51 protein-coding genes and 2 pseudogenes (1 of these 53 only partly in view) are annotated in these 56988 nt (G+C 68.2%); 30 read left to right on the forward strand and 23 right to left on the reverse strand.

The genetic code is table 11. The annotated features are described in order from the left end of the window. Nucleotides 1–406: 406 nt before the first annotated feature. From ABN273_RS50460 to ABN273_RS50470, 3 genes and pseudogenes are all read right to left on the reverse strand, one after another. On the reverse strand, nt 407–1348 hold the full coding sequence (locus ABN273_RS50460) for a tyrosine-type recombinase/integrase (RefSeq protein ID WP_349456825.1): 942 nt from the start codon (nt 1346–1348) through the stop codon (nt 407–409). Nucleotides 1349–1569: 221 nt separating this feature from the next. Further along, nucleotides 1570–2742: an alpha/beta hydrolase gene (locus ABN273_RS50465; protein ID WP_349456826.1), complete on the reverse strand. Its 1173-nt coding sequence runs from the start codon at nt 2740–2742 to the stop codon at nt 1570–1572. 164 nt (nt 2743–2906) lie between these two features. Beyond that, nucleotides 2907–3284, reverse strand: a pseudogene (locus ABN273_RS50470) (DUF6069 family protein). A 131-nt stretch (nt 3285–3415) separates the two neighbouring features. Between ABN273_RS50470 and ABN273_RS50475 the strand changes: the two are divergent. Both ABN273_RS50475 and ABN273_RS50480 read left to right on the forward strand, forming a co-directional pair. Further along, nucleotides 3416–4546, forward strand: a complete 1131-nt coding sequence (locus ABN273_RS50475; protein ID WP_349456827.1) for a sensor histidine kinase — start codon at nt 3416–3418, stop codon at nt 4544–4546. After that, complete coding sequence (locus tag ABN273_RS50480; protein WP_349456828.1) at nt 4534–5187, forward strand: response regulator; 654 nt, start codon at nt 4534–4536, stop codon at nt 5185–5187. Before ABN273_RS50475 ends, ABN273_RS50480 begins: the two co-directional genes overlap by 13 nt. Before the next feature lie 209 nt (nt 5188–5396). On the opposite strand, the gene ABN273_RS50485 is transcribed toward ABN273_RS50480, so the two are convergent. Further along, complete coding sequence (locus ABN273_RS50485; RefSeq protein WP_349456830.1) at nt 5397–8441, reverse strand: Tn3 family transposase; 3045 nt, start codon at nt 8439–8441, stop codon at nt 5397–5399. A 102-nt stretch (nt 8442–8543) separates the two neighbouring features. Between ABN273_RS50485 and ABN273_RS50490 the strand changes: the two genes are divergently transcribed. Then, nucleotides 8544–9299 carry a DinB family protein gene (locus ABN273_RS50490; protein WP_349456831.1) on the forward strand — a complete coding sequence of 252 codons (756 nt, stop codon included), beginning with the start codon at nt 8544–8546 and terminating at the stop codon, nt 9297–9299. 386 nt (nt 9300–9685) lie between these two features. Next, a complete protein-coding gene (locus ABN273_RS50495; RefSeq protein WP_349456832.1) occupies nt 9686–10078 on the forward strand; it encodes a nuclear transport factor 2 family protein in 393 nt (130 codons plus the stop codon). A gap of 372 nt (nt 10079–10450) precedes the next feature. On the opposite strand, the gene ABN273_RS50500 is transcribed toward ABN273_RS50495, so the two are convergent. Next, on the reverse strand, nt 10451–10627 hold the full coding sequence (locus ABN273_RS50500; protein ID WP_349456833.1) for a hypothetical protein: 177 nt from the start codon (nt 10625–10627) through the stop codon (nt 10451–10453). A gap of 681 nt (nt 10628–11308) precedes the next feature. Here ABN273_RS50500 and ltrA point away from each other — a divergent pair. Next, nucleotides 11309–12571 carry a group II intron reverse transcriptase/maturase gene (gene ltrA, locus ABN273_RS50505; protein ID WP_349456834.1) on the forward strand — a complete coding sequence of 421 codons (1263 nt, stop codon included), beginning with the start codon at nt 11309–11311 and terminating at the stop codon, nt 12569–12571. Between the two features lie 884 nt (nt 12572–13455). On the opposite strand, the gene ABN273_RS50510 is transcribed toward ltrA, so the two are convergent. Then, the gene (locus tag ABN273_RS50510; protein ID WP_349456835.1) at nt 13456–14061 is read right to left on the reverse strand and encodes a TetR/AcrR family transcriptional regulator; all 606 of its coding nucleotides are present in this window, start codon (nt 14059–14061) and stop codon (nt 13456–13458) included. 102 nt (nt 14062–14163) lie between these two features. Here ABN273_RS50510 and ABN273_RS50515 point away from each other — a divergent pair, with 102 nt between their 5' ends. From ABN273_RS50515 to ABN273_RS50530, 4 genes are all read left to right on the forward strand, one after another. Beyond that, nucleotides 14164–14757 (forward strand): TIGR03086 family metal-binding protein, encoded by a 594-nt coding sequence (locus ABN273_RS50515; RefSeq protein WP_349456836.1) that lies wholly within the window; start codon nt 14164–14166, stop codon nt 14755–14757. Further along, a complete protein-coding gene (locus tag ABN273_RS50520; RefSeq protein WP_349456837.1) occupies nt 14751–15143 on the forward strand; it encodes a hypothetical protein in 393 nt (130 codons plus the stop codon). Before ABN273_RS50515 ends, ABN273_RS50520 begins: the two co-directional genes overlap by 7 nt. Then, entirely contained in the window at nt 15140–16213 is a 1074-nt protein-coding gene (locus tag ABN273_RS50525; protein ID WP_349456838.1) for a patatin-like phospholipase family protein, read from the forward strand. The genes ABN273_RS50520 and ABN273_RS50525 overlap by 4 nt, the downstream gene beginning before the upstream one ends. Nucleotides 16214–16761: 548 nt before the next feature. Continuing rightward, a protein-coding gene (locus tag ABN273_RS50530; RefSeq protein ID WP_349456839.1) for an IS3 family transposase occupies nt 16762–17915 on the forward strand; the annotation gives its coding sequence in 2 pieces (ribosomal slippage) (nt 16762–16975 and nt 16975–17915; 1155 coding nt in all). A gap of 1052 nt (nt 17916–18967) precedes the next feature. Here ABN273_RS50530 and ABN273_RS50535 read toward each other — a convergent pair. The 5 genes and pseudogenes from ABN273_RS50535 to ABN273_RS50560 form a co-directional block, all read right to left on the reverse strand. Beyond that, nucleotides 18968–19429: a hypothetical protein gene (locus ABN273_RS50535; RefSeq protein ID WP_349456840.1), complete on the reverse strand. Its 462-nt coding sequence runs from the start codon at nt 19427–19429 to the stop codon at nt 18968–18970. 17 nt (nt 19430–19446) lie between these two features. Then, nucleotides 19447–22095 carry a rifamycin-inactivating phosphotransferase gene (gene rph, locus ABN273_RS50540; protein WP_349456841.1) on the reverse strand — a complete coding sequence of 883 codons (2649 nt, stop codon included), beginning with the start codon at nt 22093–22095 and terminating at the stop codon, nt 19447–19449. Then, complete coding sequence (locus ABN273_RS50545; RefSeq protein WP_349456842.1) at nt 22092–22721, reverse strand: TetR/AcrR family transcriptional regulator; 630 nt, start codon at nt 22719–22721, stop codon at nt 22092–22094. The genes rph and ABN273_RS50545 overlap by 4 nt, the downstream gene beginning before the upstream one ends. Nucleotides 22722–23000: 279 nt before the next feature. Beyond that, a pseudogene (locus ABN273_RS50550) lies at nt 23001–23836 on the reverse strand (Tn3 family transposase). Between the two features lie 102 nt (nt 23837–23938). Continuing rightward, complete coding sequence (locus tag ABN273_RS50560; RefSeq protein WP_349456846.1) at nt 23939–24520, reverse strand: recombinase family protein; 582 nt, start codon at nt 24518–24520, stop codon at nt 23939–23941. A gap of 202 nt (nt 24521–24722) precedes the next feature. On the opposite strand from ABN273_RS50560, the gene ABN273_RS50565 reads away from it, so the two are divergent. After that, nucleotides 24723–25229 carry a MarR family winged helix-turn-helix transcriptional regulator gene (locus tag ABN273_RS50565; RefSeq protein WP_349456847.1) on the forward strand — a complete coding sequence of 169 codons (507 nt, stop codon included), beginning with the start codon at nt 24723–24725 and terminating at the stop codon, nt 25227–25229. A gap of 39 nt (nt 25230–25268) precedes the next feature. Here ABN273_RS50565 and ABN273_RS50570 read toward each other — a convergent pair whose 3' ends face one another. From ABN273_RS50570 to ABN273_RS50580, 3 genes are all read right to left on the reverse strand, one after another. After that, nucleotides 25269–25685, reverse strand: coding sequence for a PPOX class F420-dependent oxidoreductase (locus ABN273_RS50570; protein ID WP_349456848.1), 417 nt, complete (start codon nt 25683–25685; stop codon nt 25269–25271). Between the two features lie 78 nt (nt 25686–25763). Further along, entirely contained in the window at nt 25764–26960 is a 1197-nt protein-coding gene (locus ABN273_RS50575; RefSeq protein ID WP_349456849.1) for a nuclear transport factor 2 family protein, read from the reverse strand. Between the two features lie 147 nt (nt 26961–27107). Next, nucleotides 27108–27488 carry a VOC family protein gene (locus tag ABN273_RS50580; RefSeq protein WP_349456850.1) on the reverse strand — a complete coding sequence of 127 codons (381 nt, stop codon included), beginning with the start codon at nt 27486–27488 and terminating at the stop codon, nt 27108–27110. A 643-nt stretch (nt 27489–28131) separates the two neighbouring features. On the opposite strand from ABN273_RS50580, the gene ABN273_RS50585 reads away from it, so the two are divergent. After that, nucleotides 28132–28665 (forward strand): radical SAM family protein, encoded by a 534-nt coding sequence (locus ABN273_RS50585; protein ID WP_349456851.1) that lies wholly within the window; start codon nt 28132–28134, stop codon nt 28663–28665. Between the two features lie 30 nt (nt 28666–28695). On the opposite strand, the gene ABN273_RS50590 is transcribed toward ABN273_RS50585, so the two are convergent. Next, the gene (locus ABN273_RS50590; protein WP_349456852.1) at nt 28696–29031 is read right to left on the reverse strand and encodes a winged helix-turn-helix transcriptional regulator; all 336 of its coding nucleotides are present in this window, start codon (nt 29029–29031) and stop codon (nt 28696–28698) included. A gap of 64 nt (nt 29032–29095) precedes the next feature. Here ABN273_RS50590 and ABN273_RS50595 point away from each other — a divergent pair, with 64 nt between their 5' ends. Next, nucleotides 29096–29938 (forward strand): NmrA family NAD(P)-binding protein, encoded by an 843-nt coding sequence (locus tag ABN273_RS50595; protein WP_349456853.1) that lies wholly within the window; start codon nt 29096–29098, stop codon nt 29936–29938. Here the strand turns inward: ABN273_RS50595 and ABN273_RS50600 are convergent. Continuing rightward, a complete protein-coding gene (locus ABN273_RS50600) occupies nt 29892–30458 on the reverse strand; it encodes a DUF4158 domain-containing protein (protein WP_502911288.1) in 567 nt (188 codons plus the stop codon). The two genes, ABN273_RS50595 and ABN273_RS50600, sit on opposite strands and share 47 nt — an antisense overlap. Before the next feature lie 439 nt (nt 30459–30897). On the opposite strand from ABN273_RS50600, the gene ABN273_RS50605 reads away from it, so the two are divergent. The 6 genes from ABN273_RS50605 (at nt 30898) to ABN273_RS50630 (ending at nt 34914) form a co-directional block, all read left to right on the forward strand. Further along, nucleotides 30898–32118: a cytochrome P450 gene (locus ABN273_RS50605; protein WP_349456854.1), complete on the forward strand. Its 1221-nt coding sequence runs from the start codon at nt 30898–30900 to the stop codon at nt 32116–32118. Beyond that, entirely contained in the window at nt 32000–33229 is a 1230-nt protein-coding gene (locus tag ABN273_RS50610) for an alpha/beta fold hydrolase (protein WP_349456855.1), read from the forward strand. The genes ABN273_RS50605 and ABN273_RS50610 overlap by 119 nt, the downstream gene beginning before the upstream one ends. Before the next feature lie 93 nt (nt 33230–33322). Further along, nucleotides 33323–33466, forward strand: a complete 144-nt coding sequence (locus ABN273_RS50615; RefSeq protein WP_349456856.1) for a hypothetical protein — start codon at nt 33323–33325, stop codon at nt 33464–33466. Between the two features lie 474 nt (nt 33467–33940). Next, entirely contained in the window at nt 33941–34198 is a 258-nt protein-coding gene (locus ABN273_RS50620; RefSeq protein ID WP_349456857.1) for a hypothetical protein, read from the forward strand. A 122-nt stretch (nt 34199–34320) separates the two neighbouring features. Further along, nucleotides 34321–34587: a hypothetical protein gene (locus tag ABN273_RS50625; RefSeq protein WP_349456858.1), complete on the forward strand. Its 267-nt coding sequence runs from the start codon at nt 34321–34323 to the stop codon at nt 34585–34587. 87 nt (nt 34588–34674) lie between these two features. Further along, the gene (locus ABN273_RS50630; protein WP_349456859.1) at nt 34675–34914 is read left to right on the forward strand and encodes a hypothetical protein; all 240 of its coding nucleotides are present in this window, start codon (nt 34675–34677) and stop codon (nt 34912–34914) included. Between the two features lie 88 nt (nt 34915–35002). Here ABN273_RS50630 and ABN273_RS50635 read toward each other — a convergent pair whose 3' ends face one another. Then, a complete protein-coding gene (locus ABN273_RS50635; protein WP_349456860.1) occupies nt 35003–37288 on the reverse strand; it encodes a glycoside hydrolase family 3 N-terminal domain-containing protein in 2286 nt (761 codons plus the stop codon). A gap of 210 nt (nt 37289–37498) precedes the next feature. Here ABN273_RS50635 and ABN273_RS50640 point away from each other — a divergent pair, with 210 nt between their 5' ends. From ABN273_RS50640 to ABN273_RS50660, 5 genes are all read left to right on the forward strand, one after another. After that, entirely contained in the window at nt 37499–38509 is a 1011-nt protein-coding gene (locus tag ABN273_RS50640) for a LacI family DNA-binding transcriptional regulator (RefSeq protein WP_349456861.1), read from the forward strand. A 148-nt stretch (nt 38510–38657) separates the two neighbouring features. Continuing rightward, the gene (locus ABN273_RS50645) at nt 38658–39869 is read left to right on the forward strand and encodes an ABC transporter substrate-binding protein (protein WP_349456862.1); all 1212 of its coding nucleotides are present in this window, start codon (nt 38658–38660) and stop codon (nt 39867–39869) included. 20 nt (nt 39870–39889) lie between these two features. Then, nucleotides 39890–40801, forward strand: coding sequence for a carbohydrate ABC transporter permease (locus tag ABN273_RS50650; RefSeq protein ID WP_349456863.1), 912 nt, complete (start codon nt 39890–39892; stop codon nt 40799–40801). A 6-nt stretch (nt 40802–40807) separates the two neighbouring features. Continuing rightward, nucleotides 40808–41740: a carbohydrate ABC transporter permease gene (locus ABN273_RS50655; RefSeq protein ID WP_349456864.1), complete on the forward strand. Its 933-nt coding sequence runs from the start codon at nt 40808–40810 to the stop codon at nt 41738–41740. A 211-nt stretch (nt 41741–41951) separates the two neighbouring features. After that, nucleotides 41952–43823 carry a glycoside hydrolase family 30 beta sandwich domain-containing protein gene (locus tag ABN273_RS50660; protein ID WP_349456866.1) on the forward strand — a complete coding sequence of 624 codons (1872 nt, stop codon included), beginning with the start codon at nt 41952–41954 and terminating at the stop codon, nt 43821–43823. A 532-nt stretch (nt 43824–44355) separates the two neighbouring features. Here the strand turns inward: ABN273_RS50660 and ABN273_RS50665 are convergent. Continuing rightward, a complete protein-coding gene (locus ABN273_RS50665) occupies nt 44356–44880 on the reverse strand; it encodes a MarR family winged helix-turn-helix transcriptional regulator (protein ID WP_349456867.1) in 525 nt (174 codons plus the stop codon). 90 nt (nt 44881–44970) lie between these two features. Between ABN273_RS50665 and ABN273_RS50670 the strand changes: the two genes are divergently transcribed. The 3 genes from ABN273_RS50670 (at nt 44971) to ABN273_RS50680 (ending at nt 48472) form a co-directional block, all read left to right on the forward strand. Next, a complete protein-coding gene (locus ABN273_RS50670) occupies nt 44971–45867 on the forward strand; it encodes an EamA family transporter (RefSeq protein WP_349456868.1) in 897 nt (298 codons plus the stop codon). 2 nt (nt 45868–45869) lie between these two features. Then, the gene (locus ABN273_RS50675; protein ID WP_349456869.1) at nt 45870–46754 is read left to right on the forward strand and encodes an NmrA family NAD(P)-binding protein; all 885 of its coding nucleotides are present in this window, start codon (nt 45870–45872) and stop codon (nt 46752–46754) included. A gap of 80 nt (nt 46755–46834) precedes the next feature. After that, nucleotides 46835–48472, forward strand: a complete 1638-nt coding sequence (locus ABN273_RS50680) for an ankyrin repeat domain-containing protein (RefSeq protein WP_349456870.1) — start codon at nt 46835–46837, stop codon at nt 48470–48472. A gap of 328 nt (nt 48473–48800) precedes the next feature. Here the strand turns inward: ABN273_RS50680 and ABN273_RS50685 are convergent, their stop codons facing one another. Further along, nucleotides 48801–49976 carry a pyridoxal phosphate-dependent aminotransferase gene (locus ABN273_RS50685; protein WP_349456871.1) on the reverse strand — a complete coding sequence of 392 codons (1176 nt, stop codon included), beginning with the start codon at nt 49974–49976 and terminating at the stop codon, nt 48801–48803. A gap of 255 nt (nt 49977–50231) precedes the next feature. Next, nucleotides 50232–50684 carry an Lrp/AsnC family transcriptional regulator gene (locus ABN273_RS50690; protein ID WP_349456872.1) on the reverse strand — a complete coding sequence of 151 codons (453 nt, stop codon included), beginning with the start codon at nt 50682–50684 and terminating at the stop codon, nt 50232–50234. 117 nt (nt 50685–50801) lie between these two features. Here ABN273_RS50690 and ABN273_RS50695 point away from each other — a divergent pair, with 117 nt between their 5' ends. Next, the gene (locus ABN273_RS50695; RefSeq protein WP_349456873.1) at nt 50802–51419 is read left to right on the forward strand and encodes a LysE family translocator; all 618 of its coding nucleotides are present in this window, start codon (nt 50802–50804) and stop codon (nt 51417–51419) included. Then, nucleotides 51385–51837: a PaaI family thioesterase gene (locus ABN273_RS50700; RefSeq protein WP_349456874.1), complete on the forward strand. Its 453-nt coding sequence runs from the start codon at nt 51385–51387 to the stop codon at nt 51835–51837. The genes ABN273_RS50695 and ABN273_RS50700 overlap by 35 nt, the downstream gene beginning before the upstream one ends. A 73-nt stretch (nt 51838–51910) precedes the next feature. On the opposite strand, the gene ABN273_RS50705 is transcribed toward ABN273_RS50700, so the two are convergent. Together ABN273_RS50705 and ABN273_RS50710 are read right to left on the reverse strand one after the other, a co-directional pair. Further along, a complete protein-coding gene (locus ABN273_RS50705) occupies nt 51911–52525 on the reverse strand; it encodes a GNAT family N-acetyltransferase (RefSeq protein WP_349456875.1) in 615 nt (204 codons plus the stop codon). Next, complete coding sequence (locus ABN273_RS50710; protein ID WP_349456885.1) at nt 52526–53257, reverse strand: TetR/AcrR family transcriptional regulator; 732 nt, start codon at nt 53255–53257, stop codon at nt 52526–52528. A 133-nt stretch (nt 53258–53390) separates the two neighbouring features. Between ABN273_RS50710 and ABN273_RS50715 the strand changes: the two genes are divergently transcribed. Beyond that, entirely contained in the window at nt 53391–56045 is a 2655-nt protein-coding gene (locus ABN273_RS50715) for an AAA family ATPase (RefSeq protein ID WP_349456876.1), read from the forward strand. Between the two features lie 111 nt (nt 56046–56156). Further along, nucleotides 56157–56366 (forward strand): hypothetical protein, encoded by a 210-nt coding sequence (locus ABN273_RS50720; RefSeq protein ID WP_349456877.1) that lies wholly within the window; start codon nt 56157–56159, stop codon nt 56364–56366. A 97-nt stretch (nt 56367–56463) separates the two neighbouring features. Here ABN273_RS50720 and ABN273_RS50725 read toward each other — a convergent pair whose 3' ends face one another. Continuing rightward, nucleotides 56464–56988: the 3' portion of a helix-turn-helix transcriptional regulator gene (locus ABN273_RS50725; protein ID WP_349456878.1), read on the reverse strand. 399 nt of this gene lie beyond the right edge of the window; only the last 525 of its 924 coding nucleotides appear in the window; the start codon falls outside the window, past its right edge; it ends in the stop codon at nt 56464–56466.

Raw genomic sequence — 56988 nt, forward strand, 5'->3', positions numbered from 1 at the left:
TCCACTCGTTCTGCGGTAATATTCCACCGAAGGAGTATGAAGGCGCCTTCTATAAGGCGCAGGAATCTGCTACGTCATTCGCAAGTTCGCAGGAATCGTAGCCTCCAAGATTCCCGGGACGGTCCAGTTGCCAAACGTGGCACGGGCGGGACGGGTGCGGAATACTGCCTCAATGGCTGCTGAGTACGCCCAGAGCGACCAGTTCCGTGGCCTCCCTGTAGTCTCGGGGAAATTTCCAACGGATTTGCCTGACCTGCACTGATGTCGCCATCTCCGAGATCGGCAATCCACGTTCTCGCTGGGGCTGCTTGATCTGCTCGCGCAGGCGACGATGGCACCACTGGTCGCTTGCCGTTCAGTGACGGCCCGGAACTCCTATAGCTCCGGCGAGCCGCCACTCAGTTGATCAATGGGTACGGCGGCGGGGCGCCAGGACCTCGGTGACCTTGGCGATGGCTTCGGCACCGGGTTTGACGTAGCGCATGGCGGTGCGGGGGTTCTTGTGCCGGGTCTTGCCCATGATGAGCTGCAGCGGCACCTCGGCCTCGCCGAGGTGGGTGGCGGCGCTGTGGCGCAGCTGGTGCAGGTCGAGCCCGGCGTACTTGTCCAGCAGGACGCGGGCGCGGTCGTAGCCGAGGCGGGCGCGCCCGGTGTGCGGGCAGATGTCGCCGGCCGCCGGACGGCGAGCGGGAACCGGGCGCCGCTCGGACAGGAACAGTGGACCGTGCGTGCGCGTGCTGCCGTCCGGTAGACGCAGTAGCCGGGGCAGCAGGTGGGCGGTGCCACTGTCCCAATACACCCACTCGGTGGCGCCGCCCTTGGACCGGACGGGGGCGCGGCGGTGCTCCAGGTCCAAGTCCTCGACGTTCAGAGCGAGGATTTCGGCGGCTCTGGCCGCGGTCTCGTACAGCATCCGCCACAGCGTCTTCTCCCGCAGCGGGATGTCGCGGCGGGACAGCAGCCGGTGGATGGTGGTCTTGGCGACCGTGCGGGTCTCGTCGGCGCTCTCCTTGCGGCGTTCGGCGTCGGCCGGGACCGACGGCGCGGCCCAGTGCCTTTTGGTCTGGCACCAGGCGAGCCAGGAGGTGATGGCGGCGCGGTTGCGGTTCCAGGTCGCCGGCGCGCTCGCCCCCCAAAGCTCGGCCAGCGCGGCGCCGATCTCGTCGCCGGTGATCTCGGCGAGCGGACGATCGCGGCCGAGCAGCGCGGTGACGCGGTCGATGGCCGAGGCGTAGGCGCGGTGGGTGTTCGGGTTGGCGGTGCGCGGCGTGGCCAGGAAGGCGTCGGCGGCCGCGGCGAGGCTGACGCCTTCACCGCGAAGGGCGGTGACCTTCGGCACGGCGCTCATGCCGGCCGCTGGGCGGCGGTCGCTGCGCCGGCCTGGGCGATGTACCGGATAACGTGCCGGAGTCGCGCACCGCCCCGGCAGAGGGTTGCCCTGGTCGCCGTGCCGCCGTGATCGCTCATGTACGTGATAATAGATAGTTATCCCGTACATGAGCGGATGAGTCGCCGGGATCACGGCGGACGACGAGCATCCGATGGAAGTGCCATGAGCGGATGTGCCGGTTAGCCGGCTAGGGCTCTTCCTTCCCGTGATCTCACCCAGGCGGTGAAGCCCTCGACCGCATCGATGACGGCCTCGAAGCGGACCGAGTGGTACAGGTCGAAGGCGTGGTTCCCGCCGCGCAGCTCGGCGTAGACGACGGGGTTGGCCGAGGTGTGGCGTAGCCGGTCGGCGAAGTGCCGGGCATCGGCTGCAGGCACCAGCGGGTCCAGATCGCCGTGGGCCACGAAAAACGGCGGTGCGTCTGGTCTGTTGTGGGCCAGCGGCGAGGACTCGGGGCCCAGGCCGAAGTAGGTGCCGTACCAGCCGTTCAGGTAGATGGCGCCGGTCACGGAGGTGTCGGCGTCCTCGAAGCCCGGTTGGAAGGCGGGGTCGTTCTGGGTGAGCGCGGCCAGTGCCGCCATGTGCCCGCCCGCCGAACTGCCCGCGACGAACAGTGTCGAAGGGTCGGCGCCGTACTCGTAGGCGTGCGTGCGTACCCAGGCGATGATCTTCTTGAGGTCGATCAGGTGGTCCGGATGCTGGGCCTGCGGCCGTAGCCGGTAGTTGGCGCTGATGCACACCCATCCCTGGCCGGCGAGGTGGTAGAGGAGAGGAAGTGACTGGCTGTTCTTGTGGCCGCCGGAGTAGCCGCCGCCGTGCAGGTGGACCATCACGGGCCCGCCGGCGGGGCGCGAGCGGTGGTGGTAGAGGTCGAGCAGGTTGCGGCGGCCCGTGTCGCTGTAGGGGAGGTTGGCCACGCGCCGGACGTCCAGGCGGCGCCGGAAGATGGGCAGGAGCAGGATGCGGGCCCACGGGGGACGGCGCCGCAGCCCAACTCTGAGGTCGGCGTCGATGGCGGCGCGCCACCCCGCGCCCAGCCCGAGGTCCATCGCGCGCTCGATCCTGGCCCGCTCGCCCAGCGCGCGGTAGGCGATGACCGCGAGCCCGATCGCGGTCACGGCGGCCAAGGCGACGACCGCCCAGCCGCCCGCCGAGTCGATGTCACCGTCGGCGAACGCCAGCGCTGTCGGAAGCAGCAGCATCCAGAAGAAGGCCGCGAACGGCAGTTCGTTGGCGGCCAGGCCGAAGTAGTAGCTCGGGCGGCCGAGCGGGCGTGAGAACGGCAGCGGTCGTAGCGCGAACAGCGTGCCGATCGCGACGAGCGCCACAGTGAACAGATACCCGAAGGGCACAGAACCTCCGAAGATCGAATTTGACACCGGGGCGTGACCGCCCAGGTGTGGCCAGAAGGAGCCGGGGACCTCGGCCCGGCCGCGGAAGGCCCACCAGCGCAAGGCCTGTTAGCCAAGCTTGATCGCGATGAGGGCCAAAGTGATCAGGGATCTGTAGGGCAGGTTCATCGTCGCGCCAGCCCCAGGACGATGACGGCACCGACGACCAGGTGTAGCAGGATCAGCACAAGCGTCGCGGCGGCGCCGACCGCGCTGCCGAGTGGGCCGAGGAGCGACAGCGCGCACACGGCCAGGGCGATGATCGTCTAGATCCGGCCGGGCCGGGACGCGAACCGCTCCAGGACGGCCAGCAGCGCCCAGCCCGCCAGCCCGACCACCAGGCTCACCACTAGGACCAATCCCGGTTCGATCTGCTGCGTCCCGGCGCCCATGCGCACGGTCAGAGTGGTTCCGGCGACCGGCACGGCCAGGGCCCAGACGGCCAGGGCGGCCGCGGGGGCGCCGACGACGGTGAGGAGGATTCGCTTGGCTGAGGTGTTCATGCCGGTCAGCTTCGCCCGGTCGCCCGATCCGCCACATCGGGCGCGTGGTCGCTCTGTGTTCTCCCCTGGTGGGGTACGGGTCCTACTTTGGTAGGTGATGGCGCCTGCGAACCGGCGTTTACCCTGACCCGGTGAGCAAGATCCGACCCTCGCACCCGATCGCGGTGGCCAGCGTGGTCCTCGGGATAGGCGGCCTGAGCGCCCTTACGCTGTGGAGCCTGGCCGACGGGCCCATGTGGGGGCTGGACGTCGTCGTCGCGGCGGTGAGCCTGGTCGCGGCGCTCGCCCAGCTGTGGTGGCCGGCCTCGGGGGCACTGGCCGCCACCCTCCTGGCCACCCTTTCTCCCGTGGCCACTGCGGCGGCGACGATGGGGGCGCTGCAGGTGGCCCAGCGCAGGCGCTTCCCCGTCGCGGCGGCGGTGGCGGCCGGGGGCGTCGCGGCCCACGTGGTCCAGGGGCTGTGGCGGCCGAACTCCGGCATCTCCCAGCAATGGTGGTTACTGCTGATCTGCGCCTCCTACGGCGCGCTGCTCGGCTGGGGCGCGCTGGCCCGCTCCCGCCGCGCCCTGCTCTTCTCCCTGCACGAGCGTGCCGACCGCGCCGAGGCCGAGCAGGGCAGGCGGGTTGCCGAGGCCCGCATGGCCGAACGCCGCCGGCTCGCCGGGGAGATGCACGACGTGCTGGCCCACCGCCTGTCCCTGGTGGCCACCCACGCCGGGGCACTGGAATACCGCCCGGACTCCTCCCCCGAGCAGCTCGCCCGGGCCGCCGGGGTGATCCGCACCGGGGTCCACCAGGCGCTGGAGGAGCTCCGCCAGGTGATCAGCCTGCTGCGTGAACAGGACGACCAGCTGGACGAGCTGGAACCCCAGCTGGTGCTGGCCGACCTGCCCGGCCTGATCGCCGACGCACGGGAGGCCGGCCAGGAGGTGCGGCTCCGCGAAGAGGTCACTGACGACGGCACCGTGCCGCAGGCCGCGTCCCGGACCGCCTACCGCGTCGTCCAGGAGGGGCTCACCAACGCCCGCAAACACGCCCCCGGCCGGCCGGTGGACGTGCTGCTGCGCGGCGCTCCCGGCACGCCGCTGCTGATCGACATCCGCAACCCGCTGGCCCCGGCGGGCACCGCCCCACTCGCGCCCGGCAGCGGCCTCGGCCTGGTCGGGCTCACCGAGCGGGTGCGGCTGGCTGGCGGGCAACTGGATCACCACAACGCTGATGGAGAGTTCCGGCTCCAGGCCCGGCTACCATGGCCCGCGTGATCCGCGTGTTACTGGTCGACGACGATGCCCTGGTCCGCGCAGGGCTGTTCATGATGCTGGACGGCGCTGCCGGCATCACGGTCGTCGGCGAGGCGGCCGACGGCCAGGAGGCGATCACCGCCACCGACTCCCACGCCCCCGACGTCGTCCTGATGGACCTGCGGATGCCGCGTGTGGACGGCATCACCGCCACCCGCCGGCTGCGCGCCCGTGCCCGCCCGCCTGAGGTGATCGTGCTGACCACGTTCGACACCGACGAGAACGTCCTGCACGCCCTGCGCGCGGGCGCTGCCGGGTTCCTCCTGAAGGACACCCCGCCGCCGCGGATCGTGGAGGCGGTCACCCGGGTCGCCGCGGGCGATCCGATCCTGTCCCCGCGCATCACCCGGCGGTTGATGGAGCGCACCGTCGCGCAGGTCGGCGCCTATGAGCGGGCACGTGCCGCGCTGGCCGCCCTCACCCCTCGCGAGCACGAGGTAGCCCTGGCGATCGCGCGCGGCCAGACCAACGCCGACATCGCCGCGGACCTGGCCATGGGCATCACGACCGTGAAGGCGCACGTCTCCAGCATCCTCACCAAGCTCGGCATGGACAACCGCACCCAGATCGCGATCCTTGCCCACGACGCGGGTCTGACCTGACCAGCCTGGAGCGAAGCAAGCGCCGGTATCGCTCATCTCCGCGTACGCGCTGTACTACCTGGAGAGCCTGGGGATGCCCTCCGACGAGGCGGCCCGCGCTCACCCAGACCGGGCGGTAAGCACCAAGGGGTGGCCCGCGCCCGGCGCGGGCCACCTCTGCGATCAACCGCCTACGCCATCTCCCTGCAGGGAACGCGGCGCAGAACCGGTCAGGGCGTCAGCCCCAGCTCACGTAGTTGCGCGGGCCGCAGCGGCCGCCAGCCGCTGGTGTCCAGCTTGGCCAGCTCCGCCTCCACATCCACGGTGATCACGCCGAAGAAGTTGACGTTCTCGCTGTGCGCCGGGGAGATGTGCGCCAGCAGCTCGTCAGGCACCTCCCGGCCGGCAGCGCGTAGCTGCCGCACCGCCAGCGAGTAGTACTCCGTGGTCCACGTGATGACAGCATTGGTCAAAACGGTCAAACACCACGCCTGATCCGTCTGATCGGCCAGGGCGGGCTTGGTGACGGCACCCTGGTGCGCGTAGTGCAGGTCGCGACGCAGCGCGTGCAGGCTCTCCCCCTTGTTCAACTGGCGGGCGATCTTCCTGCGATAGGCCGGGTCCGACAGATACTTCGCCGCATGCAGCGTACGGCGCAGCAGGCCCCACTCCTTCAACGCCGCCGCCAGGGTGTTCTGCCGGGAGGCGGCCGACCACTTGCCCACCACCAGCGAGGCGGTCGCCTGGCCGTACTTCAGCGACCCGGCCATGCGCAGCAGGTCAGGCCAGCACTCGGCGATGAGGTCTTCATTCCAGCGCGCCCCCAGCAGCGGCCCGGCGTGCGGGTAGCGCTTGACAACCTCGGTGGGGGTGTCATCCCGGATCATGGTGATCTTGCCGAGGTCACGGATGCGCGGGGACAGCAGCTTGCCCACCAGGTCGAACAGGGCAAAGTTGATCAACGTGACGCCATGAGTATCGGTCGCGTGCTCGAACAGGGGCAGATCGGTGGCGTTGCCCAGGAAGTCGTCCAGCACGAAGTGCGCTTCGCGCGCGTTCGGGACGATGATCTTGGTTCCGAAGGTGGAGTGCTGGTCGGACACGTGCGTGTAGGACGACAGCACCTGACCGCCGTAAATGGTCATGTCCCGGGCGGTCGTGCTCTTGCCCCGAACCGGGAACCTCTGCCCGTCCGAGCTCGACATGGTGCCGCCGCCGAACACCTTCGACAGCTCCAGCCCGTGATGGTGGTTGACCAGGCACGTGTTGGCCTCACGCAGCGTCTCCTCCCGCACGTACCACTCCTGCGTCCAGCGCAGCACGTCATACGGAATGCCGCAGGCCTCGCTCATCCTGGACAACCCCAGATTTGTGGCGTTGGCGATCAAAACGCTGAGGATGTTGCGCTTGAGATCGACCGAGCGGGCCTGCTTGCGGCCCCCGGCGTGGGTGAAGCAGTCCAGAAAGTTCGTGCGCACGTCCAACTCGATCAGCAGAGAGGCGATCGGCGCGAACGGCAGCATCCCGGCCAGCTCCGCCCTCAGCTCCTCGGCCTCGCCCGGCACATCCTCGGCCGACAGCGGCGGGATCACCAGCTTGTCGTCCTCATCCAGCCGGACCGCGCCGGCGTCGTCCGGCAGCGCTTCGGCCAGCGTCTGGTCGAGCTGGGCCAGCGCGGCGTGCAACTCCTCCTTGCCCTGTTCCATCGCCTCAGCCGCATCCGCCGGCTTGCGGACCAGCTTGCAGAAATCGGCCCGCCGCGGCGCCCACTGCTCGGGCGTGTACAGGTAGGTGGCCGGGTCGGCGTAGCGGCGCGAGCCCGGCACGAACACATCCCCCGAGCGCAGCCCGTCGCGCAGCGCCAGCACGACGCACAGCTCCCAATAGTGACGGTAGGCCGTCTCGTCGCCGTCTTTTCGCGCCTTGGCCAGATACTCGGCGTAGCGAGTCGGTACGAACGAGGTCGGCGCGCCCTCGGGCACCTTACGGCCCCCGCTCTCGTTCAGCCGCTTCAAGATGGCCACCGCCTCCATCAACTCCGCGGTGCCGGTCCCGCCCTGGAAGTCGATCGCCGCCAGCACCAGCGGGGTGAACTGACGCAGGTAGGTGTAGGAGGCGTGCAGCGCCGACAGCCGCCCATGATCGCGGGGCAGCTTCTTCCAGCCTTCGGAGACGACCTCGCGCAGCTTGCTCATCCCGATCTGGTTGCGCAGCAGCCCGCCGATCTGCTCATCCGGGATGGACGGATCGGCGAGAACCGGCAAGATCACATCCAGCAGCAGCTGACGGGCCTCACCCGCCTTGGCCCGTTCGATCAGCGCCTCATCCGTCTTGGACTTGGCCCGCGACTCCCGCGCGGACACGGCCTGGTCGAACAGCATCACCACCTCGTCGACCTGGTCGACCGCGGACTGCGTGACCACCGTCAGCAAGATCGGATAGCGGCGTTGCTCCTCCCGGCGCTCCAGCGCCTGGTTGGTCGAGCGGCGGCCCACCGAGGCTAGAAACCGGCGCCGCTCGGCCGCCAGCACCGACACATCCAGGGTGTGGGCGTCCATGTTGCGCAGGTAGAGCAGCTTGTCGATGGCGGTCTTCACCGACGTCGCGCTGGCGTCGGTGGCCGCCTTGATCAGCCACGCCAGCCGGGTCATCTTCAGCCCCGCGTCGTAGACCAGCAGCCGATCCAGATCCGCGCGTAACTGATCAGTCAGCAGGTGCGCCACCTTCTCCCATGTCAGCGCGGTCGCGCTGGTCCGGGCGGTGGCCACCATCCTGGCCAGTGTCGTCACGCCCGGCCGGATCATCTTGGCCGCCATCAGGTACTCGGTGGCCAGGTTGAACAGCAACGTCGGCGAGTCGTGCTCCATCGCCCGGTCCAGCAGGAACTGCTCCAGGTCCTTCATCGCCGTACTGCCGGCCGGGGCGCTCTTCCAGCCCAGATATCCAGCCACCAGCCGCAGATGATCACTGCGGGTCTGCTCCCGGTGCCCGTAGTCGGCGAGGACAGCAGCATCTATGGCCAGCCGCTCGGCCAGCCGGGCCACCGCCACCGGCGGCGCCGCCGTCACTTCATCCGGCACGAACCCCAGCCAGGGCAACGTGGCGAGCTGGACAGCAAGCCCAAGGCGATCACTGGCACCCCGGCCACGGCCTGGATCGATGAAGGCGACGTCGGCGGGTGTCAGAGTGAAGTACCGGATCAGATCGTCACGGCCGATGTCGGGGTACGAGCGCAGCCGCTCCAACTGGTCCTCGGAGAACATCCGGGTCGACATCGACCACCTCCACACCGCAACCCGGGTCGGGACCGTACGAACCGTAGCGGAAGTGATCAACAAACGGAACAGGCCCACATAAGTGCAGGTCAGACAAATCCGTTGGAAATTTCCCCGGGACTACAGGGAGGCCTCCGTGGTGCCCGCATCCACCTGTGCGACCTTGCCGGTCTGGAGATCCGCGATTGCGAGGTCAGCGGTCTGAAGATCGTCGACTGCTATGGGAGCGACGTCTACCTCGGTGGCGACTTCGAGCGTGTCGTCGTCAACGACGTCGACGTGACCGCCTACGTCGAGGCCGAGCTCGACCGGCAGCACCCCACGCGGGTGCTGGCGCGTGACGCCGCGTCCCCCGACGACTACCGGGCTGCTTGGGATGCCATCGAGACGCTGTGGGCGGCGACGCTCGACCGCGCCAGGCTGTTGCCCGAGGCCAAGTTGCACGAGCAGGTCAACGGCGAGTGGTCGTTGGTCGAGACCCAACGGCACCTGCTGTTCGCCGGCGATGCCTGGCTCGGCAATGCCGTGCTGGAGGAGGAAGCGCCGTACCACCCGTTGGGCTTCCCCGGCGGCGGGATGCCGCCCGACGCGACGGCGAAGCTTGGTCTCGCCCTCGAAGCCACCCCGACGCTCGACGAGGTGCTCGCGCCGCGGCTCGCCCGCATGGCCACGATGCGGCGTGTCGTCGACGGGCTCACCGAGGCCAAGCTCGATCGGGTATGCGGCCGCAAGCCGGCGGACCCGTATCCCGACCAGGAGTACGTCGTGCGCCACTGCCTCAAGGTGGTGCTGGAGGAAGAGGCCGAGCATCACCGTTATGCGGTGCGCGACCTCGCCGTGCTCGAGGTCGGTGCCTGAACTGGCGCTGACCCGGCCGGAAATGACCTCCAGCCGCATTGCGTGCTGCTACTCCCGGCTCCTCGACTCCCGTCCCTGCCAGTTCCGACCTGCGGAAACGGCCCAGTGATCGTTATCGCGCCGGCCTCATCCCTCGATGTTCGAGCCGTGACCCTCGCACGCACACCTGCCGCGACCAGGGGACTTCCCCTTCGCCGTTACTTGGTCTGCGCCTCTTGCCGGTCATCGCGGAATTCACCCGGTGAAGAGCTCCTTCCGTCCGGTGGCCGACGGCCTGCCCCTCAGCATCTTCGTCCCCCCAACTGACTCTCGTCGTGCGAGGAGGCACGTGCCCGCCAACCCACAGGCTTGACCTTGTCGCTGACGTCAACGTTTACCGTCGCAACATGAGCAGTTTGGACCGGGTCACCCTCCTCAAGCACGACCAGAGCTTCTTCGATGCCCTGGTGGCAAGCGATCTCGCCGTTCTGGAGAAACTGCTGGCGGACGACTTCGTCCTGGTCGGGGTCGAGGACGGGGCCGTCGCCGACAGGAGGATCCTGCTCGACCTGGTGGCCTCTGGCTCCCTCCGGTTCCCGCAGATCCACTCGTTCCCGGACGAGGCGATCGTCCGGGTCATCGGCACAGTGGGCATCGTCGTCGGGCGTACCGGCATGAACTTCACCAACCCCGACGGCGCCACGTTCAGCGCCGGAAGCCGCTACACCCACGTTTACGCCGCCGACGACCACGGCGCCTGGCGCCTCGTCTCCGCTCAGGGCACCGCGATCAGGGCTTGATCCCCCGCTCGCGCGCGGGACGACAGACGGCGCGGCTCGCTCGAGCACATGTCGTTCACGGTCCTGGGGTTCACCATCCGGCCGCGAGCGCGGCAGGAGAGATCTCGGCCGTGCTGGTCATCGGTTCGCCAACGTCTTGACCTGCACCGCGTCTAGAGGACCTCCCAGGGTGGATGTGACAGGTATTGGGTATTCCGCGTCACAAAGCAGCGCGTTCTGCGGCCGTGTGCCAATGTCCTCGATTACGGCGCCGACCACCGTTAGGGGTCCCCGTAGTATCCGCCGAACATCCAACACATTTACCTGACCAGCAGAAACGACAGGGATAGACCCGTATCGCGGCAGGTATGGCAGGAGGCGAGAACGGGTCGCTCAGCCCATGGTCGACGCCGGGGTTGCGGCGGCTTCGTCGTGTTCGCGCAGCATGCGAAGGACGGTGGCCGGGGAGGGGTGTCGGCCTTTCTTCTTGCCCTTGGTGATGACGAGCCGGGCGGCGATGTCGCGCAGGCTGAGGTTCTGCTGGCGCAGGTGCAGGGCGATGGAGAGCATGGCATCGTCGGTGACGGCGGCGCCGCCGATGGTTTTGCCGTGGGGTGTTCACGAGTAGGGCTGGCCAGGAGAACAATGGGGGTCGAGAAGATCGCTTCCGTGTGTCACGAATGCAGGAGGAGTGTTATGTAGGCAGACATCTCTGATTGCAATGCTGCGTGGGAGATGAAGGTCATGGCCCTTCGGAGTCGCCCTGCGGGGGGAGATTCCAAACCGCCTCGTGCTGCGTTGGCTGAAGACCGTCGTGGTGAGCGATCGAGGAAAAGGCGCCTGCGAGGCGTCAGGTGGGGACCGGAAAGGCGAGCGCAAGCGAATCGCTGCTGACGTGTCGAAAATCTACAGATGGCATCGAAACTGGGGCGTGGAAGCGGATCCGGGATAAGTCTGGCGGGCGCCCGTTTATTGGCCAGGCGGTGCCCGGCATGGAGGCGACGCGAGTCCGGTCTGCTGCTCCCGCGTGGAACGTGAGAAGGCGTGCCCCGACACTGATCACCCTCCTGGGTGGCGAGAGGGAGTGCCCGAGTCAGGTGCGCCCTGTAGGGCCTTGAGTACCGTCGCGGGGCACGTCGGCGGACCGGCTCGTAGTAGCGGCGATGCCCCTGTAATGAGGGCGGAGCAAAGGGGCCGGGTCATCCGTGGCTGTTGTTCGGTCGGTCAACCGGGATATCCGGGAGGAACTGGGTGGACGAGCTGAAAGCGCAAGGCAAGCCGTTCGATATCTCGAAGCGGGAGGTCTGGGAGTCCTGGTGTGAGGTGAAGGCGAATAGGGGTGCGCCGGGGGTGGACGGGCAGTCCATCGACGACTTCGAGGCTGATCTTCAGGGAAACCTGTACAAGATCTGGAATCGGATGTCATCGGGGACATACTTTCCCCCTCCGGTGCGTGCGGTGGAGATTCCGAAACAGCACGGTGGCGGCATGAGAATGCTCGGTATTCCCACGGTCGCCGACCGGGTTGCCCAGACCGTGGTAGCCAGGCATCTGGGAATTCGCGTGGATCCTGTTTTCCATGAGGACTCCTACGGCTACCGGCCCGGGAAATCGGCCCTGGACGCGGTGGAGCGCTGCCGGCAGCGTTGTTGGAAGCGGGATTGGGTGATCGACCTCGACATCCAGAAGTTCTTCGACAGCGTCCGGTGGGACCTCGTCGTCAAGGCCGTGGAGACTCACACCGACGCCGTATGGGTGAAGTTGTATGTCCAGCGATGGCTTCAAGCCCCGCTGCAACTGCCCGACGGCACTGTGCAGTTGAGGGACCGAGGGACTCCCCAGGGGTCGGCGGTCTCACCTGTTCTGGCGAACCTGTTCATGCATTACGCGTTCGATACCTGGCTGATGCGGCACTATCCGGAGGTCGAGTTCGAGCGTTATGCCGACGACGCGGTGGTGCACTGCGTCAGCGAGGATCAGGCCCGCAGGGTTCTGGCAGCGCTTGGGAACAGGATGGAGGACGTTGGGCTGCGACTGCATCCCGACAAGACCCGGATCGTGTACTGCAAGGACCAATCACGGCGTGGCTCGTACGAACATGTCGCGTTCACGTTCCTGGGGTTCACGTTCCAGCCGAGGCAGGCGCAGGACAAGTACGGGAGGCGGTTTCTCAGCTTCCTGCCTGCGATCAGCAATGACGCCCTCAAAAGGCTCGGTGCCGTCGTCCGTGGATGGCGGCTGCACCAGCGGGTCAATCTCACTGAGCAAGAACTCGCCAAGGCGATCAATCCGATCGTGGCGGGTTGGATGCGGTACTACGGTCGGTTTTACCGGTCGAAGCTGTATCGGCTCCTGACGCGCATCAACGCCTATCTGATGCGCTGGGTCCGCTCGAAGTACAAACGGTTGCGGGCGAGGAAGAAGGCCCACCAGGCGTGGCTGAGGGTCACCAAGCAGTACCCGAGGCTGTACGCGCACTGGCGCTGGATCACCACCATGCCCGCCGTCTGGTGACCAGGGTGACAAGAGCCGTATAAACCGAGAGGTTTACGTACGGATCTGTGGGAGCCGGGAGGTGAGATCCCTCCCGGCTACCCGACCAGCGTAAGAGTGATCGCTTCACGGCCGTCGGCGCCGTTCTCCTCAGTAATGGCGCCAGCGGGGTCAGCGATGTCATCGGGCAGGCGTGGGCCTCCACGTGGAGGTAGTCGTCGTTGCGCACCCTGGAAGCGTTTCATAGGAGCGTTTCAAACGTCTCCCTGTTTGCACCGACCTATGAAACGGCGTCCGCCCTGGACGCGTGCGGCCATTGATCGCGTTTCATGCGTCCTCGCTTATGAAACAAGCTCGAACGGCCCCTGGAAACACAATCCGTGAGCGTGATTGCAGAAGGCTGCTTTGGGGCTGGTTACACGGACCCGAGATCTCCCAGAGTTCATGCGAACTGAAGGGCCTTCGGGCTGAACCCAAGGATGTTCAGGATCTATGGGGGCTGTCGCAGAATAGCTGTGCGCGTTCATCGCCTCGGTCAGGCGCTGCAGTGCTTCCTGATCGGAGTTGCTGTAGTAGTTGTCCGTGCCGAGCAACATCACCAGGGCGTAGGAGGCATCGGCCAACAGAACGGTCCGTTGGTGGATGTCGCTGAGATCATGTCGGTCTCGGGTGCGCCCGGGACGCCGTGGCGCTGGTCGCTGACCAGGCTCCCGCTTTGTGTCCATTCTGATCGGGCGGTGGGAGTGCGGCGCCAAGCCCGGTACAGGTGCAGTAGGTGAAGGTCGTGCTGCATGAGGTCCTGCGGGGTTTCAGCCGGGGCTCGGCGGGCACGCGCTCACGCTATGCATGCGGCAGGCGTGGGCGACCGCGCCGCGCGACGGCGGCCCGCACCCGCCCCGCGGGCCTCACCGGTTCGTGCTCGCGGTGTCGAGGCGCCGGCGGATGGCGGTTCTGGCCCGCTCGTAGGCGTTCGGGTCGTCGTGCAGCATGGAGACGGCGTTGGCCGTCTCCATGAACGCGATGAGCTCGAACGCGAGCTGGTCGGGATCCGTGTCGCCGGCGAGCTCGCCGAGCTGGCGGGCGTCGTCGACGGCGCGCGCCACGAAGCGGGTCCAGTCGAGGCTCGCCGCGGCGGCGGCGTCCCGCACCCGGCCCGGGCGGGCGTCGAACTCCGCGTTGACGGCGAAGAAGAAGCAGCCGCCCGGGAAGACCCGCCGCTGCGAGTAGCTCAGCCAGTTCTCGCACAGCCGGCGCACCCTGCCCAGGCCCGGCGGCACGGTCAGCGCGGGTTGGACGACCTCCTCGACGTACACGGCCGTCGCGGCGCGGATCGTGGCGAGCTGCAGCTCTTCCTTGGAGCCGAAGTAACCGAACAGGCCGCTCTTGCTCACGCCGAGGTCCGTCGCCAGCCGACCGATCGACAGCCCTTCCAGCCCGTCCCGCGAGGCGATGTCCGCCGCCCTGCGCAGGATCACGCTGCGTGTCCGTTCGTCCCGCGGCCTTCCCGGCATCTCCACCCTCCCTGCACGAACGTTCGGTTCACGATAGCCGCTTGACCTTTGACTCAGCACGCTCCTATTCTCGGCACGAACGTTCGTACTTAGAAAGGGTGGATGATGACTGGACTCCCAGCCGTGGACCTCCGGGACCTGCATCGGCGCGCGCTGGACCTCGCCGGAGGAGCGATCGCCCAGGTCACCGCCGTGGACCTCGACCGGCCCACGCCGTGCACGGAATGGAACCTGGGCGACCTGCTGCGGCACATGGTGGGCGAGAACCACGGCTTTGCCGCCGCCGCGGACCCGCCGGCGCAGCGGTCCGTCCGGGACGGCGACGACCCGTTCGGCGCCTTCCACGACTCCGCGGCCGCGGTCACGAAGGCGTTCGCTGCCCCTGACTTCTACGACCGCCAGGTCGAGATCGGCGAGTTCGGCGTCTTCCCCGGGCGGGTCGCGATCAGCATGCACCTGGTCGACTGCCTCGTGCACGGATGGGACGTCGCCACGAGCATCGACACCTTCTACCGGCCCGACCCCGAGCTGGTCGCGTCCGCGCTGGCGATGGCCTCCCGGTGGCCGGACACGCCGAAGAGCCGCGGTCCAGGCGCCGCGTTCGACACCAGGGTTCCGGTGCCCGACGACGCCCCTGACTTCCAGCGGCTGCTCGGCCTGCTGGGCCGCGACCCGTCGTGGGCGGCACCATGCTGACGAGCCGCTGGACACCTGGAGAGGCGGCCGGCACCACCGGGTCGGTGCTGGTCAGCATCACCGACTTCCAAGCCGACCGGCTGCGCGACCTGCCCGGCGTCTACCGGGCCGGGCTCGCCCTGCGCCGGGCCTGGCCCGAACTTCCCGGCGCGGTCGGCATGTGGCTCTGGACGGAGCCGCTGCGCGGCAGGTGCGGCTCGGTGTCGATCTGGCTGGACGAGCAGGCCCTGCGCCGGTTCGTCGGCTGGCCGGAGCACGTCGCCATCGTGCGGCGCTACCGCGGGCGGGGCCGGCTCAGGTCCACCACGTGGATGACCACCCAGTCCGACCGCGGCATCTGGGCCAAGGCCCGGGCCTACCTGTCCGAAGAGACCAAGACACCGTGACCGGCGGGCATGAGGTGCTGCGCGTCCTGGCCGACCGGGTCAGCCGCGGCAGCCGCCCCGGGCAGCGGCAGGACGGCCACCGGGTGGCCCTGGCCATCGAGGGCGGCGGCATGCGTGGCACGATCTCCGCCGGCATGGCCCTGGCCCTGCACGAGAGCGGGGTGGCGCACGCCTTCGACGCGGTCTACGGAGCGTCGGCAGGGGCCATCACCGGGGCCTGGCTGCTCAGCGGCACTCCCGAGCACCTGACCGGCTGGGCCGAACCCGGCTACGCCAAGGCGATGATCCGTCCGTCCAACCTCCTGCGCGGCCTGCCGATGGTCGACGTGCGCAACCTGGTCGAGCACCTGTACTGCGAGGTGGTCCGGATGGACTTCGACGCCGTCCTGGCCAATCCCGTCGAGTATCACCCGCTGGCCACCGACGTCCACACCGGGCGGTCCACCGATCTTCGCCCGTATCTGACCGGTCCCGTCGAACTGCGGCTGGCGCTGCGGGCCAGTGCTGCGCTGCCGTTCCTCGCCGGTCCGCCGGTCGAGCTGGCCGGGCGGTTCTACTACGACGCGGGACTCGCCGAGTCCATCCCGTACCGCACCGCCCTGGCGCAGGGCGCCAGCCACGTCCTGGTCCTGCGGTCACGTCCCGCCGCGCCCGGGACGGTCACCCGCCACCGCGGGGCGCGGCCGTCCTACGGAGCCCGACTGATCGCCGCGACCGTTCTGCGGGGGTATCCCAAGGCGCTGCACCGGAGTTACCTCACGCGCGCGCACCGCTTGCTGCACGACGACACGGTGCTCACGCGGTACGACCAGCCGGCTCCGCCGGTGTCCCGCCTGCCCGTCGGCGGCCAGGCCCCGGCGGATCTGGCGGTCCTGTCCGTACGCCCCGGACCCGGCACCCCCCGCATCGGTCGCCTCACCCGCGACGGCGAACCGCTCAAGGCTGCGCTCGAAGCCGGGCGCGCGGCGGTCGACCGTCTGTTACGCCCGCTCGGCCGGCTGACCGCCGGCGATCTCGCCGACGAGCAGGGACCCGGCTGTGCCGGCGAGGGACTGCGCGAGCCCGCCTAACGCGCTGGCCGCCCACAGCACGTGCAGGGCCCGGGTCGCTGTGGCGTTGCGGTGTGGTCGCTGGCCGGCCGCCTTCGGCTGGCTGGTGCCGGGAGTGGTGCTCGTCATAATGACGGGGCCGGCTGACCTGGGCGCGTGGGCTGGAGGTATGGGCCGAGGAGTAGCGTCAGCTGGTCGCGGACTTGCTCGGCTGGACTGCCATCGCCAGCCAGGCCCCAGGTGAGGAGCGCTCCGTTGTAGGCGGCGTGAATCGCCCGCGGTAGTTGGCCGAGATCACCTGAGATGAGCCCACCCGCGGCTTGGTCTCGCCCGGCGGCGGTGCGGCAAGCGGCCATCACCACGGAAAGTCTGAACGCCCGCTGCGGGCGTGCAGACCACTCCGCACATCCGTGCACGCGACTTCGGAAACTGACACCCGGATTAATGATCTTGGTTGTGCTCTTTGGAGTTGGCCCGGTTTGGTGGACACCTGATCTCTGGGGAACCCTGGTCCCCGGAAGAAGGAGTCTGCAGTGCCGAACAACTATCCGCCGGAGTTTCGCCGGCAGATGGTGGAGCTGGTGCGCGCGGGACGGACGCCGGAGGAGCTGGCCAAGGAGTTCCAGCCGTCCGCGCAATCGATCCGTACCTGGGTGCGCCAGGCTGACCTCGATGACGGCCGCCGCCAAGACGGCCTGACCAGCGCCGAGAAGGAGGAGCTGGCCCGGCTGCGGCGCGAGAACAAGATCCTGCGTGAGGAGAAAGAGATCTTGCGCAAGGCCGCGGTTTTCTTCGCGCGGGAGACGGATCTGCCGAGATGAAGTTCCGGCTGATTCATGCGGAGAAGGACCACCACGAGGTCTCCCTACTGGCCCGGGTGCTGGGTGTGTCGCGCCAGGGCTACTACGCCTGGGCGGTTCGCCAGCGGCGCGGCCCATCGGCTCGAGCCCGCCGCGACGCCGAGTTGACGGAGCGGATCCGCGAGCATCACCGGTCCTCGGACGAGATCTATGGTGCGCCGCGTATTCATGCCGACCTGCGTGAACTCGACGGGGTCCGGGTCGGTCGCAAGCGGGTGGCCCGGCTTATGCGCCGGGCTGGGCTGGCCGGGGTGAGCAGGCGCAGAGGCTGCCGCACCACGATCGCGGACGGGCGCGCTGCGGCCGCCTCCGATCTGGTCAAACGACAGTTCATCGCAGCCGAGCCGAACCGGGTCTGGACCGCCGATATCACCTACGTGCCCACCTGGCAGGGCTTCGTCTACCTGGCAGTGGTGCTGGACGTGTTCTCCCGCCGAATCGTCGGCTGGGCGATGGCCGAACACATGCGCACCGAACTGGTGACCGACGCCCTGGCGATGGCACTGCACCAGCGCCACCCTGAGGCCGGGGTGATTCATCACAGCGACAAGGGCAGCCAATACACCTCAATCGCCTTCGGCCAGCGCTGTGAACAGGCGGGTGTCCGCCCGTCCACGGGCCGCACCGGGACATGCTTCGACAACGCGATCACTGAGAGCTTCTTCGCCTCGCTGGAGTGTGAGCTGATCGACCGGCGCACCTTCCGCACCAGGTCAGAGGCCGAACGAGCCCTGTTCAGCTACATCGAAGGGTTCTACAACCCACGCCGCCGCCATTCCGCCAACGGCCAGCTCAGCCCGGCCGAATACGAACGTCGACACACGCTCAAGAACGCCCAAGACCTCGACTATGCTGCCGCGTAGTCGCAAGCCCTGATGTGTCTACCGAACCGGGGCAACTCCACTTGGTTTCCGGGACCGTTTCAGGGACTGGGTGTGGGAGTCGCCAAGAACGAAGGAGGTCGGCTCCACGGCTGTGGCCCGCGAGCGGAAGCGTGCCTCTCCTCTCGTACCCGTGGTCAGGCCATCACGAGGACGGGGTGACCGGGTACAGGGACTATTTCCTCAGAGAACAACGCTAAGGACTTTGCCCAGGTCAGCACGGGTGCGCTGAGCGTCGCTGTCGCTTCTGTCTTGTGGCTTAGTGAGTGTCCTCGGTGATGGTCCATCGGTGGCCGCGCCCGATGCGTTGGATCTCCTGGCGTTGCGGGGATGGGGCGGCGTCCGAGCCAGTCGGGCCAGCCGTCAGGCCGTGTGGGTGACAGGGGCGGCAGAGGGCTGGCGTTCCCTTCGGCCGGCGTGGTGCTGCCTTTGGTCACGTGACTCCTTGCGCGGTGGCGGGAACGGCTGTCGATCAGTTACTACCGCATGTGCTGGCGGTCCGGACAGACATGCCAATCTTGTGATGCCTGCCTGCATGGGGGCGGTTTCGAACTCGGATCTCGTCTCCTGTTCGTCCTGCCGCATGGTCCCGGTTGCGTGCTGGCGGTCAGCGTGCTGCCCGCTCGCGCCGTCGCCGGGCGGCGCGGATCTCGGCGTCGGCGACCTTGTCGTCCAGCAGCGCATACAGCTTCGGCGTCGATGGAGCGCTGCCATGCCTGCTCGTCGATCCAGTAGGTGATCGTGGCCGTGATTAGGCCGCGCAGCTCGGCGGGATCAAGCGCTTCGGCCTCCCACTGCGCCGGGGATGCGGGGTCCAGGCCATGGCGGGCGACGAACGCGGGCCAGCGCGGATCGCCGGCCTTACCCGGTGCCGCCGGGGAATCCGTACTGGGCACCTGCTCGTGGCTGAGCGCGATCTGTTCCACGCTCGACCAGCAGCCGCAGGGTCCGGGTGAGCCAGTCCGTCAAGATCGCCTCACCGCTCGCGCCCGGGAGAACAACGTAGGCCAGCACCGCCGGCCGGGGATCGGCGGCTAGCTGATGCCGTAGAGGCCGATGGTCATCAGGGCGACGGAGACGAACTGGATGGCGGCGCGGAACTTGTTTCGTCTGCCGAGGATGTCGCGCCATGTGCGGATCGCGGCTGTGTCGTCGGGGTCGAGCTTGTCGTAGATCATCTGGTAGGTCGGCAGGATGACTGGTTTGCTGATGAACGTTGACGCGGCGACGGAGACGATCGCTCCGGCGGTGAACCAGAGGTTGTCGAAGCCGTGGATGATGAAGTACGGGATGAACAGGACGACGTGCAGCGTGGCGGTGGTGATCAGGTAGGGCGAGCGTTGCGCGCCTTTGTGCAGCGGCTTGAGGAAGTTCCGGAATGTGCGCTCGTCGAGGGTCAGCATGGCCTTGTGGAGGACTCCGGCGATCACGGCGAGTGCGTCGGCGCTGGCGAGGTTCAGCAGCAGGATCAGCAGTTCGAAGTAGGATCTGGTCACGTTGGCCGGGTGTCCGTTCAGTCGAGGAGCTCGACGTAGCCGGCGGTGCCGTTGATCCGGATACGTTGGCCGTCACGGATCAGCTGGGTGGCGTTCTCGACGCTGACGACGGCGGGCAGGCCGTACTCGCGGGCCACGATGGCGCCGTGGGTCATCATGCCGCCGACCTCGGATACCAGGCCGGCGATGGTCACGAAGAGCGGGGTCCAGCTCGGGTCGGTGAACGTGGTGACGAGGATGTCGCCTGCTTCGGTCTGTGCCGCTTGGAGGTTGTGGATGACGCGGGCGCGGCCTTCGACGATGCCCGAGGAGACGGGTACGCCGATCAGGGCGCCGTCGGGCAGGTCAGCGGTGTCGTAGCTGCCGGTGACGACCTCGCCGGTCGAGGTGATGACGCGGGGTGGGGTCAGCCGCTGAAAGAGGGTGTCGTCGCGTCTGCGCTGGTCGATCAGAGCTTGGTCGGCCTGGTGGGTGTGGGCGGCCTGCCGGAACTCCTCGAAGCTGAGGTAGTCGGCGTCGCTGGGGTCGTGGATGACGCCCAGGCTGGCCAAACGCATGGCTTCGCGCTGCAGGGCGTGCTTGTAGACCAGGTGCCGTTGCATGAGGGCGTACTTGGGGTACTCGCGGAAGCCGATGAAGTTGCGGTAGAGGCTGATCATCTTGCGGGCCTGCTTGGCCTTGCGCCGGCCTTTTGAGTGTTCGAGTCGGCGGATGATCCGTTCGGCCGTGGCGTCGGCTTGCTGGAGTTTCTCCTGGAAGAGGCGGGCGTGTGAGGCGGGCGGGAAGTTGTTGATGTTGTTGAGGATGAGCGGGATCAGCATGGTGGGTTGTTCGGCCCAGCGGGTTTTGGTGATGTCGATTTCGCCTGGGCAGCGCATGCCGTTCTTGTCGAGGTAGTCGTAGATCGCGGTGGCCGCGTCGGCACCGCCGTCGATCGCGTTGAGATCGTCGAAGAACGTTGTGTCGTTGGCGTGTTCGAAGTAGGTCAGGACGGCGGGATGCTTGCGGACGGCGTCGGCGACGTCGAGCAGCTCGAGTCCCATCTGTGCGGTCACGTTGTTGGACAGCGACTGGGCCAGCACGTCTGTGGCGTACTCCTCGCCGGGCATGTTCTTCACGGTCTTGTTCAGCCAGTGCTGTGCGTACAGCATGATGAAGCCGATGCCGTAGTTGTCCAGCACGACCTGGCGGTATTCGATGTCCATGTCACGCACGATGAAGTCGAAGAGGTCGGCACCGGTCCTGCCCGTGATCGCCTTCGCGACCTTGGCGGCTTCCTTGGTGTTGGCCTCGATCACCTGGTCGACCAGGCCGGGATCGTTGCGACGGTAGACCGACAGGGCCTGCAGCAGCCCGGACAAGATCTGACCGAGCGAGCCCCCGGTGATGCCGAATGACATGCCGCGAGGCAACGTCCGCACATAGTCCTTGCGGTCCAGGATGCTCGCCAGTGCCTTCTGGATCAGCAGGTCGGCGGACCCCAGCCCTTTGTAGACGAAGATCTTGGCCGCATAGGAGGAGGACAGGTCACGGGACACGTCCATGTAGATCCTGCCACCGGCTCCCACGATCGGCTGGCTGGCGAGCTTGCGAATCCCCATCTGGAACATCGAGATGCCCAGGGGCCGCATCACGTCGGTCATCTGCTGTTGGTGGCTCATCGACATGTAGACGTGGTTCTTGCCGTCCTTTTGGCTGTCGTCCGACTGCGGAATCGGAAACAGCATCGTGATCGCACGCGACTGCAGGATGTAGACCTTTCCGCCGGCAAGACACCACTCGATGTCTTGTGGACGACCGAAGTGCGCTTCGATGACGCGGCCGGTCTGCTCCAGTCGCAGGATCTGTTGGTCGGTCAGGGTCTGGGCGTGCTGCTGCTCGGTGTCTAGCTCCACCTGGCGGGTGCCGCCCTCGGGACGAGCGTAGATCGCGACTTGCTTGGTCGAGATCTTCTTGCTGGCGATCTCACCGGACCGGACCTTGTACAGATCGGCGTCGACCAGACCCGACACGAGTGCCTCCCCCAAGCCGAAGCTGGCCTCGATCGACACGGTCGTGCGGTCGGAGTTGACCGGATCTGCGGTGAACATGATGCCCGACGCCTCGGGGAACACCATTTCCTCTACGACAACGGACAGGTACACCTTCTGGTGGTCGAAGCCGTTTTGCATGCGGTAGACCACCGCACGTTCGGTGAACAACGACGCCCAGCACCGGCTGATGTGGCGCAGGACCGCGTCCGCGCCCACGACATTCAGATAGGTTTCCTGCTGCCCGGCGAACGACGCGTAGGGCAGATCCTCGGCCGTGGCGCTGGAGCGGACCGCGTACGGCACGCACTCCCCGCGCTCGGCGAGCCGAGCCTTGACCGCCGCTTGGATGTCTTCTGGGATCGGGGCGCTGTCGATCAGAGCCCGAATGCGCGCGGCGAGAGCGTTGAGCGTGGCACGATCGTCAGCCTCGAGCCGGCCCAGCTGGGCCAGCGACTCGGCCAGACCCTCGATCCGGGCGGTCGCCGCTCGGTATGCCTTGGTCGTGACGCAAAAGCCGCCTGGGACCTCGATCCCCTCGATCCTGGACAACTCGCCGAGGTTCGCGCCCTTGCCGCCCACCAGTGGCAGCGCCGTGTTGTCGATGTCGTCGAAGTCAAGGACATGGCCGCTCATCCCGCGGTGCCTTCCTGGTCGGCTGGTACGCCCGGCCGTACCTCCGCGATACCGGGTACGGCTATCGGGCTGGAATAGACCTGTGCGGACACGCGGTGGATGCGATACAACGTCGCCAGGTCGTTGGGGTCGGCGTCGAGAGCGGCCGCGATCACCTCGTACATCGCTTCCGTGCCGATGGTGAACGCGTGCACCGTGGCCGCGAACCCGCGCACATCCTGCACACCGGCCACCGGGTTGGCGCGGAAATACGCCTCGAGCATGTCCACGCCGTTGCGGAACGTCTGTGCGCCGAACTCTGACCCGTCCAGCACTGACCGTCCCAGGTAGCGGCCGAGCTCGGCGCGGCGCCGATCCAGAATCGGCTCCAGCCCCTTCGCCATCCGGGCGAGGTTCTGCTCCTTGATCTGGGCCAACTCCGCGACCACTGCCTGGTCGCAGGCCCGGCGCAACCCTGCTTTTGAGCCGAAGTGATGCCTGATCAGGCCTCCGGAGACACCGGCCGCCTTGGCGATGTCGGCCACCGACGTCGCCGCGTAGCCCTTCTCGGCGAACAACCGCATCGCCGCCTCACGCATCCGCGCACGCGCCGTCAGGTCAACCGCCTCTGGCACCTGCTCACCCACGTAGGGCACCTCACTCTCGTGATGCTATTCGTTCATATAGCACACTATATGAACGAATAGTAGGTAGGCAACATGCCCGGACCTGCGAGGGAAACGCTGCCGCCCGGATTCAGTCCGCCGCGGCCAAGAACCCCGACAGCGACACCGCCGAAGACGACTTCGACCGCCGGGCCCAATCAGCCGCGGACAAGAACGAGGCCCGCGACGACAACGACAACCGCTGAACGGCCGACCCCAGCAGCGCCACCGTCCGCGTGAGGGCGCCGGACCCTATCGTGGTCAGTCCTGTTCGTCGTCTTCGGCCGTAACATCGCGCAGCGGCCGCAGGTTCCCCGGCGTCTCCGGCCGGGTGAACGGGTAGCTGCCGTGGAAGTTGATGTGCTCCCAGATCAACGGGGTCAGCCGTGCCCGGATCTCCGGGCCGATCGACAGTTGCCCGTCTGCCTGCAGGGCTTTCACGGCGGCGTCGATGTAGAGGCTGTTCCAATAGATGATCGCGTTGAGGCCGAGGCCTAGCGCGCCGAGCTGGTCTTCCATGCCCTTGGCATAGTCCTGGCGCAGCTGGCCGAGGTTGCCGAAGAAGACGCGGCGGGCCAGGCCGTTGCGGCCCTCGCCGATGTTGAGCTGGGCGCCCATCATCCGCCGGTAGTCCTCCAGGTGCGCCACGTGCAGCAGGTGCATCGACTTGAAGATGCGGCCGTAGTGCGCGAACGCCGCCCCCAGCCCCGTTAGGCGACCGTCGGCCGACAGCATCCGCAGCAGGTCGTAGGCGCGCGCCTGGTTGGTTACCAGCGACCCGGCGACATGCAGCATGTCGGCCCAGTGGTGCCCGATGACCCGAACGTTGATCTTGCGCAGGCCTAGATCGTTGAGATGCCGGTAGCCGTTGTCGGCCTTGGCGACCGGCTGGCCGCTCAAGCCGACGTCGACCAGGTCCAGCCGCCACATCTGGGCGTCGCCGATGTCGGCGATCCGGGGGCGAACTGGTAGTCGCAGATCGCGAACAGGCCGAACACGATGTCGCTGTAGGAGGCGGTGTCGGTGGTGACGATGTCGGGCTGCTCGACGGCGTCCAGGCGGTGCAGGGCATCCAGGATGAACAGCGAGTCCCGCATCGTCCCCGGGGTTGAGGAACCGGCGGACAGCCGTTATCGATAAGAATGATCTTGCTAGGGCGCCGAAAGGGCAGCAGCCGGATGCGGTGGGATAGCTGCTGGTCAGCGTCCGACGAGTGCCGCATAGGCGGTGGAGCGGCCGATTTTGAGAGTGCGGGCGGCTTCGGTGACCGAGATGCCGTCGTCGACCAGGCGGCGTAGTGTGGCCAGCTCGGCGGGGCCGATGACGCGCGGCCGACCGGTCTTCTTCTTGCCGGGCAGCATGGCACCGGTGGCTTCGCGGCGCTTGGCGGCGGCGATGCCCTCGGCCTGGCGCTCGGCTCGCAGCTCCAGCTCGTATTCCGCGGCTGCGGCCAGGACCGCGAACATGAACCGGCCCTCCTTGGTGCCCAGATCAAAGTTCTCGGTCAGCGACACCACGGTGATGCCCCGGTCGCGCAGTTCGTTGACCGTGGTCAGCACGTGCCCCGCTGAACGGCCCCACCGGTCGGACTTCCAGAACTTCAGCGTGTCGCCCGCCTTGGGCAGGGCCAAGAGCGCCTCCCAGGCCGGTCGCGCGACACCGCGCTTGCCCGATTCCTTTTCCAGGACCAGCTCGTCGTAGCCGCTGGCCGCCAGGGCGTCGAGCTGGAGCTGCGGGTTCTGGTCAAGTGTCGAGACTCGTGCGTACGCCCAGACGGTCATCAGCCACCCTCCCGGCGGTGTCCAGAAACGTCTACTTTTCTGGACACCTTAGCGCCCAGCGGTAACACCGTCCAGAAACCTCTGTCCAGAAACGTTGGGGAGTCGGCCCTGTGGTAGCAGAGGCGACTGTCGGGTGCGCCCGGTCGACGGCCGCAATGACGTACATTAATCATCCATGGAAGATAATTCTTCGGAAGATGTGATGGCTGATTTGAAGCAGATGTACCGGGAACTCGTCAGCCTGGAGATCGAGCTGTGGAACGGCATCGAGGGCCGGTTGCAGGCGGAGTATGACCTGCCTCTGACGTCGTTCGAGGTCTTGCATCTGCTGCTGCGGCGACCCGGGCCGCGGATCCAGGACATCGCTGAGGAGTTCTCGATCACGGTGGGCGGCACGAGCAAGGTGGTCGACCGCCTCGAGGCGGCGGGCTTGTGTGAGCGGCGCGCCAATCCGAAGGACCGGCGTTCCTCGATCGTCGAGCTGACGTCTGAGGGGCGGATGCTGGTGGAGGGAGCGCTGACGGTCTTCGAGGATGAGCTGGAGCTGCGGATCGGGTCGGTGATCCCCGAACAGTCTGTACGCGAGGTGACCGCGGTTCTCAGCACGCTGCGGAGGGCCGGACGTGCCCTGGACGCGCAGCGGAAGGCGGGGCGGATCCCGGTGCCGGTGATGCGGGCGCCGAAGCAGCCCGGTCGATCGGTGTCGTGAGCAACAACGGCTCCGACGCGGCCGTGGGCTGATGGTCTTTCAGTCGGCGATGCCGTTGAACGCGGTGACCTTGTCGATGTGGCCGCGGACGAGGAGGTTGCCGGGTCCGCCGTTGCGGGCGGCGTACTCCTGGGTGCGGTCTTCGCCCATGTAGCGGGCGCCGAGGAGGCCGCCCCAGCGCAGCATCTCCTCGGGGTCGTCGCAGGTCTCGGCGCGCCCCTGGAGGAGGACGAACGCGTATGGGGGCCGGTCGTCGTCGACGCAGAGGGCGAAGCGTCCGTCGCGGGCGAGGTTGCGGCCCTTGACGCCGTCCTTCTCAGTGGTGAGCACGATGTCGTCGCCGTCGAGGAGGAACCAGACCGGGGTTACGTAAGGGCTGCCGTCGGCGCGGACGGTCGACAGCTTGCCGGTGCGGGTGCCGTGCGTGACGAACGCCCGCCACTGCTCGTCGGTCATCTTCCGCATGCGATGCCTTTCGCTCGTAGGGATCGGCGCGTGTGCCCGAGGCCGGACGGCCTCGGGCACACGGGGTTCTCAGCGGCCCCAGAAGGCGTCTTCGGCGGTCTGGTCGCCGGAGAAGAGCCACATCTCGGTGATCTTGCCGTTCTGGATGCGCAGGAGGTCCACGCCGTCCATGGCCATGGTTGTGTCGCCGCGGCGGCCGGTGAAGTGGATGTGGGCGGCGACGAGGTCGCCGTTGTCCATGAGCGTGTGGATCTTGTCGATGGCGAAGGTGCCCTGGCTGGTTTCCATCATCTGGCCGAGCATGCCGAAGACGGCGTCCTGGCCCTTGTGGTGGCCGGAGAACTGGTTGGTGCCGGGCTGGTGCCAGACGATGCCGGGGTCGAGGAGGTTGCTGAGGGTGGCCATGTCGCCGTTTTGCACGGCTTGGAAGTAGGTGCGGGCGATGTCGATGTTCGTGCTGGTCATGCTGCTGTCTCCGTTCGTTTGTCGGGCGAGGTCCAGGTGGTCGGCCAGGCCGGCCTCGGTGAAGGCGGCCTCGATCTCGTTGCGGCCTTCCGTGAAGTGGGCCCAGCTGTCGTAGTGGGCGGGGACGACCCGGCGCGCGCCGAGGATTCTGGCGGCCTCGGCGCCCAGGGCGCTGTCGAGGGTGAGCAGGGCGCCTTCGAAGGCGAAGGCCATGCGGGCGCCGCCGAGGAAGAGGATCGCGGTGTCCACCGGGGCGAACTTTTCGGCGATCTCCTTGACGTGCTCCAGGGCGGCGTTGTCGCCGCTGACGTAGACCGAGGGCAGGTCGTCGGAGGTCAGCATGAAGCCGACGACGTCACCGGAGATCGGCTCGCATCCCTCGGGGCCGTGCCGGGCGGGCAGACCGGTAACGGTGACGGTGCCGCCGTCCGGCCGCTTGAGCTCGGCGCTCTGCCAGAAGGCGAGGCCGTGGGCGTTGCCGCCCAGGCGGCCGGCACCGCTGACCGTGGTGAAGACGACCGGCACCTCGGGCAGGAAGGCGCGGCCGGCGTTGTCGAGGTTGTCGTCGTGCTCGTCGTGGGAGAGCAGGACGGCGTCGACGGGGCCGAGGTCGGCGGCGGTGACGGGACAGGGGGTGGTCTTGACGAGCTTGTGGTCGCCGGGAAGGGGCATGGGGTACTCGCCCGGCGGATCGAAGGTCGGGTCGGTGACGAACCTGAGACCGCCGTACTCGATCAGCGTGGTCGGGCCGCCGTAGACGCGGACGGGGATCTTCTCGCGGGTGGCGCTGGCGCCGGACATCGGAGACCTCCGAGGTCGAAGGGACAGACTACGTGGCCCTGCGGTGTGCTGCCGTGGGAGGCAGGGCGGAGAGGTGGCGGGCCGCGGGCCCGCTACGGGGCCGACCGCAGGCCGAGGGCCGTGTGGCGGGGTGGCCCGGCGTGCGGGTTACTGAGCGGGCACGGAGAAGACACCGAAGTGGTTGCCGGCCGTGTCCTCCAGCCGGGCGAAGGTGAAGCCCGCGGAGTCGGAGACCGGCTCCATGAGGACCTTGGCGCCCAACTCCTGTCCTCGCTTGACGGCCGCGGCGACGTCCTGGACCAGGACGTAGAAGATCGCGTAGTGGGGGAAGGCGCCTTCCGACTCCCAGACACCGCCCGTGGGCTGCTGGGCGCCTGGCGTCATCACCGAGTGGTAGGTCACGCCCGGGGTGTTGGTGTTGAGGAGGTACTTCCAGTCGAACAACTCGCTGTAGAGCTCCTTGACCTTCTCTGGCTGGTCGGCGCCGAACTCGAACCAGGCGACCGAGTTGAAGGCGGGGACGGTCATGACGCTCACTCCTTACGCCCCATAGCGGGACACAGGCGTCTCTCCGGGCAGGCTGAATCCAGGCCGTGACGACGGCCCTCCGGCAGGAGGCTCCGCAGGTCGGCTCAACAGTGGCGGTGATCAGACGCCCTGAATCAGCCGCTGCCCCAGCAAACCACTTACATTCCATGGAAGCAAATTCCTGAGATTATTGTTCCAGGTGATGGGTTCGGTGGCGCCCGCCGGCCCGTGGACAGCACCGGATTTCCGCCGTCCTGAACGCGGGACGGTTGGACAGTCGGAAGGAAGTCGGTCATGGAGCCGGTCGAGATCGAGGCGAAGACCCTGATCCAGAAGTCGAAGACCCCGTCGAACGACTACGTCATCAACCCCTACACCGGCTGCGTGCTGGGCTGTGCCTACTGCTTCGCCAGCTTCGCCGGGCGGCAGTTCGGCCGATCCGTCAAGGAGTGGGGCGACTACCTGTACGTGAAGAAGAACGCGGTCGAGCTCGCCCGCAAGGAGCTGGCGAAGATGCCGGAGCACAAGCGCCAGGGCACGATCCTGCTCAGCTCGGTCACCGACCCCTACCAGGGCCACGAGACGAAGTACCGCCTCACCCGCGGCATCCTGCACGAGCTCGACGCCGTCGCCTACCCGGGCCTTGGTCCGCATCCTCACAAAGTCACCCGTTGTCACCCGCGACATCGACCTGCTCACCAGCCTGCCGCGTGCCGAGGTCGGCATGACCATCACCACCACCGACAACAAGGTCAGCCGCTGGCTGGAGGTACGCGCCCCGCTCGCCTCCCGCCGCCTGAAAACCCTCGCCGAACTCAACGACGCCGGCATCCCCACCTACGCCTTCGTCGGCCCACTCCTGCCCCACTTCGCCACCCAGCCCGAACTCCTGGACCACCTCTTCAGCCGGTTCGCCGACGTGGGCGTCACCGAGGTGTTCATGGAGCACATCAACCTCAAGCGGTACATCCGCGAGCGCATGGACCAGGTCCTCGCCGGCGAGCCCGAACAGGTCCGCGAGGCCTACCTCCAGGCCCGCACCAAGCAACACCGCCAACAGCTCGACGTGATCGTCGCCGACCTGCTGGCCAAGCATGGGCTGCGGCTGCGGTTCGACGAGGTCGTCCATCACGACGACAACGACGCCCTGCGGCAGAGGCTGGCGTCCTCGGCCTGACCGCGTCCCACCGCTGGGCGGGGGCGTACGTCAGACGGTGACGTCGGGCCCGGGATCCGGTACCGCCATGGCCCAGGTCCCCATGGCCTCCAGAACGTCGCGCAGCCCCTCGCCGAGCGGGGTGAGCGCGTACTCGACGCGCGGCGGGATCTCCGCGTAGGTGGTGCGCGTCACGATGCCGTGCCGCTCGAACTGGCGCAGCCGGCTGGTCAGGGTGTGCGGGCTGATACCGGGCAGGGCCTCGCGCAGCTCGGTGAAGCGATGAGGACCGCGCAGCAGTTCGCGCACGATCAGGGTGGCCCACGGGCCGTTGAGCAGGGTGAGGAACCGGGCGACACCGCACTCAGGAAGACAGGGATCAGTCACATTTCTGACCGTATCCCATTAGTGCAGTTGATGTAACAGGTGCATCGTATGCACTAATAATGTCATGACCTACGTGATTCACGGCGCCACCGGCGCCCAGGGTGCCCCCGTCGTCGCCGCTCTCGCCGCCGCGGGCAAGTCCGTGACCGCTCTGACCCGCAACCCGGACGCCGTCGTGGACGGCGCGCGCGTGGTGGCCGCCGGCTACTCCTCCCCCGAGGAGCTGACCGAGGCGTACCGGAGTGCCGACGGGGTGTTCGTCCACCTGCCGGTGGTCTCCGAGGAGGACCGCCAGACCTACGCGCGCAACATCGTCGCCGCCGTCCGCGAGGCCCGCCCGGCCCGCGTGGTGTTCTCCACCAGCGGTTTCGCGATCGACCCCACCGGCGGCGACGCGGTCTCGGCGCTGGTCAGGGGCCTGGCCGGCAGCGAGGTGTCCCACGCGGTGATCGCGCCCGAGCTGTACCTGGAGAACCTGCTCATGCCGTACGTCATCGACACGGTCCGCGAACGGGGCGCGCTGCCCTACCCGATCCGGGCGGACTTCCCCGTCTCCTGGGCGTCCCACCTGGACATCGCCGACGTCGCGGTCGCCTTGTTCGAGCGTCCGGACGTCACCGGCGTTGTCGCGGTCGGCCAGTACCCGGCGATCACGGGGCCGGACCTGGCCGAGGCGTTCGGCGTCCACTTCGGCAAGAACGTGGTCTTCGAGCAGATCACCCCCGAGCAGTTCCGCACCTCCGTCGCGCCCCTGATCGGCGAGGGCCCCGCCGCCGACGTGGCCGGGGCCTACGCGGCCATGAGCGGGCTCCCGGACCGGTCGATCGCGGCCGAGAACTCTGCCCAGAAGCTGCTCGGCGTCACCCCCCGCACCGCTGGGCAGTGGCTGACCGACGTCGGCCTCTGACCGCACCCGCTGTCGGCTTCGGCCGATTCAGGCAGGCAGGATTGGGCAGGCAGCCGTGCTCCGTGGGCGGCCTGCCCAATCCTCGAGCCGCCGCGCGGGCCGCCGCCACCCGTTCCAGCAGCGTCACCACACCCGGCCGGATCACCCGTGAGGAGATCAGATGCTCGCACGCCAGCCGGAACAACAAGCTGGGCGAGTCGTGCTCCATCGCCCGGGCCAGCAGGAACTCCTCCAGCTCCTTGCGCTCCAGCTCGCCCACGCTCCGCCAGCCCAGGTACCGGGCCACCTGCTGAAGATGAGTGGAACGCGTCTGCTCCCGGGCCCCGTAGCGGCCCAACTCACCCACCAAGATGCGCAACCGCTCCGACAAGCGCGCCACCGCAGCAGGGGGCACCGCACCCACATCGGCTGGGACAAAACCCAGCCAGGGCAGAGTGCACAGCTGGACCGCAAGCCCAAGGCGATCGGCAGGTCCCCTTCCCCGGCCGGGGGCGATGAACTCCACGTCCGCCGCTGTCAACGTGGAAGAACCTGATCAGCTCCTCGCGGCTGATCTCCGGGAACGATCGCAGGCGCGCGATCTCTTCGTCGGTGAACACTCGGGTCGCCAACGCGCCTCACCCACCCAGTCCGACCCCGAGGCAACTCCGACTGCAGGGACCACGCTAAGGCGTATGAAACCGTGTGTGATTGACCTTCATCGGACTGTTATATGTGCTGGTCAATCAAATGTGTTGGATGTTCGGCGGATACTGCGGAGACCCCCGTTAGGAAGACCCCAGCCGTGGCCCGAGCGGTCTACGTGCCGTTGAGCGCGTCCCGCACCCCCCTCGGCGGCGAGTCGTGGCTGTTCACCGGACGGATGGCCATAACTCAAAAGAATGCGTAGCGCGTTACTTTTCCTCGCTGCGATGCCGGGAGAGTGTGGACGGTACGCGCATCTCACACAGGAGGATGACATGTCGACATCCGTGGGCCAGGAACCCACTCACCAGAACGTGCCATTCCTCGATGTCCTGGATCCGGCCTTCGACTTCGGCGCGCCCGAGGTCTTCGCGGCCCAAGCGGAAAGCTGGTACGCGACCAGCCCCATGGGCCTGCTCGTGCTGCGATATGAGCAGGCCAACACCCTCTTACGCGACCGGAGGCTGGACCACAACGGCAAGCGGTACCTGGAGACGAACGGGATCTTCGACGGTCCGATTTATGAGTGGTTCGTCCCGATGATCGTCAACCACGACGGAGAAGATCACCGCCGCCTGCGCCGCCTGATGAGCAAGGCGTTCACCGCGCGCACGGTGGAGAGCCTGCGGCCGTTCATCCGGGCGCAGGTCGAGCACCTGACCGAGGGCCTGGCGTCGGCCAAGGCGTGCGAGTTCGTCGAGGACTTCGGCGCCCGGCTGCCGCTGGCGGTCATGTGCCGGTTGCTCGGCGTGCCGCCCGAGGACTACGACGTCTTCGGTACCTGGACCAGGGACATCGGCCTGGTCTTCAGCCTCGCGGCCGGGGGCGATGTCGTCGCCAGGGTGGAAGCCGCCGTACGCGGCCTGAACGACTACGCCGACTTCCTCATCGAGGAGAAGTCGGCCAGGCCCACCGACGACCTCAGCTCCGCCCTGGTCGCGGCCCACCACGCCGACGACGGCCGCGTCAGCAAGGACGAGCTGCGCAACCTCCTGGTCACGCTCGTGTTCGGCGCCCAGGACAACACCCGGTACCAGCTCGCCAACGCCATGGTCGCCTTCTCCGAGCATCCCGACCAGTGGACCCTGCTGGGGCAGCGGCCGGAGCTGGCGGCCCAGGCCGTCGAAGAGGTGATGCGCTGGCTTCCCTCGGCGGGCACCATCTACCGGTTCGCCGCCGAGGACTTCGACTACGAGGGGCTGCGCATCGCGCGCGGCACGTTCCTCGTGATGTGCGTGAACGTCGCCCAGCGCGACCCGCGTGCGTACAAGAACGCCGATCAATTCGACATCACGGCCGTCAGGGACAATCCCCCGCTGCAGTTCGGCGCGGGCCCGCACCACTGCCTGGGCTCGGCTCTCGCCCGCGTCGAGATCGGTGAGGCGCTCCCCATTCTCGCCGCGCGGCTGGCCCCGCCCTCCGTTGTGGGCCCGATCACCTGGCAAGGCCCCATCGGGATCCAGGGCCCGGACGCGCTACCGCTGCGCTTCGGCTGATCAGGGCCCCGCGGCCCGCCCTCCTTTCGGGGAGGACGGGCCGCCGCCGGCAGAAGAGCTTGGCCCGCGAGCTGGCACTCGGCCCCAAGGCCGCGGTGGTGTTCGTCACTGCAGCCTCTCGCCCGAGGCCCGCTACCCGGTCGCCATCCAGCAGAACCACGCCGCAGCCCGGTGGGTTGTCGAGTACGGCGCCGAGCATGGCCTGGACGCCTCGCGGATGGCCATGGCAGGCGACTCGGTGGGCGGCAACATGGCCGCCGCGCTCACCTTGACGGTCAAGGGTGAGATCCCGCTGACCGCTCAGGTGCTGTTCTACCCGGTGACCGACGCGAGCTTCGACACCGGCTCGTATCGGCAGTTCGCCACCGGCTACTTCCTCCGCCGCGACGGCATGCAGTGGTTCTGGGACCAGTACACCACCTCCGAGCAGGAGAGGGCCGAGATCATCGCCTCACCGCTGCGCGCCACCACCGAGGACCTGCGTGGCCTGCCCCCGGCGCTCATCATCACCGCCGAGGCCGACGTCCTGCGAGACGAGAGCAAAGCGTACGCCGACAAGCTGCGCGAGGCCGGCGTGCCGGTGGTGGCCGTGCGCTACCAGGGCATCATCCACGACTTCGTGATGCTCAACGCCCTGCGCGGCACCCACGCCGCCGAGGCCGCCATCAACCAAGCCAACGCCTCCGGCCGCATCCCCGTCGTCTTCGTCCACGGCCTGTGGCTGCTGCCGTCCAGCTGGGACCGCTGGGCACAGGTCTTCGCCGAGGCCGGGTTCGCCCCGGTCACCCCAGGCTGGCCCGACGCCCCCGACACGGTGGCCGAGGCCAAGGCCCACCCCGAGGTCTTCGCCCACAAGACCGTCGGCCAGGTCGCCGACCACTACGAGCAGCTCATCGCCAAGCTGGCACGCCGACCGCTGATCGTCGGCCATTCCTTCGGCGGCCTGCTCACCCAGATCCTCGCCGGACGCGGCCTGGCCTGCGCCGGCGTGGCCATCGACCCGGCGCCCTTCCAGGGCGTGCTGCCGCTGCCGTTCTCCTCGCTGCGCGCCGCCGCCCCTGTGCTCACCAATCCGGCCAACATCCACCGCGCCGTGCCCCTCACCTACTAGCAGTTCCGCTACGCCTTCGCCAACGCCGTCACCGAGGAGGAGGCCGAGCAGCTGTATGAGACGTTCTCCGTCCCCGCCCTGGGCGCCGCCGACATGCAGATCCTGATGGCAGCCGGCGCGGCCGCGGACGTCGGCGCCGACCCCGCCGGGATCATCCGGGCGTCGTCGTTCGCCTACACGGGTGCCAACGTTGGGTTCGTCGACGAGGGCGAGGAAGCCCTGGCCGACCACGTGTAACTGCGCGACTGCCTCGACCGGGCAGCAGCCGGAACAGGTGATTGCCTGACGAGTCGCTCAACTGCCGATCATCACCTTCCCGTACGTCACCCACAGTTTGCAGCCTCTCGCCGGACGCTGTTCCGGTGACAGCCGCTATTGGGACCCCTCCCGTAACGCGCGTCCTAGACTTCGGTCGCCTATACATGGGCCCGGCACATATCACCTTCGAAGAGGACCCCAATCATGGAGTTGCGACCCTCCGTCCTACGGCCCTTGGGACCTGCTCGAGCCACAAGACTGGCCATGACGGCGCTCGCAGCCTTGACGCTCGTCTCCTGCGGCAGCCCACCTGGCAGCGCATCCCCACCTTCCCTGTCGAACAGCGCCCCACCTACCAGCGCACATCCGACAGCGAGCTCGTCGACAAGCGCGTTGCCCACCCCGAGCCGACAGCAGTCCAGCGCAGGCTCGGTCTACCTGTTTGCGAGCTGCATGGACGACCCGGTCGCCAAGACTTGTCGACGCGATCTGGCCGCCACCAGGCGCGCTCTGGCGTCGTTGCGGAAAAAGGTGAAGTCGCGGCCGGACCGGCGCTCGCTCACCTACCTCATCGGCCAACTCGACAAGAACGTCGCCGACTTGAGGCGCAGCACCTGCAGCCTGCCCGGACCTGTCCAGTTCGACTGCATGGGGGAAATCGCCTTTCTCCACGCCAGCTGGGTCAGTTTGCAGTCCGACCTGCAGAATTAGCTGTGGCGTCCCCTTGCAACTCTGAGTGAACCGTCCAGGGTTTCGCGGAGGCCTTGGTGTGCCCGGCCCGGTTCGGGAACGCCATGGTGGTCGGGTCGGGTCATGCTGCTTATGATCCCGCTTTGCGCCCCCATCAGGACGCACCATGGACGACATGCCCCCGCCCAGCCACCCTCATCACCTGCCGAGTCGTCCACGCCGCACTACAGCGTCCCGCCCCGCCCGGACGGCTGGCCCAGCCTGGCTCGGCCGCCGCCCCATGCGCAATACCGACCGGCGCCAAGATCCGTAAGGCGCTTGAAGCCGGACTCCCCGACGGCCCGCTCACCGTCCCCGGCCCGTTCCCCATCGACGGCCTGGACCGCACCACCGACCAGGGGTGGCTGTAGTACCGGGGGAATTTTGGTCGGATTTCGCTGACCTGCGACGATGCACCGCTCTATGACTGAGGGTTCGGTCCGCTTACGGTGTGGACCATGAGCGACGACAAGCCGGAGTTCGGCTACGGCGCGGGTGGTCGCCGCGGTGCGGGACTCCAGGAAGCGCTCGACCGCTGCGGCGGTGGTCGTGCCGGCGGGGTCGCACCGGCCGGGGAACGCCACGACGGACACGGTGCCACCCTCCTTGGCGGTGATGTGACACATAATGTTGCCGAGTCGCCGACGGCGCGGCGGAGGCCGAGCTGGGCGGAGACGATCCGACGACCGCCAGTGTGACAGATAATCTGCGTTCTGTGTCACAGAGCCGGGCGTATGGGCGGAACTGCGAGGAGCGGGCCGCCGTGGTACGGAGGCCGGTTGATTGTCAGCGGCGTATGCGGAACTGCGTGGTGAGCTGATGTGCCCGTCGTGAGCTGGAGCCCACGCGGAGCTCGAACTCGCCGGGCTCGACGACTCTGTGGCCGTCGGCCGTCACCAGAGAGCACCGGGACGCGGGGATGTGGATGCCGACGTCGATGGTCTGGCCTGCTGGGATCTCGACCTGTGTGAAGGCCTTCAGCTCCTGCTCGGCCCAGGTGACGCTTGTGGTGAGGTCGCTGACGTAGGCCTGCACGGTCTCAAGGGCCGGGCGGCTGCCGGTGTTGGTGAGGCGTAGCTTCGCTTCCACGCTGCCACCGGCGGGGACTTCCTGATCACACACGGTGAGATCGGAGTAGGTCACCGTGGTGTAGCTCAGGCCGTCGCCGAACGCGAAGAGGGGGTCCTGCGTGAGGTCCGCGTATCGGTCGCCGTGCTGGCCCCGGACCTGGTTGTAGAAGACCGGTTGCTGCCCGACGTGCCGGGCGAAGGAGATCGGCAGCCGGCCGCTGGGCTCGACGAGTCCGAGCACCAGCTCGGCGATGGCGCGGCCGCCGCGCATCCCGGGGTTGAACGCCTCGATGAGAGCCGCCGCGTTCAGCGCGGAGTCCGGCAGCGTGCTCGGCTTGGACTGGACCAGCACCACGATCATGGGTGTGCCGGTGGCGGCGACCGCGTCGAGCAGAGCGATCTGGCCGCCCTGGAGGTCGAGGGTGGCGGTCGAGCATGTCTCGCCGGTGAGCGCGATCGTGTCGCCGACCACCACCACCGCGTAGTCGGCGGCCTGAGCAGTCGCGACTGCCTGTTCCAGGAGTTCCTGGTCGACCGGCGCGGGGCTGAAGATCGCTGGCCGTGGTTGGCCGTCGCGGAGCAGAGGCCCGGCGGGATCCGGGAGGAGAACCTCAATGTCGCAGCCGCGCGCATGCGTGATCGACCAGTCGGGCGGGACGAGGGCGCGGAAGCCGTCGAGTACGGTCTCCACCGTCTCGCGCGGATGTCCCTCGGGCATCCAGTCGACCTGCCCTGACGCGCCGGCCCAGTCGCCCAGCATCGCTTGCGCGTCGTCGGCGTTGGGGCCGATGACCGCGACGCTGCGAGGGGCGCCCCGCCCGGACGCGCGGTCCTGTCCGTCCCGGGTCAGTCCGCCGTCGAGGGGCAGGACGCCGTCGTTGCGCAGCAGGACGAGGGAACGCCGGGCCGTTTGGAGGTTGAGGTCGGCATGCGCGCGGCAGCCGATGACGGCCGCCTGCCGCTCGCGATCGGGGGTGCGGGGATTCTCGAAGAGTCCCAGCTCGAACTTGAGCCGCAGGATCCGCCGTACGGCGTTGTCGATCTCCTTCTCGTCCACCAGGCCGCGGGAGACCGCCTCCTGCGCGGCGTCGAAGAACGCCGGTGTGTTCATCACGAAGTCATTGCCGGAGCGGATGGCGACCGCTGCCGCCTCGACGTCGTTGGCGCAAACCTTCTGTTCCCACACCATCCGGCCGACGTTGTCCCAGTCGGTCACCAACGTCCCAGTGAAGCCCCATTCCTCCTTGAGTACATCGTTGAGCAGCCATCGGTGGGCGGTGATCGGCACGCCGTCGATCGCCTGGTAGCCGAGCATGAGCGTCCGACACCCGGCCTCGACCGCGCGTTGGAAAGGCGGCAAGAACCACGACCGTAGCTTGCGTGGGCTCAGGTCCGCTTCGCTGGCGTCCCGTCCGCCTTGTGTCTCGGAGTAGCCGGCGAAGTGCTTGGCGCCGGCCAGCACCGCCGTCGGGTCGCCCAGGCCGTCGCCCTGGTAGCCGCGCACCATGGCGGCGCCGAGCTCGCCGATCAGGAAGGGGTCCTCGCCGAATGTCTCGTTGACGCGCCCCCATCGCAGGTCTCGGGCGATGCACAGCACGGGCGAGAGCGTCCAGTGGATGCCGGTCGAGGCGATCTCCGTCGCGGCGGCACGGGCCACGTGTTCGAGCAGTGCGGCGTCCCACGTGCAGGCCATGGCCAGCTGGGTCGGGAAGATCGTCGCACCCGGCCAGAACGAGTGACCATGGATGCAGTCATCGGCTGTCAGCAGCGGGATGCCCAGCCGCGTACGGCGAGCCAGTTCGACGGCCTCGAGCATCCGTGAAGGCGACGCGTGGAGGATCGACCCGGCGAGCTTGGCCGACACCGCGTCCGTCAGATCCTGACGGGCGTCGAGCTGCAACATCTGGCCGACCTTCTCCGGCAGCGTCATCCGGGCCAGGAGATCCTCGGCCCTCGTCTCCATGGGCGCGTCCGCATCCAGGTACACCGCAGACTGCCGCAACGCTGCCTCCTTTAGATCACGTGTGATGGCGCCAGATCGATCGCCGTGCTGTTGACCGCCCCGACAGTACCATGGTTAACTTCGCGAAACAGTCCCGCAACCGGTTCCGGAACCGATTTCGTCACCGGTTGCGGTATCGGTTCCGGAACCGGTTCTCGACATGGCGTGTCGAGTGGTTCCGGACCGGGAGCCGAGATATGAGGAGGTGAGATGCCGGTCACCATCGGCGACGTGGCCGCGCGAGCGGGTGTCAGCAAGACGACCGTTTCGCGGGTGCTCAACGACAAGGGCGAACTCAGCGAGGACACCGTCCAGAGGGTTCGCCGGGCGATCTCTGAACTCGGATACGTGCCGAGCGCCGGCGCGGTCGGGCTTGCCCGTGGCCGCACGCAACTGATCGGCATGATCGTCCCGTCGCTGACCTGGCCTTGGATCGGCACCGTCATCCAGGGAGTCGTCGACGTCCTGGAGAACGAGGGTTTCGGTCTTCGACTCCTCACGTTCGACCGCGGTGAGGAGTCACTGCGGAAACTGGGGATTCACGTAGCGGCCAAGTCCTTCGACGGCCTGCTGGTGATAGTGCCTCCGGGGACGTTGGGATACATCACGGAGTTGCACGCGGCGGGCCTGCCTGTGGTGATGGTCGATGATCACGGCCACCGGCCGGTCTTCCCCCACGTCGACACCACGAACCGGGCAGGGGGTGAGCAGGCGGCCGCACACCTGCTCGACATCGGCCGACGTCGGCCTCTGGTCGTGACCGGTCCCGAGGACTACGGCTGCACCGAAGAGCGGCTGGCCGGTTTTCTGGATGCTTACTCCGAAGCCGGAGTCACGATCGGCGACAGTCACGTCGTTCCTGGCGATTTCACCTTTGACGGCGGCCGGGACGCCGTGCGACAGGCGCTTGCGGGCGGCGCGAGGTTCGACGCCATCTTCGCGCACAACGATCTGTCGGCGGCGGGGGCGCTCGTCGCGCTGCGCGAGGCAGGCCTTCGCGTTCCTGATGATGTCGCCGTCGTGGGGTTCGATGACGTTGACATCGCTTCGTACACGGACCCGGCGCTGACCACGGTTCGTCAACCGCTGCGGGAGATGGGCGAGGCCGCGGCCCGCCTGCTCCTGGACCACGTGGGCGGATCGCCGTCGCCGACCCTCTCGCGGACCATTCCGACCACTCTCGTCATTCGGGGCTCGACCTCCGCGACGGGGAAACCCTAGCGAGAAAACACTCCTCCCGGAGCCGAGCCACGCGCACGGTCGCCGCCGACAAGGCGGATGACCACCTCGGCGGGCATTGCCCGCCGAAATGCCCCATCCCCCTACCTCCTCGCGTTCCCTTTCCGCGCGTCTGCTCCAAGGAGGAGTCATGACACTGCATCGCAAGAGCCTGGCCGGGGTGGCCGCCGTGGGCCTGGTCGCAAGCCTGGCCGCCTGTGGATCCTCCGCAGTGTCTGCAGGCACCACCGTCGACTTCTGGTACTACCAGCCCACACCGGAACAGGCCGCCAAGGTCCAGCAGCTGGTCAAGGAGTTTGAGGCCGCCAATCCGGCCATCGACATCAAACTGGTCGAGGTGCCCAAGGATGACTACAACACCAAGCTGGCCTCCGCGCTTGCGGGCAAGAAGGGCCCTGACGCCGGCTACCTGGACCAGCCGCAGATGGCCCGCTACGCCGGTTCCGGGCAGATCGCGGAAGTGCCGGCGGGCACTGTCAACGAGGGCGACTTCTACGAAGGCGCGCTGAACACCAACAAGGTGAACGGCAAGTTGTACGGAGTCCCCTTGCAGCAGACCACCGTGGTGCTGTTCTACAACAAGGAGCTGGTTGACACGCCTCCGCAGACCTGGGACGACCTGGTCGCCACGGCGGAACGGGTGCACCAGGCGAAACCCAACATCGCCGGGGTGGCGGTGCCGAAGGGCGACGGGTTCGGCGCCTGGGTGTTCCCGGGGTTCGTCGCCTCTGCCGGCGGCACCATGCTCGACGAGAAGAACAAGAAGGTCACGTTCGCCGAGCCGCCGGCGCAAGAGGCGCTGGGACTGTGGCGGCGGCTGCTCCAATCCGCGCCGCGGAAGATCACGAACAGCGAGCTTCCGTTCCAGAAGGGCCTCGCCGCGATGATGTTCTCCGGTCCGTGGGACATCCTGGGCATCCGCGAGCAGTTCCCGCAGCTGAAGTTCGACGTGGCGCCGATGCCGCGCAAGGCCAAGGAGGCCAGCAACATCGGCGGTGACAACGGCGTGGTGTTCTCCACCTCGGATCAGAAGGACGCCGCATTCAAGTGGCTCCAGTTTCTGTGCGGCGAATCCCACAACGCGGCGTTCGCCGACATCACCGGCAACTTCCCCACGAACGTGAAGGCGGCGAAGAAGTCCACACTGGCCGGCGATCCACAGTTCAAGGTGGTGCTCGATCAGCTTGAGAGCGCACAGGCGCGGCCGGCGGTGAAGGACTGGATCCAGATCAACGACGATTACCTGGCCAAGGCGATCGAGGAGGCCGTCGACGGCGGCGCTCCACCGGCCACGGCGCTGAACACCGCCGCCGAGCGTGCGCGCAAGCTGCTGGGCTGGTAATGGGAACCCGCAGCTCCGGCGTGACCGCGCCGGGCAGCCGGCAGGGTGCCCGACGCGGGAAGGATGCGCTCACCGCCTACATGTTCATCACACCGGCGATGCTCCACACGCTGTTGTTCATGCTCCTGCCGGCTGCGGCGGCGCTGTACTTCAGCTTCACGGAGTGGGACATGATCTCGCCGGCACGCTGGGTGGGCTTCGCCAACTACCAGGAAGTGCTCTTCAACGGGGATTTGTATCCCGACTTCTGGAAGTCAGTGCGTGTCACCCTCGTTTACGGCCTGCTCGCAGTCCCGGCCTCGCTGCTGACCGGTTTCGTCCAGGCGTACCTGATCGACGGTATCCGCCGCGGTCAGCCGTTCTTCCGCCTCGCGTTCTACCTGCCCGTGATCACCGCTGAGGCAGCCGTCGGCGCCATCTGGAAGTGGCTCTACGACCCGCAGTTCGGCCTGATCAATGCCGCCCTTGGGTTCTTCGGGATCAATGGCCCGGACTGGCTGGGCACACCCGGCACGGTGGTGCCGGCTCTGGCTTTGATCGCCGCCTGGCAGTCCGGCAGCGCGATGCTGATCTTCCTGGCCGGGTTGAAGGGCATTCCCCGGAGCTATTACGAGGCCGCAGAGGTCGACGGCGCCAATGCCGGCCAGAGACTGTGGAGCATCACCCTTCCGCTGCTGCGGCCCACGACCTTCTTCCTCACCGTCACCGGGATCATCGCCGCGCTCCAGGTCTTCGGCATCGTCTACGTATTGTTCAGCAGCAACATCGGCCCGGAGGGCGCCGGGTTGACCTATGTGCTGCACCTGTACCTCGCCGGGTTCCGCAACGGGGGGATGGGCGCGGCCAGCGCCATGTCCTTCCTGCTGTTCGCCTTCATCCTCTTGATCACCGCGGTGCAGTTCCGCGTCCTCCCACGCCAGTACGAGGAGTGATCCCGCATGCAGTCAGTCGACACCGCACTGGCGAAGGGCCGCGTTCCGAAGTCCGGGAGAGTCGCCCCACCGGCAAGCCGGCGCCGTAGCCGAGGAGTCGCCCCCACGGCGCTGAGGCTGGTGGCCTATGCGGTGCTGTTCGCCGGGGTCGTCGTCGCGCTCGCGCCGTTCGTCTGGATGATCGCTACCTCGTTCAAACAGCCCCAAGACGTGTTCACCCCGACGCCCACCCTGCTCCCCACAGACGCCCGCACCGGTGTCTGGGCCCCCACGCTCGACAACTACCTGCAGGTGCTGGGCATCGGCGGTTTCGCCACCGCCTTCCTCAACAGCGTCATCGTGGTCGTGATCCTGGTCCCGGCCAAGTTGCTCCTGGACGCCCTCGCGGCCTATGCCTTCGCCCGCATCGAGTTTCCCGGCCGCAACGCCCTGTTCATGGTTCTGCTGGCGACCATGATGGTTCCCGGCGTCGCTCTCCTGATTCCCAAGGTGTTCATCACCCAGGAACTGGGCATGAGCGACAGCCTCACCGGCATCATCGTGCCGAACGTCATCTCGGCCTTCGACATCTTCCTCCTGCGCCAGTTCTTCATGACCATCCCGCGGGAAGTCGAAGAAGCCGCGATGCTCGACGGCGCTTCGCGGATCAAGATCTTCTGGTCCCTCGCCCTTCCACTGGCTCGTCCCGCACTGGCCGTGGTCACCATCACCAGCTTCATCTACCACTGGAACGACCTGCTCTGGCCGCTGGTCATCCTGTCGGACCAGGAGAAGTACACCCTGCCGCTGGCGCTGCAGGCATTGGTATCCGGTCGCGTTGGGCAACCCCAGCTCGTCATGGCCGGGGCGGTCGTGGCCGTCATGCCAGTGATCGTCGTCTTCCTGATCTTCCAACGCAAGATCCTGGAAGGCATCGCTCTGACCGGTCTGAAGGGCTGAGCCCTTACCGGAGACGCCCGCCATCACCGGTGGCGAGCCAGCACCACGTCCGAGCCGACTGCCGGCTCGGCTGCTCGGACGGTCGTTCACCGGCCGTAGTTCTATGGGAGGTCGCATGGCCACATACATGTCGGTTCGGTTTCGAAGAGGTCTGGTCGCAGCCGGCCTCGCCGCGACCCTCAGCGCATCGGGCATACCGGGAGCATGGGCGGTGAACACCTATGCCGCGCCGGTGACGGCGCGCGTCTGGGTCTCCACGCCTGATGGCTCACACCGGCTCAGCAATGCGGGAACAGTCGCGTTCAGTGACGCACCGACGACCGCCCCGACAGTGGTGGTCGACCCTACGCTGACCTTCCAGCGGATGGAGGGCTTCGGCGCGTCCATCACGGACTCCTCCGCCGCGGTGCTCTACCGGTTGTCGCCGACGGCACGTGCTGCCGCGATGCGATCGCTGTTCGACCCCGCCACAGGCGATGGCCTGAACTACCTGCGGCAGCCGATCGGCGGCTCCGACTTCGTGGCCAAGGCGGCATACACCTACAACGACCTGCCCGCCGGCAAGACCGATTACCGGCAGGAGCACTTTTCGATCAAGCATGACCAGGCGCAGATCCTGCCCCTGCTGCGGCAGGCCAAGGCCCTCAATCCGCGGCTGCGGATCATGGCCACGCCCTGGAGCCCGCCGGCCTGGATGAAGACCAACGGATCGCTGATCGGCGGACAACTGATCGACGACCCGCGCATCTACCGCTCCTATGCCCTCTACCTGCTGAAGTTCATCCAGGCCTACCAGGCCAACGGGGTAGCCGTCGACGCCATCACGGTGATGAACGAGCCGCAGAACCGCAACCCTGATGGCTACCCAGGCATGGACATGCCGTCCCGGCAGCAGGAGAAGGTCATCGAGGAGCTCGGACCTCTGCTGAGCGCGGCCGGCCTGCGCACCAAGATCTTGGCCTACGACCACAACTGGGCCATGCACCCCAACGACGTGGCCACCACCCCGGCCGACCAGAGCGAGGACATCAACCGCTACCCGCAGAACGTGCTGTCCTCCCCGGCCGCCCGCTGGGTATCCGGGGTCGCCTACCACTGCTACTACGGCGACCCCAGCGCCATGACAGCGCTCCACGAGCAGTTCCCGAACAAGGACATCTACTTCACCGAGTGCTCGGGCAGCCAGTCCACCGACCCGGCGAACACCTTCTCCGACACGCTCAAGTGGCACGCCCGCAACCTGATCATCGGCTCCACCCGCAACTGGGCCAAGACCGTCATCAACTGGAACCTCGCGCTCGACCCCTCCGGCGGTCCACACGTCGGCGGCTGCGCCACCTGCACCGGTGTCATCACCGTGGGCCCCGGCGACACCGTGACCCGCAACGCCGAGTACTACACCCTGGGCCACCTGGCTCGCTTCGTGCAGCCCGGGGCGGTGCGCATCGCCAGCACCTCCTTCGGCACCACCGGGTGGAACGGCCAGATCATGACCGTGGCCTTCCGCAACCCGGACGGCACGACAGTGCTGGTCGCGCACAACCAGAACGACAACCCGCAGACCTTCGCGGTCGGCCAAGGCGACCAGGCGTTCACCCACACCCTGCCCGGCGGCGCCCTGGCCACCTTCACCTGGCGGGGGCACGTGCCCGGCACCGGCGACCTCCGGCAGATCGCCCCAGCCGGCTGGCGCGCCACTGCCGACCCTAGCGGCCCGGCCGCACCATGTTGCACCGGCGACGTGGCGGCCAACGCCGTCGACGGCGACGCCAGCACCCGCTACTCCAACGGCACCGGACAAGCCGCGGGCCAGTATCTCCAGGTGGACTTCGGCAAGCCCGTTCCGGCGCGGGAAGTCGTCTTCGACACCGGCTCCTCCACCGGCGACCATCCTCGCGGCTACACGGTCACCACCAGCCCGGACGGTGTCAGCTGGCGCACCGTCGTCGCCTCCAGGCAGGGCAGCGGACAGTTCGCCACTGTGGAGCTCAGCGGTACGCCCATCCGTCACATTCGGATCGCCCTGACCGCCGCAGCCCCGGTCAACTGGTGGAGCGTCGCAGACGTGCGCGTCTACACCTGACCCACTTTGAGGTGGCTGGGCCATCCACAGTCCAATCGCCTCGCGCGCCTGCCTCGAACTTTTCGAGGCAGGCGACAAATCGCCGGGGTGATGTCGTGGTGAATGCCACCCCTGGTGACCGCAGAGACGTCCAGCCGGCGCGCCGGCTGGCCCCTCCACGTCCACCGTGATGACGCCGAAGAAGTTGACATTCTCGCTGCGCGCCGGGGAGATATGGGCCGGCAACTCGTCGGCGACGTCCCGGCCGGCCGCCCGCAGCTGCCGCACGGCCAGCGAATAGCCTTCGGAGACGACCTCACGCAGCTTGCTCATCCCGATCGTGTTGCGCAGCAGCCCGCCGATCTGCTCGTCCGGGATGGCCGGGTCGGCGAGCACCGGCAAGATCACCTCCAGGAGCAGCTGCCGCGCCTCACCGGCCTTGGCCCGTTCGATCAACGCCTCGTCGGTCTTGGATTCCGCCCGGGCAGAAGGTCGCGACGCCGGTGCTGTTGGTGATCATCGCCGCTCGGGGACGGCAAAGGACTCCGGAGGCTCAGGCGTCGTCAGCTGCGCTGTCGTCGCTCGCCTCGTCGCCGAGGCTGAGCAGCAGAGTGCGCAGGGTTGCCGCGAGGTCGTCCTGCTGGTGCTGGTCGAGCCCGGCGAGGATGCGTCGTTCGTTTTCGACGTGGGCCGCGACGGCGCGGTCGATGAGCTCGCGGCCGGCGGGCGTGAGGGCGACGACGACGGTACGCCGGTTGGCGGGGTCGACGTCGCGCGTGACGTAGCCCTTGGCGACGAGCCGGTCGAGCCGGTTGGTGACGGCGCCCGAGGTCACCATCGAGTGGTGGGCCAGCATGCCTGCGGTCATGCCGTCGGGTGAGCCGGCGCGCCGGAGGGTGGCGAGGACGTCGAACTCGCCTCTTTCCAGCCCGAACTCGCTGAAGAGCGCTTTGAGCTCGCGCTCGGCGATCCGGGTCACCCGGGAGAGACGGCCGAGAACCCCCATGGGGGACGCATCGAGGTCCGGGCGGGCGTGGGCCCACTGCTCCACGATGAGGTCGACGGCATCTCGCACCATGAGAACTCCTCAGCGTTGAACTGTTTGACGTTAAGGTACCACTTGTCGTACCGTCTGCAGCGTTGAACATTTCAACGTTGAGAGGTTTTCATGGACACACTGTCGCGCACCGCGCTCACCGCGCTCGCGCCGGCCAGCTGGGGCACCACGTACCTGGTCACCACCGAGTTCCTCCCGTCCGGTTACCCGTTGGTGTCCGGCGTGATCCGCGCGCTGCCGGCGGGGCTGATCCTGCTCGCCATCACGCGCAAGGTGCCGCACGGCAAATGGCTGTGGCGCTCGTTGCTGCTCGGCACCCTCAACATCGGCGCACTGTTCGCGCTGCTGTTCGTCGCCGCCTACCGCTTGCCGGGTGGCATCGCGGCGACCCTCACCGCCGTCCAGCCGTTGATCGTCGTCGGCCTGGCGTTCCTGCTGCTCAACGAGAGGCCCACACGCTGGCGGCTGGGCTGGGGCCTGGCCGGCGTGGTGGGCGTCGGCTTGATCGTCCTGCGCGGCCGGCTCACCTTCGACCTGCTCGGCATCCTGGCCGGCATCGCAGCTGCCAGCGTGATGGCCGGCGGGATCGTCCTGACCAAACGCTGGGGACGTCCGGAGGGCGCCGGCGCAGCGACCATCGCCGGCTGGCAGCTCACCGCGGGCGGTCTCGTGCTCGTCCCGCTCGCGCTCGCGTTCGAGGGACTTCCGCCCGGACTGGATCTTCGTGCGATCGGCGGCTACACGTGGCTGTCCGTTGTCGGCGCCCTGCTTTCCTACCTGGTCTGGTTCCAGGGCATCGGCAAGCTGCCCGTGGTCGCCGTGTCGTTCCTCGCCCTGCTCTCCCCCATCGTCGCCACGATCCTGGGCTGGCTGTTCCTCGGCGAATCCCTGACGCAGTGGCAGGGTGTCGGGTTCGTGCTCGCGCTCACCGCCATCGGCGCCGCGCAGCTGAATCCCGGCGTCGTCCGCAACCTCGTCCGTGTCCCCGTCACCACCAAAGGAGAATGAGCATGTCGCGCACCGTACTGATCACCGGAGCCACCGGAACCGTGTCCACCGCACTGATGAATGCGCTGCAAGGGACCGATGTGGACCTTCGTGCGCTCGTCCGCGAAGAGTCCAAAGCGGACGGCCCGCGCCAGCACGGCGCCGAGGTGTTCGTCGGTGACCTCGATGACGCCCGGTCGCTGCCGCCCGCCTTCGAGGGCGTGCACGACGTGTGGCTGCTCAACCCGAACGGCCCGCGCGCGGCGGAGAACAACATGAACGCCGTGTGGGCCGCACGCCAGGCCGGCGTGGAGCGCATCGTGCGCCTGTCCGTCGTCGGCGCGGCACACGACGCGCCGAACCGCAGTGGCAGGCTGCACGCACTGTCCGACCGGGAGACCGAACGGTGCGGCATGCGCTGGACGATCCTGCGTCCACACTGGTTCATGCAGAACCTGCTGAACGAGTCGGGCGACATCTCCGCCACCGGTACGTTCTCGCTGAACATGGGCTCGGCGCGGCTCGGCATGATCGACGTACGCGACATCGCCGAGTGCGCTGCCCGGATGTTCCTCGACGACCCGGATCGCCACCACGGCCAGACGTACACTCTCACCGGCCCGCGTTCGCTGACGTTCGACGAGGTCGCCGGCCAATTGAGTCTCGCTCTCGGCAGGTCCGTCGCGTACCTGCCGGTCAGCGACGACGCCAAGCGCAAGACACTGCTCGGCTACGGCGTTCCGCAATGGATCGTCGACATGCTCGAGGAGTACGCGCAGGCGTATGTCTCCGGCTGGGGGGACTTCACCACCGATACGGCCGCCGGCCTTCTCGGCCGCCCTCCGCGCGACATCGCCGACTTCGTCCGCGACCACGCGGCAGCGTTCACCCCGGCCGACGACAACTGAAATGGAGGTCCTCGCCCCCGACGTCACCCTGTGGACCGACGGCGGCGGCGCGGTGCGGGCCGCCCTACGCCATGATCTGGGTGGACGATCCGGTGCGCGAGGTGGACCGGATCGCATGGCGCGGGCTGCGGCCGGTGGATTTGGAGCAGCACGGCAACATCGGCAAGTGGGTCTTCCGTGACGCCGACGGTTGCCTCCACACCGAGCCGATCCCTATTCTGAAAGAAGCGTGCGAGGGCGCTGCCAGTCCGCGGGCAGGGATTTTCCCACCTCGAGCAGCACGTCAAGCGCACTGGACAAGACCAACCTCTTTCCGGCCGGGCAAGCGGACCTCGGCGACGAAGGAGGTTGCGATGTCCGATCGTCATTTCGAGCTGCCGGCCCATCCGAACCTGGAGTACTACCGCAAGCAGGCCAAGCACCTGCATCACGCGTACGCGGCGGGCGATGCGGCGGCCGAAGCCCGGGTTGCCGACGTGCTGAGCGATCGAGCCGCAGGGCGGTTCCTGCTCAGCGATGCCCAGTTCGTGCTCGCTCAGGAACACGGATTCCGGACGTGGGCCGAGTTTCGCGCCCACGTCGAAAGCCGCAGCACCACCGAAGAACGGCCGGTCTCCCGCCTCTTGGGGATCGGGCCGGGCATCTACGTCTCGATGGCCGACGCCCTCCTCGTCGAGTTGCGCCGCGACGATCCCGGCGCGCTGCAACGGTTGCGGGCCTACGTGCCCCGGCACGCCACCGTGACCTCCGCCGCGACCGCCGAGCTTCGCGACGCGCGTCTGATCATCGCGCGGGAGCTCGGCTTCCCGACCTGGCAGGAGCTCTGGTCGTTCACCGAGAAATCCCGGCGCGATCTCGACGAGCGCCGGGAGAAGCGGCGGCGGCTGCACCGCGAGGCCGAAGCCCTGCTGGCCGGCGACACCGATCGGCTGGCCGGGCTGACCGCCGAGCAGGCCGACACCCTGCTGCACATGCTCGCGGGCCCCGAGACGATCCCCGGTGTCCGGCTCGAGAAGGAGCTCGGCGTGCCACGCGCCGCAGTCGATGTCCTGCTCGGCAAGGCCACCGACCTGGAACTCCCGCTCACCTGGGCTGCCCGCGCCAATCGGGTCGAATACGTGCGCCTGCTGCTCGACGCCGGCGCCGACCCCGGCACCCGGAAATGGGGCAGCACCCCGATGGAGAACGCCATCTACCACGGCAACACGGAGGTCGTCGACCTGCTCGCCACGCACGCAATCGTCCCGCAGGCGCTCTGGACATATGCCGCCTGCGGCTGGCTCGATCTGGTGCGGGCCTGTTTCGACGCGGACGGCAGCCTCCGGCCGGACGCCGCGCCGGCGCGCCCCAACCTCGCCGACACCGGCGCAGGCTTCCCGTCTCGGCTGCCGCCGACCGATGATCCGGAGGAGATCGTGGGAGAGGCGTTCGTCCATGCCTGCCAGCACGGCCGGATCGAGGTCGTGCGCTGGTTCCTCGACCGCGGCGTCCATCCCGACGTCGCGCCCTACCTCGGGCGGACCGGCCTGCACTGGGCAATCCCGGGCGGTCGTCTCCACGTGGTCCGCCTGCTCCTGGAGCGCGGTGCCGACCCGTCCATCCGCGACGATCTCCTCCAAGCCGACGCCGACGGCTGGCTGCACATAGCCTTCGTCGCTCGCCCGCACGATCCCGTGACTCAGCAGCTCCACGATCTGATCGAGTCTCGATCGCGCTGAGTTACCGACTGCGGGCGACCTGATCCACGCGCCCCTACTCCGCCGACACCTCAAGTGGACGGCTGCCCACACCGAGGCCATGGCCGCACCACCCGCATCCCCGACGCACCGGCCACCTGATATCGCGTGCCCGTGGTGCCGCCTCGGCATGCACCAGTTCCACCGCGCGGTGCATCGCGGTCAACACCTTGACCGCACACAGGCTGCTGCGGCTCGCCCTGCAGCCGGCCGAGCGAGTCGGCTTGGACGGCGGCCAGGTACGCGGCGCCACTCTGCCCGTGCTGCTGGCACCATCACGTGAGCCGGCACCAGGCCGCAGCGGCGGAGTTCATCGAAGGGTGGCCATGAACCTTTCAAGCCGGTCGATCCCTTCGCGAAGTTCGTCCGTTGACGCCGCGTACGAGAGTCGGACGTGTGTCTCGGCGGTGTGGACGCCGAAGTCTCTGCCTGGGGTGAGCGCGACGTGTGCCTCTTGCAGCGCTCGCTCGCAGAACTGCCAGGAGGTGAGCCCTGTGCGGCTGACGTCGAAGTACACGTAGAACGCGCCGTCGGGCGGGACGGGGACCGGCAGTCCGATCCGGGCAAGTCCCTCAAGGACGAGTGCGCGCCGCTCGGCCAGCTCGGCGCGGCGTGCCTCACAGACCGCGAGGGACTCAGCGGAGAAGCAGGCCAGAGCGGCATGCTGCGCGGGGGCGGACGCGCAGAGGAAGTAGTTCTGGGCCAGGCGCTCCATCGCGGGAACGAGGATCTCCGGAACGACGCACCAGCCGAGTCTCCAGCCGGTCATGCCGAAGTACTTGGAGAAGCTGTTGATGACGATGGCGTCGGGGTCGAACGACAGCACGCTGCGGGGTGGCCGGCCCTGGTCGTCGTGGTCGCTCAGGTTGAGGTAGATCTCGTCGACGATGCGCCATGCGTCCCGCTCGCGTGCGAGTTCGCTGATCGCCGCGAGTTCGTCGGCCGGGGCCGAGGTGCCGGTCGGGTTCGACGGGGTGGCGATCATGATCCCGCGAGTCCTGTCCGTCCAGCTCTGCTTCACCGAGGCCGCGTCCAGTTGAAAGCGCGTCTCGGCGGTGGCGGGGATGAGCGTGACGCGGGCGCCGAAGCTTTCGACGATCTGCCGGTTGCAGGGATATGACGGGTCGCCGATGAGCACCTCGTCGCCCGGGTTGACGAGGGCGGCGGTGGCCAGCACCAGGGCGGCCGAGGCTCCCGCGGTCACGATGACCCGGGAAGGGTCGACCTCGACGCCGTGCTCGTTCCGATAGAACCGCGCGATCGCCTGCCTCAACTCGGGCAGCCCGAGTGCCGCCGTGTACGGCATCGGCCTTCCGTCCATGACCTCGCGCAGCGCGTTCAGGACGGCCGGGGGCGCGCCGAAGTCCGGCTCACCGATGCTGAGCTTGATGACATGGTGCCCCTGGGACTCCAGCATCGCGGCGTGCTTGCCGAACTCCATGGCGAAGAACGGGGCGACAGCCCGCGCACGCTGCGAAATCCTCACGCCACGACCTCCAGCTCGCTCGCGCGCGGGTTCATGTCGTCTTCCATGGCTCTCCTTGATTGCTCCGGCAGTCTGGCGGCGGCCACGAAGCGCAGAGCGGGATCGGTCCTTCCTCCGTTCGCCGTAACGGGAGGGAAGCCTATGCGTATTTCGCCCAAAAGTGTTCCTAACTCTCCCGCCTTGTCCTGATTGTTTGGGGGATTATCTTGTGCGGGAGCGCTCTCGCTCGGAAGATTTTTGCCGAGGCGGGGTGGTTCACAGGGGCAGGGGCCGGTTGTCGACGACGCTCTTCATGACGAGGGTGGAGCTGAGGCGCTGCACGCCGGGGAGGGTGGACAGACGGTCGTCGTAGAGCTGCTGGAAGGCGGGCAGGTCGCGGGTGATGACGCGCAGCAGGTAGTCGGGGTCGCCGAAGAGCCGTTGGGCCTGCAGGACGTTGGGGACGGCGGCGACCGCCTGTTCGAAGGCGTCGACGGTGTCGCGGTCCGCGGCACGCATGGTGACGAAGACGAGGGCCTCGAACGTCAGGCCCAAGGCGTGGGCGTCGAGATGGGCCCGGTAGCCGCTGATCGCGCCGGAGTGTTCCAAGGCGCGCAGGCGGCGGTGGCAGGGCGAGACGCTGAGACGGACGCGTTCGGCGAGTTCGGTGATGGTGAGCCGCCCGTCTTGCTGGAGTTCGGCAAGGATTTTGCGGTCTACGTCGTCCATGAGGAAGATTCTCCCCCATTCCAGGCGTGCCAGGGGAAATCTCAGAAGCACCTTTCGGCTACACGCACATAAACTGCCTTCCCGGATCCTCGGACGAGTGCAAGGAGGAGCAGGGTCATGCCCGTCGGTACCGTCGCCGCGTTCTGGGCGGTGTCGTTGATGTTGGTGGTGACACCGGGAGCGGACTGGGCGTACGCGATCTCGGCGGGGCTGCGGCATCGGACGGTGCTGCCGGCGGTGGGCGGGCTGCTGGCCGGGCATCTGGCGGCCACCGTGGTGGTGGCGGCCGGAGTGGCCGGCCTTGTGGCCCGCTCGCCGCTGGTGATGACCGCGCTGACCGTGGCGGGCGCGGCATATCTGGTCTGGCTCGGGATCGGCACGCTGGCTCGCCCCCCGGGCCCGCAGGCCGGTGCGGAGCAGGCCGCCGACTCGTGGGTGCGGCAGGTGGTGAAAGGGGCAGGGATCAGCGGGCTCAACCCGAAGGTCTTCCTGCTGTTCCTGGCGCTGCTGCCGCAGTTCACCGACCCGGACGCGGGCTGGCCACTGGCCGTGCAGATCGTGGCGCTGGGGCTGGTCCACGTGGCCAGCTGCGCCGTGGTCTACACAGGAGTGGGCGCGGCAGCGCGCCGGGTGCTGCGGGCACGGCCCACGGCGGCACAGGCGGTGACCCGCTTCTCCGGCGCCGCGATGGTCGTGATCGGTGTGCTGCTGCTGGCGGAGCAGTTGGTCGGATAGGTGCGGATTCCACCAGGAGCCGATACAAGGAGACACATGGAAGCACCTGTCGGAGATCAGACCGGGACACGTTCAGATCGTTCTTCCCAGCAGGCCGGAGGTCACCCAGCAGCACGGCTACATCCACGCGGGAGCCACCAGCGCCATCGCCGACAGCGCGGGCGGCTGTGCGGCACTCACCCTGTTCCCGGACGAGGCGGACGTGCTGACCGTGGAGTACAAGATCAATCTCCTCGCACCTGCCGTAGGTGATCACCTCGAGGCCGTCGGTACGGTCGTCAAGGCAGGGCGGACGCTCACGGTGTGCCGGCTCGAAGTCTTCGGCGTCGCCGGCGCCCGGCGGAACCTCATCGCGACCGGCCAGCAGACGCTTATCTGCCTTCGAGAGGATCCGGACAGTGACCAACCGCGACGATGAGCGGCTTCCCTCCTGGGTGAGCCGCCGTTCCCCGACGCCAACCTGATCCTGCTGGCCGGACGGTCACACGAGCTCAGACCGTGCGCGACCTCAGCCCCCTCTGAACCAGGCGCATGCCGACGTAGGCGCCGATCCCGGTGATCTTCGCGTGGTGCACCTTGGTCCGCTTGAACTCGGTGAAGCCGAGCTTTTCGTACAGGCGCAGCGCCGGGGTGTTGATGTCGGCGATGGTGTCCAGCACGTACTCGTCGTACTGCGGCAGGGCGAGCAGGTGCTGGATGATGGCCGAAGCCACCCCCTGCCCCCTGAACGCCGGCCCGGTCGCGACGAACTCCAGCGAGGCCATCCTCTCCCTGGCGTACGGCAGGGGCTTTTCGAACTCGCGGCTGAAGGAGAGGTGGGCGATCGTCCCCTTGACCAGGCCCAGGCGCCTGCGGAGCTCTCGCACGTCGTGCCGGACCGCCCGCTGCCGCCCGTCCGTGCACGCGACGATGCCGGCTGACTCCCCGTGGACCAGGCCGACGTAGAACAGGTCGAGCACCAGCATGTGCGCCAGGGCGTCGGTGAGCTTGTCCGGGTCCTTGGAGAAGTACGACAGATCGGGCCCGAAGCCGTCCACGAAGATCCTGGTGATCGCCCTGCGGTGACTCTCGCCCAGGTCGGCGGCGCGCTTGACCTCGATCATCATTCAGCCTTTCCTGCGTCGGGTGATGAGTGCCTCGATGCCGTCGAGGAGCAGGGTGAGGCCGAAGGTGAAATCGGCGTCCTCGACCCAGTCCGGCGCGGCGCCGAACGCCCCGGACTCCAGCGCCGCCGCCAGCCCCGGGTAAGTGCCGGCGTCGACGAGCTGGGTGAGCAGCGCGGTGTAGCCGGCCAGCCCTTCCGGTCCCGTTTCGTCGACCGTGCCGCTCATGGCGGACAGGAGCGTGGCGGAGCTGGCGGCGTAGGCGGACAGGGTGGAGGTGATGTTGATGGCCTCCGCCGCTGTCAGCCCGGCGCCGGTCAGCACGGTCAGCGCCCGGTCCAGCCAGCGCAGGGTGCGCGGTCCGGTGGGCGGGGTGAGGGGCGAGACTTCCAGCAGCCAGAGGTGGCACGCCAGGAAGTCGCGGTTGGCGCGGGTCCAGACGGACAGGTATTCCCGCCACGGGAGCGTGCCGGGCTCGGGCGGATCCGGGGCCGCGGCATCCACCATCGCGGTGAGCAGTTCGTCCTTGCTGGCGACGTAGCCGTACAGCGACATCGTGGACACGCCCAGCCGGGCGGCCACGCTGCTCATCCGCACGCCCGCCAGGCCTTCGGCGTCCGCGATCTCGATCGCGGCATCGGTGATCCGGTCGAGGGTCAGTCCGGGACGGGGGCCGCGGCGGGACACGGGTTCCCGCCCCCACATCCGTGCGACGACCGTGGGCAGCTTCTGCATCACGCACCCTTCTAATGCCGTACGCAATACAGTGTATCTTGTACGGAGAAGCGCGGGTGCTGGGGGCGGGGGTCGTGGTCCCGCTGCACGATGGCACGATTCTCCGGCATCCCTAGTGACCGTGGAGGACCTGATGTTGTACGGGCGGGACCGGGAGACGGCGGAGCTCGGGCGGTTGCTTGCCGATGCCGCGGCAGGGCGGGGTGGGGCCGCGATCGTCTTGGGCGAGCCGGGCGGGGGGAAGTCCGCGCTGCTGCGATGGGCCGGCGCCACCCCGGGTTTCCAGGTTTTGACCTGCACCGGCGTGGAGAGCGAAGCGGAGTTGCCGTTCGCGGCGCTGCAGATGTTGCTGTCGGGCGCGATGCGGTGTCTGCCCGCGCTGCCCGCGGTGCAGTCTGAGGCGTTGCGTGCGGCGTTCGGGTTGACCGCGCCGGGTGGCGACAACCGGTTCCTGGTGGGGCTGGCCACGCTGTCGCTGCTGGCCGAGGTGGCCGCGCAAGGGCCGGTGCTGTGCCTGGTGGACGATGCCCAGTGGCTTGACCGCCCGTCGGCCGAGGCGTTGGCGTTCGTGGCCCGGCGCCTGGCGTCGGAGGGGGTGCTCCTGCTGTTCGCGGCGCGGGAGGGGTTCGTGCTCCCCGGTGTGCCCGAGCTGGTGCTCAAGCGGTTGGATCCGGTGGCCTCGCGTGAGCTGCTGGCCGAGTACGCTCCCGATCTTCCTGGCCACGTAAGGGATCGCGTGCTCGCGCAGGCGGACGGCAACCCGCTGGCCCTGTGCGAGCTGCCGCGGGCCGAGATGGACGACCTGGGGCCGCTGCCGCTGCCCACCCGGCTGCAGGACGCCTATCAGCGGCGCATCGGCAAGCTGCCCGCGCCGACCCGTACGGCGTTGCTCGTCGCGGCGGCAGAGGAGTGCGGCGCGCTGGCGGCGACGCTGCGCGGCATGGCGGAGCTCGGGGTGGCGGCCGAGGCGCTGGTGGCGGCCGAGAGTGAAGGGCTGGTCACGGTCTCGGATCAGTCGGTCGTCATCCGGCATCCGCTGATCCGGGCGGCCGCTTACCGGGGCTCGCCGTTCACCGAGCGCCTGGCCGCGCACGCCGCGCTCGCGGGCGCGCTGGCCGACGATCCCGACCGCGCCGCTTGGCACCGGGCGGCGGCGACGACGGGTCCGGACGAGGAGGTCGCCGCGGAGTTGGAGGCGGCAGCCGTACGGGCGAGGAAGCGCTCCGGTCACGCCGCCGCCGTGGCGGCGCTGGAGCGGGCGGCGCGGCTCACGCCCGAGGACGGGGCGCGGGTGCGGCGGCTGGTGACGGCGGCCGAGACCGCGGTGGACGCGGGGCAGCCCGACCGTGCCCGGCATCTGGCCGGACAGGCGCTCAGGCTCACCGGGGACCCGCGCGAGCTGGCCCGGATCGCCGCCGTGCGGGGCCGCGTGGAGTTCGAGCACGGCTCCTTGCGTACGGTGCACGAGGTCCTGGTGTCGGCGGCCAAACAGGTCGCGCCGCTCGATGCCGCCGCGGCCGCCGCGATGCTGACCGACGCGGCGCGGGCCTCCTGGTCGGCCGGTGATCCGGGACGTGTCGCGGAGACCTACCGGTTGCTGTGCGAACTGCCGCCCGATCCGCTCAGGCAGAAACTGGTCGACTCCATCGGCGGTGCGCTGAAACTGTATTCGGACGAAGCGGCCGAGAATGTGGCGCTGCTGCGCGAGCACGTCGCCCATGGCCGGTCAGGGCCGCCCGCGCTCCAGCTCAACGTGGCGCTCCAGGCCCTGCTGACCGGCGACTTCGACGACACGCGGGACATCATGGCGGGGCTGGCGGAGGCGTGCCGTAGCGGCGGAACGATCGGCCGGCTTCCCGCCGTACTCTGCACACTGGCGACCGCGGAGATCAACCTGTCTCGGTATCGCGACGCGGCCGGGTCGGCCGCCGAGGCGCTGCGGATCGCCGAGGACACCGGCCAGCCCAGCCGAGTGGCACACGCCGAGGCTCTCCTGGCGTACCTGGCCGCCGTCAGCGGCGACGACGAACGCTGCAGAGAGCTCGCCGAACGCAACCTTCGCCGCTTCCCCGCGCACGCCAACGCGCTCATGGCCGCCTGGTGCGAGTGGGCCCTGGCGCTGCTCGACCTCGGGCGGGGCCGTTACGAGGCGGTGCTGGACCGTTTGGAAGCAGCCACCCGCGGGCCGATCGTGCATGTGGGGCCCGCCGTACACTTCGCACCCGACCAGGTGGAGGCGGCGGTACGGCTGGGCCGCCCGGAGCGCGCCCGTGAGCCGCTGGCCCGGCTGGAGCGGTGGGCGGCAACCGTACGCCTCCCGTGGGAGGACGGGCTCGTGCTGCGGTGCCGCGCGCTGCTGACCGGCGACGGAGCGATCTACGAGCAGGCACTGGAGCTGGAAGGCGAGGCGCGGCCGTTCCAGCGGGCTCGCACCGAACTGCTGTACGGCGAGTGGCTGCGTCGCGAGCGGCGCAAGAGCGAGGCGCGCGGGCACCTGCGCGAGGCGCTGGCGCGGTTCGAGCGTCTCGGCGCGACCCCGTGGGCCGATCACACCCGCGCCGAGCTGAGGGCGGCCGGCGAGAGCTCCGCGCCGGCCGCTCCTGACCTGCTCGCTCAGCTCACACCTCAAGAGCTGCAGGTCGTACGGCTGGCCGCGACCGGCGCGACGAACAAGGAGATCGCCGCCCAGCTGTTCCTCAGCCCCAAGACGGTCGGGCACCACCTCTACCGCGCATTCCCGAAGCTGGGCATCTCGACCCGGACGGAGCTCGCCCGGCTGCCCCTGTAGGCCTGTCGGTAAGGCTGGCCCCACCAGCCGCCAGTTTGCTGGGCGGGTCCGAGTACGATCTTGGAGTAGATCTCCGGTGAGGTGCGGCCGGCGTGGCCGGAGTAGGGCTGGATGAGGGCGTCGTTCATCCTGCGGCACGCCGGCGGCTTCGTCCCGTACGCGGCCCACCGCCTGGCCCTGGCCGTCCTGGCCGAGACCGGTCGGGACCTGCAGCAGATCCTGGACGACTTCTCCGGCTTCTACTTCGACACCGCCATGTCCGCCAGCCCGGCGTACGAAGGCCCTCGATGTGCCAGGCCATGCGGGTGCAGGTGTCGATGACGTCGAATCGATCTATGCCGCCCAGCATGTCCGCGTCGGTCGCAGACGTGGGAGACGGAGAGGTTGCATGACCGGGTGCAGGAGCCTGCACCGGGTCTCACAGCCAGCCGCGCTGCTTGGCCTGGAGCGCGGCCTGGAACCGGGTGGCGGCGCCGAGGCGGGCCATCAGGTCGGCGACGTGGGCGCGGAACTTACGGACCGAGATGTGGAGCGCGCGGGCCGCGGCCTCGTCGGTGTCGTGGCGGGTCAGCGCATGCAGCACTTGCTGCTCGATCGGGGACAGGGGCAGGTCGTCCAGGTCGCGGGCGCGTTCCCACATGCCGTCGAAGACGTCGGCGAGCATGGCCACCAGACCGGGCTGGCGGATCTGCAGCGCGCCCGCCTCCGGGCCTGCGGGGTCGGCCTGGACGAAGGCGACCGACCGGTTGACGATCGCCAGGTGCCGGATCGGCTCGGGGGTGACCCGGTGCAGGTCGCCCAGGGCGTGCCACTTGCGGGCGTACGGCTCCTGGGCGGGATCTTCCAGCGCCTGGACGGGGAACAGGGTACGGCTGCGCAGCCCGCGCAGCAGGAGGCGCTCGAAAGGAGCCAGCAGGTCACCGGCTCCGTCGTAGAACGCTTG

It is taken from the genome of Nonomuraea sp. B19D2, from assembly GCF_040137845.1.
Taxonomy (GTDB): Bacteria; Actinomycetota; Actinomycetes; order Streptosporangiales; family Streptosporangiaceae; genus Nonomuraea.

What these genes read in the sequence shown, in the direction of transcription:
- ABN273_RS50460 (WP_349456825.1), bottom strand. Translation starts at nt 1,348, where the DNA reads ATGAGCGCCGTGCCGAAGGTCACCGCCCTTCGCGGTGAAGGCGTCAGC.
- ABN273_RS50480 (WP_349456828.1), top strand. Translation starts at nt 4,534, where the DNA reads ATGGCCCGCGTGATCCGCGTGTTACTGGTCGACGACGATGCCCTGGTC.
- ABN273_RS50485 (WP_349456830.1), bottom strand. Translation starts at nt 8,441, where the DNA reads ATGTCGACCCGGATGTTCTCCGAGGACCAGTTGGAGCGGCTGCGCTCG.
- ABN273_RS50495 (WP_349456832.1), top strand. Translation starts at nt 9,686, where the DNA reads ATGAGCAGTTTGGACCGGGTCACCCTCCTCAAGCACGACCAGAGCTTC.
- ABN273_RS50500 (WP_349456833.1), bottom strand. Translation starts at nt 10,627, where the DNA reads ATGCTCTCCATCGCCCTGCACCTGCGCCAGCAGAACCTCAGCCTGCGC.
- ABN273_RS50510 (WP_349456835.1), bottom strand. Translation starts at nt 14,061, where the DNA reads ATGCCGGGAAGGCCGCGGGACGAACGGACACGCAGCGTGATCCTGCGC.
- ABN273_RS50515 (WP_349456836.1), top strand. Translation starts at nt 14,164, where the DNA reads ATGATGACTGGACTCCCAGCCGTGGACCTCCGGGACCTGCATCGGCGC.
- ABN273_RS50520 (WP_349456837.1), top strand. Translation starts at nt 14,751, where the DNA reads ATGCTGACGAGCCGCTGGACACCTGGAGAGGCGGCCGGCACCACCGGG.
- rph (WP_349456841.1), bottom strand. Translation starts at nt 22,095, where the DNA reads ATGAGCGGCCATGTCCTTGACTTCGACGACATCGACAACACGGCGCTG.
- ABN273_RS50560 (WP_349456846.1), bottom strand. Translation starts at nt 24,520, where the DNA reads ATGACCGTCTGGGCGTACGCACGAGTCTCGACACTTGACCAGAACCCG.
- ABN273_RS50565 (WP_349456847.1), top strand. Translation starts at nt 24,723, where the DNA reads ATGGCTGATTTGAAGCAGATGTACCGGGAACTCGTCAGCCTGGAGATC.
- ABN273_RS50570 (WP_349456848.1), bottom strand. Translation starts at nt 25,685, where the DNA reads ATGACCGACGAGCAGTGGCGGGCGTTCGTCACGCACGGCACCCGCACC.
- ABN273_RS50575 (WP_349456849.1), bottom strand. Translation starts at nt 26,960, where the DNA reads ATGTCCGGCGCCAGCGCCACCCGCGAGAAGATCCCCGTCCGCGTCTAC.
- ABN273_RS50580 (WP_349456850.1), bottom strand. Translation starts at nt 27,488, where the DNA reads ATGACCGTCCCCGCCTTCAACTCGGTCGCCTGGTTCGAGTTCGGCGCC.
- ABN273_RS50595 (WP_349456853.1), top strand. Translation starts at nt 29,096, where the DNA reads ATGACCTACGTGATTCACGGCGCCACCGGCGCCCAGGGTGCCCCCGTC.
- ABN273_RS50605 (WP_349456854.1), top strand. Translation starts at nt 30,898, where the DNA reads ATGTCGACATCCGTGGGCCAGGAACCCACTCACCAGAACGTGCCATTC.
- ABN273_RS50615 (WP_349456856.1), top strand. Translation starts at nt 33,323, where the DNA reads ATGCAGATCCTGATGGCAGCCGGCGCGGCCGCGGACGTCGGCGCCGAC.
- ABN273_RS50620 (WP_349456857.1), top strand. Translation starts at nt 33,941, where the DNA reads ATGGACGACCCGGTCGCCAAGACTTGTCGACGCGATCTGGCCGCCACC.
- ABN273_RS50630 (WP_349456859.1), top strand. Translation starts at nt 34,675, where the DNA reads ATGAGCGACGACAAGCCGGAGTTCGGCTACGGCGCGGGTGGTCGCCGC.
- ABN273_RS50640 (WP_349456861.1), top strand. Translation starts at nt 37,499, where the DNA reads ATGCCGGTCACCATCGGCGACGTGGCCGCGCGAGCGGGTGTCAGCAAG.
- ABN273_RS50645 (WP_349456862.1), top strand. Translation starts at nt 38,658, where the DNA reads ATGACACTGCATCGCAAGAGCCTGGCCGGGGTGGCCGCCGTGGGCCTG.
- ABN273_RS50655 (WP_349456864.1), top strand. Translation starts at nt 40,808, where the DNA reads ATGCAGTCAGTCGACACCGCACTGGCGAAGGGCCGCGTTCCGAAGTCC.
- ABN273_RS50665 (WP_349456867.1), bottom strand. Translation starts at nt 44,880, where the DNA reads ATGGTGCGAGATGCCGTCGACCTCATCGTGGAGCAGTGGGCCCACGCC.
- ABN273_RS50670 (WP_349456868.1), top strand. Translation starts at nt 44,971, where the DNA reads ATGGACACACTGTCGCGCACCGCGCTCACCGCGCTCGCGCCGGCCAGC.
- ABN273_RS50675 (WP_349456869.1), top strand. Translation starts at nt 45,870, where the DNA reads ATGTCGCGCACCGTACTGATCACCGGAGCCACCGGAACCGTGTCCACC.
- ABN273_RS50690 (WP_349456872.1), bottom strand. Translation starts at nt 50,684, where the DNA reads ATGGACGACGTAGACCGCAAAATCCTTGCCGAACTCCAGCAAGACGGG.
- ABN273_RS50695 (WP_349456873.1), top strand. Translation starts at nt 50,802, where the DNA reads ATGCCCGTCGGTACCGTCGCCGCGTTCTGGGCGGTGTCGTTGATGTTG.
- ABN273_RS50705 (WP_349456875.1), bottom strand. Translation starts at nt 52,525, where the DNA reads ATGATGATCGAGGTCAAGCGCGCCGCCGACCTGGGCGAGAGTCACCGC.
- ABN273_RS50710 (WP_349456885.1), bottom strand. Translation starts at nt 53,257, where the DNA reads ATGCAGAAGCTGCCCACGGTCGTCGCACGGATGTGGGGGCGGGAACCC.
- ABN273_RS50715 (WP_349456876.1), top strand. Translation starts at nt 53,391, where the DNA reads ATGTTGTACGGGCGGGACCGGGAGACGGCGGAGCTCGGGCGGTTGCTT.
- ABN273_RS50720 (WP_349456877.1), top strand. Translation starts at nt 56,157, where the DNA reads ATGAGGGCGTCGTTCATCCTGCGGCACGCCGGCGGCTTCGTCCCGTAC.